Annotated in this window: 55 protein-coding genes and 4 pseudogenes; 27 read left to right on the top strand and 32 right to left on the bottom strand. The window is 60.8% G+C overall.

Annotated elements, in window-relative coordinates; all coding sequences use genetic code 11:
- Window positions 1-660: 660 nt before the first annotated feature.
- On the top strand, window positions 661-2,223 hold the full coding sequence (locus FJV77_RS07435) for an acyltransferase family protein (RefSeq protein ID WP_185970222.1): 1,563 nt from the start codon (window positions 661-663) through the stop codon (window positions 2,221-2,223).
- Between the two features lie 248 nt (window positions 2,224-2,471).
- Entirely contained in the window at window positions 2,472-3,665 is a 1,194-nt protein-coding gene (locus FJV77_RS07430; protein ID WP_142866191.1) for an acyltransferase, read from the top strand.
- Window positions 3,666-3,703: 38 nt separating this feature from the next.
- Here the strand turns inward: FJV77_RS07430 and FJV77_RS07425 are convergent, their stop codons facing one another.
- Both FJV77_RS07425 and FJV77_RS07420 read right to left on the bottom strand, forming a co-directional pair.
- On the bottom strand, window positions 3,704-4,813 hold the full coding sequence (locus tag FJV77_RS07425) for an acyltransferase (protein WP_142866190.1): 1,110 nt from the start codon (window positions 4,811-4,813) through the stop codon (window positions 3,704-3,706).
- 377 nt (window positions 4,814-5,190) lie between these two features.
- A complete protein-coding gene (locus tag FJV77_RS07420; RefSeq protein ID WP_142866189.1) occupies window positions 5,191-5,508 on the bottom strand; it encodes a YMGG-like glycine zipper-containing protein in 318 nt (105 codons plus the stop codon).
- A 44-nt stretch (window positions 5,509-5,552) separates the two neighbouring features.
- Here FJV77_RS07420 and FJV77_RS07415 point away from each other — a divergent pair, with 44 nt between their 5' ends.
- Window positions 5,553-7,310 carry a recombinase family protein gene (locus FJV77_RS07415; RefSeq protein ID WP_348643812.1) on the top strand — a complete coding sequence of 586 codons (1,758 nt, stop codon included), beginning with the start codon at window positions 5,553-5,555 and terminating at the stop codon, window positions 7,308-7,310.
- Window positions 7,304-8,137 (top strand): plasmid partitioning protein RepB C-terminal domain-containing protein, encoded by an 834-nt coding sequence (locus FJV77_RS07410; RefSeq protein WP_246691164.1) that lies wholly within the window; start codon window positions 7,304-7,306, stop codon window positions 8,135-8,137. The genes FJV77_RS07415 and FJV77_RS07410 overlap by 7 nt, the downstream gene beginning before the upstream one ends.
- Before the next feature lie 348 nt (window positions 8,138-8,485).
- Here FJV77_RS07410 and FJV77_RS07405 read toward each other — a convergent pair whose 3' ends face one another.
- The 3 genes from FJV77_RS07405 to FJV77_RS07395 all read right to left on the bottom strand — a co-directional run bounded on the left by FJV77_RS07405 (window position 8,486) and on the right by FJV77_RS07395 (window position 10,490).
- Entirely contained in the window at window positions 8,486-8,818 is a 333-nt protein-coding gene (locus FJV77_RS07405) for a hypothetical protein (protein ID WP_142866188.1), read from the bottom strand.
- A complete protein-coding gene (locus FJV77_RS07400; protein WP_142866187.1) occupies window positions 8,796-9,713 on the bottom strand; it encodes a hypothetical protein in 918 nt (305 codons plus the stop codon). Before FJV77_RS07400 ends, FJV77_RS07405 begins: the two co-directional genes overlap by 23 nt.
- A 549-nt stretch (window positions 9,714-10,262) precedes the next feature.
- Window positions 10,263-10,490 carry a KTSC domain-containing protein gene (locus FJV77_RS07395; protein WP_142866186.1) on the bottom strand — a complete coding sequence of 76 codons (228 nt, stop codon included), beginning with the start codon at window positions 10,488-10,490 and terminating at the stop codon, window positions 10,263-10,265.
- Window positions 10,491-10,534: 44 nt separating this feature from the next.
- Between FJV77_RS07395 and FJV77_RS32245 the strand changes: the two genes are divergently transcribed.
- Window positions 10,535-10,918, top strand: coding sequence for a hypothetical protein (locus FJV77_RS32245; RefSeq protein WP_185970221.1), 384 nt, complete (start codon window positions 10,535-10,537; stop codon window positions 10,916-10,918).
- Window positions 10,919-10,923: 5 nt separating this feature from the next.
- Here the strand turns inward: FJV77_RS32245 and FJV77_RS07385 are convergent, their stop codons facing one another.
- On the bottom strand, window positions 10,924-11,112 hold the full coding sequence (locus FJV77_RS07385) for a DUF3606 domain-containing protein (RefSeq protein ID WP_142866184.1): 189 nt from the start codon (window positions 11,110-11,112) through the stop codon (window positions 10,924-10,926).
- Between the two features lie 241 nt (window positions 11,113-11,353).
- On the bottom strand, window positions 11,354-11,644 hold the full coding sequence (locus FJV77_RS07375) for a DUF982 domain-containing protein (RefSeq protein ID WP_142866182.1): 291 nt from the start codon (window positions 11,642-11,644) through the stop codon (window positions 11,354-11,356).
- Between the two features lie 112 nt (window positions 11,645-11,756).
- Between FJV77_RS07375 and FJV77_RS07370 the strand changes: the two genes are divergently transcribed.
- Both FJV77_RS07370 and FJV77_RS07360 read left to right on the top strand, forming a co-directional pair.
- On the top strand, window positions 11,757-12,638 hold the full coding sequence (locus tag FJV77_RS07370; protein WP_142866181.1) for an RNA ligase family protein: 882 nt from the start codon (window positions 11,757-11,759) through the stop codon (window positions 12,636-12,638).
- 300 nt (window positions 12,639-12,938) lie between these two features.
- Window positions 12,939-13,130, top strand: coding sequence for a hypothetical protein (locus tag FJV77_RS07360; RefSeq protein ID WP_142866180.1), 192 nt, complete (start codon window positions 12,939-12,941; stop codon window positions 13,128-13,130).
- 196 nt (window positions 13,131-13,326) lie between these two features.
- Here the strand turns inward: FJV77_RS07360 and FJV77_RS07355 are convergent, their stop codons facing one another.
- The 3 genes and pseudogenes from FJV77_RS07355 to FJV77_RS32805 all read right to left on the bottom strand — a co-directional run.
- Window positions 13,327-15,246: an adenylate/guanylate cyclase domain-containing protein gene (locus FJV77_RS07355; RefSeq protein ID WP_142866179.1), complete on the bottom strand. Its 1,920-nt coding sequence runs from the start codon at window positions 15,244-15,246 to the stop codon at window positions 13,327-13,329.
- A gap of 467 nt (window positions 15,247-15,713) precedes the next feature.
- A pseudogene (locus FJV77_RS32810) lies at window positions 15,714-16,277 on the bottom strand (transposase); the annotation flags it as partial.
- A gap of 51 nt (window positions 16,278-16,328) precedes the next feature.
- Window positions 16,329-16,976: pseudogene (locus FJV77_RS32805) on the bottom strand (tyrosine-type recombinase/integrase); the annotation flags it as partial.
- 537 nt (window positions 16,977-17,513) lie between these two features.
- Here FJV77_RS32805 and FJV77_RS07335 point away from each other — a divergent pair.
- The 5 genes from FJV77_RS07335 to FJV77_RS07315 all read left to right on the top strand — a co-directional run bounded on the left by FJV77_RS07335 (window position 17,514) and on the right by FJV77_RS07315 (window position 21,788).
- Window positions 17,514-18,977: a DUF6600 domain-containing protein gene (locus FJV77_RS07335; RefSeq protein WP_142866175.1), complete on the top strand. Its 1,464-nt coding sequence runs from the start codon at window positions 17,514-17,516 to the stop codon at window positions 18,975-18,977.
- 254 nt (window positions 18,978-19,231) lie between these two features.
- Complete coding sequence (locus tag FJV77_RS07330) at window positions 19,232-19,456, top strand: DUF768 domain-containing protein (protein ID WP_142866174.1); 225 nt, start codon at window positions 19,232-19,234, stop codon at window positions 19,454-19,456.
- 170 nt (window positions 19,457-19,626) lie between these two features.
- Window positions 19,627-20,694, top strand: coding sequence for a glycosyltransferase family 2 protein (locus tag FJV77_RS07325; RefSeq protein WP_185970220.1), 1,068 nt, complete (start codon window positions 19,627-19,629; stop codon window positions 20,692-20,694).
- The gene (locus tag FJV77_RS07320; RefSeq protein ID WP_142866172.1) at window positions 20,669-21,361 is read left to right on the top strand and encodes a class I SAM-dependent methyltransferase; all 693 of its coding nucleotides are present in this window, start codon (window positions 20,669-20,671) and stop codon (window positions 21,359-21,361) included. Before FJV77_RS07325 ends, FJV77_RS07320 begins: the two co-directional genes overlap by 26 nt.
- Complete coding sequence (locus FJV77_RS07315) at window positions 21,339-21,788, top strand: GtrA family protein (RefSeq protein ID WP_142866171.1); 450 nt, start codon at window positions 21,339-21,341, stop codon at window positions 21,786-21,788. The genes FJV77_RS07320 and FJV77_RS07315 overlap by 23 nt, the downstream gene beginning before the upstream one ends.
- A 109-nt stretch (window positions 21,789-21,897) precedes the next feature.
- Here FJV77_RS07315 and FJV77_RS07310 read toward each other — a convergent pair.
- From FJV77_RS07310 to FJV77_RS07300, 3 genes and pseudogenes are all read right to left on the bottom strand, one after another.
- Window positions 21,898-22,419: pseudogene (locus FJV77_RS07310) on the bottom strand (leucine zipper domain-containing protein); the annotation flags it as partial.
- Between the two features lie 84 nt (window positions 22,420-22,503).
- Window positions 22,504-23,127: a hypothetical protein gene (locus FJV77_RS07305; protein WP_142866170.1), complete on the bottom strand. Its 624-nt coding sequence runs from the start codon at window positions 23,125-23,127 to the stop codon at window positions 22,504-22,506.
- Window positions 23,114-24,520 carry a hypothetical protein gene (locus FJV77_RS07300; RefSeq protein ID WP_246691163.1) on the bottom strand — a complete coding sequence of 469 codons (1,407 nt, stop codon included), beginning with the start codon at window positions 24,518-24,520 and terminating at the stop codon, window positions 23,114-23,116. The genes FJV77_RS07305 and FJV77_RS07300 overlap by 14 nt, the downstream gene beginning before the upstream one ends.
- 403 nt (window positions 24,521-24,923) lie before the next feature.
- On the opposite strand from FJV77_RS07300, the gene FJV77_RS07295 reads away from it, so the two are divergent.
- Window positions 24,924-25,166, top strand: coding sequence for a hypothetical protein (locus FJV77_RS07295; protein ID WP_142866169.1), 243 nt, complete (start codon window positions 24,924-24,926; stop codon window positions 25,164-25,166).
- Between the two features lie 29 nt (window positions 25,167-25,195).
- On the opposite strand, the pseudogene FJV77_RS07290 reads toward FJV77_RS07295, so the two are convergent.
- The 5 genes and pseudogenes from FJV77_RS07290 to FJV77_RS07265 all read right to left on the bottom strand — a co-directional run bounded on the left by FJV77_RS07290 (window position 25,196) and on the right by FJV77_RS07265 (window position 29,179).
- Window positions 25,196-25,457: pseudogene (locus FJV77_RS07290) on the bottom strand (hypothetical protein).
- A gap of 178 nt (window positions 25,458-25,635) precedes the next feature.
- Window positions 25,636-26,328: an SOS response-associated peptidase gene (locus FJV77_RS07280; protein ID WP_142866167.1), complete on the bottom strand. Its 693-nt coding sequence runs from the start codon at window positions 26,326-26,328 to the stop codon at window positions 25,636-25,638.
- Between the two features lie 392 nt (window positions 26,329-26,720).
- Window positions 26,721-26,999, bottom strand: coding sequence for a hypothetical protein (locus tag FJV77_RS07275; protein WP_142866166.1), 279 nt, complete (start codon window positions 26,997-26,999; stop codon window positions 26,721-26,723).
- Between the two features lie 196 nt (window positions 27,000-27,195).
- Complete coding sequence (locus FJV77_RS07270; protein WP_142866165.1) at window positions 27,196-27,753, bottom strand: hypothetical protein; 558 nt, start codon at window positions 27,751-27,753, stop codon at window positions 27,196-27,198.
- A gap of 475 nt (window positions 27,754-28,228) precedes the next feature.
- Entirely contained in the window at window positions 28,229-29,179 is a 951-nt protein-coding gene (locus tag FJV77_RS07265) for an IS1595 family transposase (RefSeq protein ID WP_142866164.1), read from the bottom strand.
- Window positions 29,180-29,263: 84 nt separating this feature from the next.
- On the opposite strand from FJV77_RS07265, the gene FJV77_RS07260 reads away from it, so the two are divergent.
- Window positions 29,264-29,578, top strand: coding sequence for a hypothetical protein (locus FJV77_RS07260; protein WP_142866163.1), 315 nt, complete (start codon window positions 29,264-29,266; stop codon window positions 29,576-29,578).
- Window positions 29,568-29,954 (top strand): hypothetical protein, encoded by a 387-nt coding sequence (locus FJV77_RS07255; protein ID WP_142866162.1) that lies wholly within the window; start codon window positions 29,568-29,570, stop codon window positions 29,952-29,954. Before FJV77_RS07260 ends, FJV77_RS07255 begins: the two co-directional genes overlap by 11 nt.
- A 173-nt stretch (window positions 29,955-30,127) precedes the next feature.
- Here FJV77_RS07255 and FJV77_RS07250 read toward each other — a convergent pair whose 3' ends face one another.
- The 4 genes from FJV77_RS07250 to FJV77_RS32235 all read right to left on the bottom strand — a co-directional run bounded on the left by FJV77_RS07250 (window position 30,128) and on the right by FJV77_RS32235 (window position 32,385).
- Entirely contained in the window at window positions 30,128-30,313 is a 186-nt protein-coding gene (locus FJV77_RS07250; RefSeq protein ID WP_142866161.1) for a hypothetical protein, read from the bottom strand.
- Window positions 30,314-30,509: 196 nt separating this feature from the next.
- Window positions 30,510-30,698, bottom strand: a complete 189-nt coding sequence (locus FJV77_RS07245) for a hypothetical protein (RefSeq protein WP_142866160.1) — start codon at window positions 30,696-30,698, stop codon at window positions 30,510-30,512.
- A 54-nt stretch (window positions 30,699-30,752) separates the two neighbouring features.
- Window positions 30,753-30,971: a hypothetical protein gene (locus FJV77_RS07240; protein ID WP_142866159.1), complete on the bottom strand. Its 219-nt coding sequence runs from the start codon at window positions 30,969-30,971 to the stop codon at window positions 30,753-30,755.
- A gap of 1,264 nt (window positions 30,972-32,235) precedes the next feature.
- On the bottom strand, window positions 32,236-32,385 hold the full coding sequence (locus FJV77_RS32235) for a hypothetical protein (RefSeq protein ID WP_185970219.1): 150 nt from the start codon (window positions 32,383-32,385) through the stop codon (window positions 32,236-32,238).
- 1,060 nt (window positions 32,386-33,445) lie between these two features.
- Between FJV77_RS32235 and FJV77_RS32230 the strand changes: the two genes are divergently transcribed.
- From FJV77_RS32230 to FJV77_RS07210, 4 genes are all read left to right on the top strand, one after another.
- A complete protein-coding gene (locus tag FJV77_RS32230; protein ID WP_185970218.1) occupies window positions 33,446-33,622 on the top strand; it encodes a hypothetical protein in 177 nt (58 codons plus the stop codon).
- Window positions 33,623-33,688: 66 nt separating this feature from the next.
- On the top strand, window positions 33,689-33,910 hold the full coding sequence (locus tag FJV77_RS07225; RefSeq protein ID WP_142866157.1) for a DUF768 domain-containing protein: 222 nt from the start codon (window positions 33,689-33,691) through the stop codon (window positions 33,908-33,910).
- Window positions 33,907-34,110 (top strand): DUF768 domain-containing protein, encoded by a 204-nt coding sequence (locus FJV77_RS07220; protein WP_142866156.1) that lies wholly within the window; start codon window positions 33,907-33,909, stop codon window positions 34,108-34,110. Before FJV77_RS07225 ends, FJV77_RS07220 begins: the two co-directional genes overlap by 4 nt.
- Window positions 34,111-35,432: 1,322 nt before the next feature.
- Window positions 35,433-35,681, top strand: coding sequence for a DUF768 domain-containing protein (locus FJV77_RS07210; protein WP_142866155.1), 249 nt, complete (start codon window positions 35,433-35,435; stop codon window positions 35,679-35,681).
- 91 nt (window positions 35,682-35,772) lie between these two features.
- On the opposite strand, the gene FJV77_RS07205 is transcribed toward FJV77_RS07210, so the two are convergent.
- From FJV77_RS07205 to FJV77_RS07195, 3 genes are all read right to left on the bottom strand, one after another.
- Entirely contained in the window at window positions 35,773-36,891 is a 1,119-nt protein-coding gene (locus FJV77_RS07205; protein ID WP_142866154.1) for a P1 family peptidase, read from the bottom strand.
- Between the two features lie 134 nt (window positions 36,892-37,025).
- Window positions 37,026-38,636, bottom strand: coding sequence for an exodeoxyribonuclease VII large subunit (gene xseA, locus FJV77_RS07200; protein ID WP_142866153.1), 1,611 nt, complete (start codon window positions 38,634-38,636; stop codon window positions 37,026-37,028).
- Window positions 38,637-38,772: 136 nt separating this feature from the next.
- Window positions 38,773-39,729, bottom strand: coding sequence for a LysR substrate-binding domain-containing protein (locus FJV77_RS07195; protein ID WP_142866152.1), 957 nt, complete (start codon window positions 39,727-39,729; stop codon window positions 38,773-38,775).
- A gap of 233 nt (window positions 39,730-39,962) precedes the next feature.
- Here FJV77_RS07195 and FJV77_RS07190 point away from each other — a divergent pair, with 233 nt between their 5' ends.
- Window positions 39,963-40,253 carry a DUF1127 domain-containing protein gene (locus FJV77_RS07190; protein ID WP_142866151.1) on the top strand — a complete coding sequence of 97 codons (291 nt, stop codon included), beginning with the start codon at window positions 39,963-39,965 and terminating at the stop codon, window positions 40,251-40,253.
- A gap of 303 nt (window positions 40,254-40,556) precedes the next feature.
- On the opposite strand, the gene FJV77_RS07180 is transcribed toward FJV77_RS07190, so the two are convergent.
- The gene (locus FJV77_RS07180; protein ID WP_142866149.1) at window positions 40,557-41,591 is read right to left on the bottom strand and encodes a DUF937 domain-containing protein; all 1,035 of its coding nucleotides are present in this window, start codon (window positions 41,589-41,591) and stop codon (window positions 40,557-40,559) included.
- Between the two features lie 215 nt (window positions 41,592-41,806).
- Between FJV77_RS07180 and FJV77_RS07175 the strand changes: the two genes are divergently transcribed.
- Window positions 41,807-42,514, top strand: coding sequence for a class I SAM-dependent methyltransferase (locus FJV77_RS07175; protein WP_185970217.1), 708 nt, complete (start codon window positions 41,807-41,809; stop codon window positions 42,512-42,514).
- 15 nt (window positions 42,515-42,529) lie between these two features.
- On the opposite strand, the gene FJV77_RS07170 is transcribed toward FJV77_RS07175, so the two are convergent.
- From FJV77_RS07170 to FJV77_RS07160, 3 genes are all read right to left on the bottom strand, one after another.
- The gene (locus FJV77_RS07170; RefSeq protein WP_142866147.1) at window positions 42,530-43,903 is read right to left on the bottom strand and encodes a glutamate--cysteine ligase; all 1,374 of its coding nucleotides are present in this window, start codon (window positions 43,901-43,903) and stop codon (window positions 42,530-42,532) included.
- Between the two features lie 141 nt (window positions 43,904-44,044).
- Window positions 44,045-44,779, bottom strand: coding sequence for a 16S rRNA (uracil(1498)-N(3))-methyltransferase (locus FJV77_RS07165; RefSeq protein WP_142866352.1), 735 nt, complete (start codon window positions 44,777-44,779; stop codon window positions 44,045-44,047).
- A 31-nt stretch (window positions 44,780-44,810) separates the two neighbouring features.
- The gene (locus FJV77_RS07160) at window positions 44,811-45,458 is read right to left on the bottom strand and encodes a hypothetical protein (RefSeq protein WP_142866146.1); all 648 of its coding nucleotides are present in this window, start codon (window positions 45,456-45,458) and stop codon (window positions 44,811-44,813) included.
- An 85-nt stretch (window positions 45,459-45,543) separates the two neighbouring features.
- On the opposite strand from FJV77_RS07160, the gene FJV77_RS07155 reads away from it, so the two are divergent.
- Window positions 45,544-46,242, top strand: coding sequence for a type 1 glutamine amidotransferase (locus FJV77_RS07155; protein WP_142866145.1), 699 nt, complete (start codon window positions 45,544-45,546; stop codon window positions 46,240-46,242).
- A gap of 275 nt (window positions 46,243-46,517) precedes the next feature.
- A complete protein-coding gene (locus tag FJV77_RS07150) occupies window positions 46,518-46,658 on the top strand; it encodes a hypothetical protein (protein ID WP_006206855.1) in 141 nt (46 codons plus the stop codon).
- Here FJV77_RS07150 and FJV77_RS07145 read toward each other — a convergent pair.
- The 3 genes from FJV77_RS07145 to FJV77_RS07135 all read right to left on the bottom strand — a co-directional run bounded on the left by FJV77_RS07145 (window position 46,655) and on the right by FJV77_RS07135 (window position 49,526).
- Window positions 46,655-47,422, bottom strand: coding sequence for a metallophosphoesterase family protein (locus FJV77_RS07145; protein ID WP_142866144.1), 768 nt, complete (start codon window positions 47,420-47,422; stop codon window positions 46,655-46,657). The genes FJV77_RS07150 and FJV77_RS07145 overlap by 4 nt on opposite strands.
- Before the next feature lie 157 nt (window positions 47,423-47,579).
- On the bottom strand, window positions 47,580-48,716 hold the full coding sequence (locus FJV77_RS07140) for an alpha-hydroxy acid oxidase (protein ID WP_142866143.1): 1,137 nt from the start codon (window positions 48,714-48,716) through the stop codon (window positions 47,580-47,582).
- Between the two features lie 12 nt (window positions 48,717-48,728).
- Window positions 48,729-49,526, bottom strand: a complete 798-nt coding sequence (locus tag FJV77_RS07135) for an FCD domain-containing protein (RefSeq protein WP_142866142.1) — start codon at window positions 49,524-49,526, stop codon at window positions 48,729-48,731.
- 209 nt (window positions 49,527-49,735) lie between these two features.
- Here FJV77_RS07135 and FJV77_RS07130 point away from each other — a divergent pair, with 209 nt between their 5' ends.
- From FJV77_RS07130 to glcF, 4 genes are all read left to right on the top strand, one after another.
- Window positions 49,736-51,058: a DUF3422 family protein gene (locus tag FJV77_RS07130; RefSeq protein ID WP_142866141.1), complete on the top strand. Its 1,323-nt coding sequence runs from the start codon at window positions 49,736-49,738 to the stop codon at window positions 51,056-51,058.
- 290 nt (window positions 51,059-51,348) lie between these two features.
- Window positions 51,349-52,845 carry an FAD-linked oxidase C-terminal domain-containing protein gene (locus FJV77_RS07125; RefSeq protein WP_142866140.1) on the top strand — a complete coding sequence of 499 codons (1,497 nt, stop codon included), beginning with the start codon at window positions 51,349-51,351 and terminating at the stop codon, window positions 52,843-52,845.
- A 235-nt stretch (window positions 52,846-53,080) separates the two neighbouring features.
- The gene (locus tag FJV77_RS07115; protein ID WP_142866139.1) at window positions 53,081-54,286 is read left to right on the top strand and encodes an FAD-binding protein; all 1,206 of its coding nucleotides are present in this window, start codon (window positions 53,081-53,083) and stop codon (window positions 54,284-54,286) included.
- A 13-nt stretch (window positions 54,287-54,299) separates the two neighbouring features.
- Window positions 54,300-55,628: a glycolate oxidase subunit GlcF gene (gene glcF, locus FJV77_RS07110; protein ID WP_142866138.1), complete on the top strand. Its 1,329-nt coding sequence runs from the start codon at window positions 54,300-54,302 to the stop codon at window positions 55,626-55,628.
- Window positions 55,629-55,880: the final 252 nt, after the last annotated feature.

Genomic DNA, 55,880 nt, shown 5'->3' with positions numbered 1-55,880 from the left:
AGGAGATCACGCTGGAGCCGAAGAGGTACGGTAATGGCCGAGCCGCGGGCAGCCGACGGTATCGCGCCCCAAATTGCCAGCCACTTTGCCCCCCGTGGCATAGCTGGAAAAGCAACTGGCGCTGTATTTTGCCAGTGCTTGTGCATATAGCCTATTTCCTCTCCAACGACTTATAGCCCCATCGCTTAGAAATATGGTGTGAAGTATTTTGAGCAGGTCTCATTTCCGCCCCGAGATTCAGGGGCTTCGTGCAATCGCAGTGTGCTTCGTAGCTGTTTTCCACGTCTGGCCGTTCTTGGTGCCAGGCGGTTACGTCGGCGTTGATGTGTTCTTTGTCATTTCCGGATATCTCATCACGGGCGTTTTGCTGCGTGAGGGGGAGAGAACGGGGAAAATAGACCTGCTCGCCTTTTATGTACGCCGCGCACGACGGCTTCTACCCGCAGCTCTGCTCGTGCTCTTACTCGTGGGTCTGTTAACTCCACTTTGGCTCCCTTCGGCTCTTTGGAGGGATGGGACGAACGAATTGGCGTTCAGCGCCTTCCAGTTGGAAAATTGGCGTCTCGCGGCGAAGGCAGTCGATTATCTGGCTGCGACCAGCGCCCCAAGCCCGGTCCAGCATTACTGGTCATTGTCCATCGAGGAGCAGTTCTACGTCGTTTGGCCAGGATTGATTATCGCTGCGTTGTGGCTGTCACACGTGTTTCGCGTGTCCTGGCGAACGTTGCTGGTCGCCCTGTTTGGCGCCATCTTTGTTGCATCACTTGCCGGGCCTCGGTATGGCTCACACTCACGGATCCCGCGCCAGCCTATTTCGTCACCTATACCCGCATCTGGGAGTTGGCCCTTGGCGGCCTGTTGGCCCTCTGCTCGCCGTTGTCGGGCGAAAGAGCGCTCGGCGAACGGACGCGGCGCCTGCTTGGTCTGGTCGGCATCGCTTCAATCCTCGCGGCCGCCTTCCTGTTTTCTGCCAAGACACCTTTTCCCGGCTATGCCGCGCTGTTGCCGACCGTAGCGGCCGCGTTGGTCATCGTCTCGGGACAAAGCCAATCCTCGTTCAGCGCCTTTTCTCTGCTTAAGACGCGGCCGTTCCAGTTCTTCGGCGACATCTCCTACTCGCTGTATCTCTGGCACTGGCCGATAGTCGTCTTTTTCACACAGCAAACAGGCGAAGCGATCGGTCTGTTGGGTGGCCTGGCTATTCTTGCCGCAAGTGTTGGTCTGGCCGCTGTTTCGAAGATTCATGTTGAGGACCGTTTCCGTTTCCGGCAATCGTCAGCACCGTCACGTTTCCGGCTCGTCGGGTTGGCCGCCGTTTTTGCTCCCGTCCCGCTAGTGCCACTGGTCGCCTTCTGCGCGGTCTCTATGGAGATTGCGCGACAGCAAGCACTGATCTCCCGCAATCCAGACGATTATCCAGGCGCCAGAGCATTGTTCGCCAACGCACCCGTGCCGAAAGTGGAGGCCTATTCTCCGTCCTTGCCAACGATTAAGAGGGACCTGCCAACAAGGGAAGGCTGCCGACCGCCCTCCGACGGAGTGGAGCCTCTCGGTTGCCAGTTTGGCGACCCAAACGGGGGACTTAAGGTCTTTCTGGTTGGGGATTCGCATGCTGAACAGTGGGTGCCAGCCTTTGAGAGGACAGCATCGGATCGTGGCTGGAATGCGAAAAGCTTTACCAAGCCTGGCTGCCCGCTATTTCCGACCATGATCCTGTATGGGGATACCGATCGTCCTTTTCCGGATTGCCTGAGTTGGGGGCAGTACGTGATGCGAATTATTCAACAGCAAAAGCCGGACATCGTCATTCTGGGGCAGAGAGACAATCTGCGTGCCTATCCCGACGACGGGAAGCAGTTCCCTGTCAGCGGTACGCTGATACAACTGTGGCGCAAAATCGAGGCGCTGGGCTCCAAGGTAGTCGTCATCGCCGACACCCCATATTGGGGACTGAAGCCCGAACTTTGCTTGGCTCGAGACCGGCACTGCTCCACTCCGTACAAATCCGTCGCAGGGTCCGACCCTCTTGTCGTCGCGCAGCGCCGCTATCCACATGTGGCACTCGTCAACTTCAACGACATCGTGTGCCCCGGCGGCAATTGCCCAGCGGTTATCGGCAACGTCTTTGTTTGGCGTGACACTGATCACCTGACGGCTACCTATTCACGCTCTATGGCCAACGTTTTCGGCCGGCGCATCGACGCTGCAATTGCAGTAAATTAGATCAGCGGCAGAAGCCCGAAGACCCTTCGCGAGCTTTAACCTTGGGTGACCATTGGCGGTAGGTTGTTTACGCGGCAGCACCAATGCTGGCCAATGTTGCGCAAGACCGCCCCGAACCGGCAAAGTCAGACTCGCACACGCGATGGTCGCAGTGTCGCCGCCCTGTGAACGCACGCTGCCAGTCGGCACAGCTTCTGTGCCCTCCATGGGTTGACAATCGCGCCTCAAGCGCCATGCTGCAGTGCAACATGGCTAGCTACGAAACCAGCATCACGGATATCAGGTCGTCGCGCATCGAATGCCTTGACGGGCTTCGCGCTCTCGCGGCGATCTGGGTGCTGGTCGGGCACTGCCTGCTGTTGACCGGCTGGCAAATTCCGATCGTCGGCGAGCCGGATCTTGGCGTCGACCTCTTCATCATGCTGTCCGGCTTCCTGATGGTGTTCCACTATCAGCTGCGCCAGGACAAGGAGCCCTGGCAAAGGCCGGAAACCTGGCTGAAATTCTGGACGCGCCGCTATTTCCGGATCGCGCCGCTATTCTACGTCATGCTTTTCCTGGCGCTGGCGCTCGGCCCCTATCTCTACGATTGCCGGATCATCATCGACGACTTCCTGTCGCGATCGCACCAGGCGCCCGAACGCTATCTCGACGGCGGCCTGAAGAACATCGTTGCTCATCTCACCTTCCTGTTCGGACTGGTGCCGAATCTCGCCTATCGCACGCCGCTGCCCGACTGGAGCCTGGGGCTGGAAATGCAGTTTTACGCCGTGTTCCCGGCCGTCATGTTGCTGGTGCGCAGGCTGGACTGGATCAGGAGCGCCCTCGTGGTCGCGGCGCTTGGCTGCGCCATCGTGTTTGCGATGCGGCTGTTGTCGATCCATTTTCCGATGCCGTCCTTTCTGCCGCTGAAGATGCAGATTTTCCTGTGCGGGATGCTGCTGGCTGGCATCGTGCATCAGAGCCGTCCGCGGCCGATCCTCTACCTGGCACTGGCGCTGCTGTTGGCAGCGCTGCCCTTTGGCGGCGACTACGGGCTGGGCAAGCTTCTGGTGCGCGAGGCGCTGGTGGCGGGCTTCTTTGCGCTGGTTCTCTACCGCATGCTGCCTGGAAAGGCGGGAACGCTGGCGCGGGCGATCGCCGTGACGCTCAGCAATCGGTTCTTCCATCTGATGGGCGAGCTTTCCTTCAGCATCTACCTGATCCATCTGCTGGTGCTGCAGCCCGTCGCGGCGTTCGTCATCAGCCAATACGGAAACGAACTGGCGGCGCCGCTGCGCTTCGCGATCGTCGTTGCCGTGGTGCTGCCGACGGTGACCCTGCTGTCCTGGATCACCTACAATCTGATCGAGGTCCCCGGCCAGAAGGCTGGCCGCTTCGTCGTCCAGCGCTTTGGCCGCAAGGGCGGCGCGGCGGCGCTGCAGAGGACGCCGGCGGAGTAGGGTGCGAAGCCAACCGGTCTCCTCGAACTGAATCCACCCTAGAACTGGGTCACGCGCTCTCGCCCGCGGCGAAGTGAAAGCCAATGCCGCAGCAGGGCCCGGATATTCTTGTCGTAGACATAATGCGCGAATGCCGAGACCGCGATGATCAAGGTGGATGTCGCCAGGATGAACGGCAGGCCGTGCTCGTTCCATGAAATATCGGTCACAGCTTCGACCGCGGCGTTCGAAAGGCGGATGAGCGGCGTGTGAAGGACATAGATGGCGTAGGAGATGTTGCCGGAGAAGAGCGCAATCCAGCGCCAGAAACCGGAAAGCCGCAAGCGTGATGCCACGAGAACGAGCCAGGGCCAGATCAGGACGATAACCACCAGACTGTACAACTGGACATGTTCGGCGGGATCGAAGCACATCAGCGCTCCGCATAGGGCCAGCAGGAACAGCATGTAGAGATTGCCGTCCCGGCTGTCCCCGGTCGCATACCGGTTGAGAAAGACCCCCAGAAAGAACGAGAAGGCGATCCGGGCGGGAGCCGCGATCGTGTTGTCCCAGTAGGCGCCGCCGCCAAGCACGACACCATGCCAGGCCATCAGCACCAGGGCCAGCAAGCCGACGGCGACGATGACGGCCAGCGAACGTGCAACCAGCCTTGTCGCCAACGCTGCAAAAAAGGCATTGGCGACGAGTTCATAAAACAGCGACCATGCCGGGCCATCGAGCGGGAAAAGCAGGTCGGGAGCCGTCGAGAGCGTCGGCGGCGTAGGTAGGAAAAGAACGGAAAACCCAAGGGTTGCGAGCAAATCCAGCCGCGAATACGCACCAATCCCTTGTGTTGCGATGATTGCCCCGACGCCGATCATGGCCAGGCCGAGTGCGGCGAAGTAGAGGGGGTAGAGCCTGAGAAGACGGGTCTCCGCGAAGCCCCAGAATGACATGCCTTTTCGGAACTTGTCGTCGTAGGCGTGGGCGATCACGAAGCCACTCAGCAGAAAAAACAGGTCCACGGCGAGGAACCCTGAAGGCGCCAGGTCATATTGCCGGCCCGTGTATTCGCTGAAGTGGCCGAGCATCACCAACACAGCAGCAATGCCCCTAAGTCCATGCAGGGCGTCGAAGTGGGCCGTCCTTGAATCTCGCGTCTCGGTCATCCCGTTTCCGCCAGTTTTACTTTGCCTATCTACGCATCGATTGCTGCGATGCACAAGAAAGTTTTGCGACGCACACTCAACTGGGCAGGACGGTGAAATGGTGCTGGTCGATTGGTCGATCTTGCAGCAGACCGTCGGCGACCGCAGCCGACCGATCGTAGGAGGCGTAGCTGGCGGTGCTGAAAAAGTGGCACGGGGGAGGAGGAGTAGCTCTTTCCTTCTGCCCTTATAGAAGAAGGTGGATCGGCGCTCAGCGCCGAGACGAATCACAGGGTGTTCCAGCAGAATGGCGTGGCCTTCCGTGGAACACCCCTTATGCGTCGCTTTGCTGATGCCTTCGTTCGGTAGGGGAGAAGGTGTCAGTACCGGCGCTTCGCTCAATAATCGCCGTTGTAATACCGGTCGTCGCAGGGTGCCGTGTAAATCCGGCCGTAGCGGTCCTGGTAGCGGCAGAGCTGTTCGCCGCGCCGCTGTGGCGTGGTCGACTGGCCGATGACGGCACCCAGCAGGGCGCCGCCGGCCGCACCGATAACCGTGCTCTTGGTGTTGCCACCCAGCGCCTGGCCGGCAAGCGCGCCGACGCCGCCGCCGACGAGCGCGCCGGTGGTCGCCCGCTGCTGCTGTTCGGTCTGGGTCGCGCAGCCTGCCAGCGCGGCAGTCATGAGCACGGCGGCAATGGCTTTCTTGATGATCATCCTGGAACTCCTTTGAAGCCCCAAACGCGGATTGGAGCGAATGGTTGCCAGTTGCTGGCGCATTGCGGCCAAACGGCGGCACGCCGGCTCACGAAGTGTGTCACGGTTTCCCGGCAGTTGAAGGCTATGCTTTCCAAACAGAGAAGCCCGGCATTCGACACAAACTGGACGGTTGTTTTCAACCAAACAACAGGTCGCTGATTGTTAGCATGCAAGCCGGCAGGACAGCGCAAGCGATGGACGAGGTTGCAGCGGCCCTAAAAGCCCCCTCAGGCAGGCGCGTGGTGCGTGCGGCCCAGTATCTGCGCATGTCGACAGACCACCAGACCTATTCGATCGACAACCAGCGAGATGCCATACGAGACTACGCCGAGATCATGGGCTACGACATTGTTGCAACCTACGAGGACGCCGGTCGTAGCGGTCTCAACCTCGGAGGCCGTCCCGGCCTTCAGCGGTTGCTGGCCGATGTCGAAAGCGGAAGAGCCGATTTCGAAACGGTCGTGGTGTACGATGTCAGCCGCTGGGGACGGTTCCAGAATATCGATGAGAGCGCCGTCTATGAGTATCGGTGCCAGATAGCCGGAGTCCGGATCGAATTTTGCGCCGAGCAATTCGCAAACGACGGCAGCATCGGGTCAGATGTACTCAAAGCAATCAAACGCAGCATGGCTGCCGAGCAGAGCAGAATGCTCTCGCAAAAAGTCTTCATCGGCCAGGCGAGGTTGGTGCGGCTGGGCTTCCGGCAAGGCGCGAAGGCCGGCTTTGGCCTGCGGCGCTTGCTTGTCGATCAACACGGCCGCTCAAAGGGCATTCTTTCATCCTACGAATACAAGAGCCAGCAAACGGATCGAGTAGTTCTGGTGCTCGGACCGCCTGACGAGATTGCGACGGTGAGGTGGATCTTCAGTCACTTTGTCAGAACACGCAAGACAGAGCTGGAGATGGCAAGACTGCTCAACAAGCGCGGCGTGCTCAGCGATTTGGGGCGACCATGGACGCGGGAATCCGTGCACTCGGTGCTGACCAACGAAAATTACATTGGCAACAGCGTCTGGAACAAGCATTCGGCCCGGCTGAGAAGCCATCAAGTCCACAATCCCCCGGAACAGTGGGTGCGGGTGGAAAACGTCCTGGAGCCTATCGTCGACCGCAAACTGTTCGACCGGGCGCAGATCGTCCTCAAGACCATCTATCGCCACATGACCAATGACGAGATGCTGGCCGCCCTTAGGGCACTTTTGGCTCGCCGTGGCGCCTTGTCGTTAGCCATGATCGACGCTGATTCCGAGTGCCCGCCGTCCCAACGCTACCAGTGGCGTTTTGGAACCATCGTCAAAGCCTATGAACTTATCGGATACGAGCCATCCAAAAACTACCGCTACATCGGCGTGAACCGGCGCCTGGAAGCAATGAGGCTGCAGGTTATCCGGGATCTCGTGGGCGCGATGGAAAGGCGGGGCGGGGTTGCTGCCCATGACATAGCGACGGACCTCCTGCGGATAAACGAGGAGATCACCGTGGCGATTACAATAGGGCGATGCAGGGTTTCCGGCTTCGGCTATCCACGCTGGTTTTCGAAGGCCGATCAACGGCCGCTGCCGGATATTTTCGTCCTGATCCGTATGAATCCCGGCGACCTGACCATTCGGGACTATTTGATTGCTCCTGCGCATGAGATCGCGGGCAAATCGGAACTGCACGCCATCAATGGGGCACCGCTGGACACCTATTTTTTTCCCGCGCTCAACCCAATTATCAGGCTGGCAGAGCGAGAGCCTGTCGGGGGCGCGACTTGGTAGCCAAGCGCTTGCCGAAGGACGCCGCCTACCGCGCACTGGAAAACGGTGGCAACAGACATGCGAGGAATATTGCTGCTGGCGCAATAGGGTCCAAGAAGAGGCTTCGTTCGCACGAATTTTTGGCGACCTACGATACAGAATGCAAACGCATGCGCGATTTCGTCGCCGAAGCGGCAAAGTCTGAACAGAGCCTGGACCGGATCGTCGCGGCGCTCCACCTGGTGATGCGCGACAAGCAATTTTGCGCCGTGCTGGTGTCTGAGGGCCTCGGGACAATGCCAAGGCTACTGGCACATAGGTTGCGTGGCGCGACCCGCGAGCCGCAAATGTTCTGCCCTCCCGGAAAACCCGCTTCCGAGACCGGCGAGAACCGGAAACTCGTTAACGGAATTTGCCCTGATGTCCTCGACCTGCTTCGGGACGCGCCGGTGAAAACAAAAACCTTCGGGTTTCTCCAGAAGGTGCTGCCAGCCAGGCAATTGGAGATTGCCCGGCTGATGGTGGCGATGGACCGGGTCAGGATCACCTACGCGAGGCTACTCGTCGCTCTGACACCACAAGCCCTGCTGGCCAAGGATTGCAATCTCTCAACGATCACCACACAGGCTGAAGACCAGCGCGGCGCGATGGTGTGCGAGGTCGGCGAGCTGAGCCTTGCGGTTCTAAGCGCCGTGGAAAATCATGGCCAAGTGGGCCTGGAGCTCGTCTCAGCCAACCGTTTTTTCGACCGGATGATGGATAATTCCAGAGTGGTGCGATATCTGGCCCGCAATTTTCCAGGCCATTTTGAAGAGTTTCACAATTTGTCTGTGCCTTTCCACAAATAGTGGGATTCGATTGTGGGGTGGTGGCCGCTTCCTCATCCGAAGACTGACGTCTGGTCATTCAGATGTTGAAGCCCAGTGGCCAAGGTCAGTGGGCTTTTTCTTTACACATCCATTTCGAGCGGCTCGCGAGCAGGCCCACACGATCCGCTTCCGGCGTCTGGCAGTAGATCCGACGGAGGAGGCTGATCGTGTGGCTAGAAAACGAAAAACTATACCTTGCGCTTGGCTGGCGTCACGGCATTACGCAGTGAGCAAGGCCAGCATCGAAGCGGCGACTGCGGGCAGGCTGGCAAGACTTGCATCTAGCGCCCCGGGCCCGTAGACCGCCCCAGCGGTGCGCCAATCGCATCAAAGAAAATCGACCCAGTGGCTCTCCGCCACGATCGAGATCGGAAATCCCTGGTCGCGCCAACCGGTCGCCTTGACGATCTTGTCTCCAAATGACGAGTCCTTCCACGATTCGGTGGCGTAGGCACCAATCACCAGAACCTCCGTTTTCTGGTTAAGGCCTCCGGAGAAGCCACCGCGATCTGCAATAGCCTGTTCGCAGTGTTTTCGCTGACCAAAATTGAACGTGCCTGTGAAGCAGTATAGCCGGTCGGGGAACGTCAAGGTTGGGGCCGGGTTGCAGAGAGGCAAGGTCGTCGGCTTCAGCACTTCAATGAACGTCGTTGCGAACAAACAGCGCCTCCTCCTCGTCTCTCTGCTTGCCACCCAGCGCTGCAGCAACGCTTGCTATGAACGCGCCTATCACCAACGACAGGGCACCCAGGAGCGCAAATGTGGCACTAGCTTTCCGGGCAGTGTCGGCCGCCGCTTTGGCCTTGTTTTTGGCGGCGTCAACGTTGGCTAGCACAGTGTCGACCCTAGTTTTGGCATCCGCCTCTGATAGACCGGTGCGGGAAGCGACCAGTCGCGCCAGATAAGTTTTGTCATCCGCTGAAACCTCGCCATTTGCGGCGCTGGCGATCAGAATGCGTGTTGCCTGCCCAGTCGCGGCAGCATCGTTTTGGTCAGCTGCGGCCACAGTCCCGGTATTGGTTGGCCGAAACAGCGTATCGACAAAGTAGCCGAGAAAATTGTCAGTTGAGGGACCCCCGTTGCTCGCCGCAGAAGAAGAAGCCCCCAACGCAGCGCCAGAAGCCACAGAGGAGGCTGCTTGCACACCCGAGCCTAGCGCTGAAGAAAGAGCCGAGCCGAGAACACCAGCAACCAACAAGGTAGCCAACGCCCAGGCGAGAAATCCGTGAGCGGTGTCACGAAAATAGACTTCGTCGGTGTGGACGTTCACCCATTTGGTGCGCAGCCGACCGGTAAGATAGCCGCCAACACCGGCTGACAGCCACTGCACCACGACAAGCCAGGCAGCGGCCGAAACCGTGAAGGTTGTGACGGAGGCGCTGGATCCGATCCAGGGCGAAACCATCGTCAGCCCAAGACCTGAACCGACCAGCAAAAGGATAACTGTCAGAGTCGATGCCGCCAAGGCGCCGGCGACTATCGGCCCCCAACTGACCGCCGATGACGAAGATTCAGTAACCGCCGAAACGTCCGTTGGTGAGAGGACGGTTTGCATTTCCACCCCCTATCGCGCAAAGAGCATGAGCAGAATGATGATGGGGATCGGAACCCCGAGCAACCACAGCAAGATACCGCGTCCCATGAGATCCTCCTAATAAAACGCTGAGACGATGTAACAATTGTTGGAAGTCCCGTTCGTTCCCATGAGGGTTCAGAATCTGATTTTCCTCCCTCCGCCGTCGGGCTAGCCGTGCCACCAACGCCAATCGGAAAGGGCTTCCGAGGGAACAAAATCGGCGCCCTGGGCATTTCTAGGATATCCCGGGTCGGGGCCCCTCCCTGATTCGGACGCAACGAAATGCCCGTTGTCACGCTCTCAGCGGGCATTTTGCATTTCTGGCGGAACGATCAGGCAACACGCGAAGTTGAAATGTCGCAGCAGGAAATGCCGTACTGCTGTAAAGACCGTGTGGATGCGGTCAGAGCCGCTGCTTTCTCCCGGGGAGCGGCGGCTTTTTAGCTGGCCTTGTCGAAGTGCGGCCTCAGGGCGTTTTTGCAGCGATGCGACATGCAGCAGGACGGGCTTTCCCTCTTAGCGCTTATGTCAATCGCCCGATGCGCTTCGTGCCTTCCCCTCCGCAAGCCGGAATGCGTAATGATTGCGGATGTGGCTGTTGAAGTAGCGGCCCTTAGCAAAGGCGGATTGAAACGCGTCAAAGGCCTCAAGCGGTACGTCCAAGAACTCATAGTGCTTGCCGCTGGCTACAAACCAGACCGAGAGAACCCTGGTGTTCGGGTTATAGTCGAACTTGCGTATCGACGTCGACGGCATGGTACGTCCAAAAAACTCAGCCTGAAACGCAAGGCGAGCCCAACATGGATCTACAGGCTGAAGCTGTATTCGAAGATGTGGCCGCGTTTTTCGTCTGTGACCCTGATCCAAATGGGTTCGCTGGTGCGCAGAGTGACATCGCGTTCCGTCGCTTTCCGCGCCGCCTTGATCGGTGTAGTGGCGTTGACGATGTTGGTGGCCGTAACGTTATCACCGTCCATTTCCTCAACGGTATTTCGGCACTGTGCGTCCTAGGCGTCCAGTTCGAGGGGCTGTTCGTGCTCCGGGTCGGCATGATAGGCGACCTGGCGCAAATCGCGCATGTCGATTTGTTGGCCGCAAACAGGGCAAGCGATGAAATGCTCGAGCTCGCTTGCAGGGGGTCCTTCATGTCGGTGCCCGATTATTGGTCTGCCGAGATCGGATAGCCGCGTCATGATTTCGACAGCGCCTTGGCTTCGCGCTCAAGCGTCGCGCGACTGTTCCCATGCTTGGCGATCAGATCCTTCACCTGTTGAGGCGTAATTCCGGCCTTTTTGGCGAAGTACTGAACCTCATAATCCTCATCAGCCGATACCCTGTCGCGGTCGCGGAAATCGCGTTTGCTCTTGTCGTCTGCCATCTTCATGGTTTCTAGCTGCGTGTGTCAGTTGCCTTCCGACCTATGAATTTCAGAATAGTCGCACTGTCCTCTGGCTCTAGCGGTTCGTGCCCGGGACCTTCGTGATAGAACACTTGGCGCGCGTCTCGTTGGTCGACCAGCTGGCCACAGTGCGGGCAGTTGTAGAACCAATCTTTCTTATCGGCCGGCTCGGCCCCGTGCCGTGGCCCTATGACAAGTGGACCTAGATCCGAGAGCTTCGTCATTTCTGCATGTCCTCACGCAGGCCATCCCACATTTTGAGCGCTGCACTCTTTTCGGCAGGCAGCAACAGGCGCTGATCGATAGCGGCGGCCTTGAAAGCCGCAAACGCGATGGCCGGATTGCAGGTTCCCGCCTTGGCTGCAGCGATGAGCCGGCAAGCATCCTTGTATGGCGCTGCTCGTCTATTTTTCCACTGTCCCTGCAGAGCCACCTCAGCCTCACAGATGGATGACACCGACATTTTTGTGCCGTCCACGAGCTTCACGGAAAGTGGCAAGAAATTGGCCATGACACCCTTCCGGTCGTTTGAGCGCCTAAACGTGGCGAGAGCTATTTGGTTTCCCGATTTGGGAACCATTTTAGCTTGAGCTTATTAAATCGCGGCGGGTGGGAGTGCGTCCATGCGTAACGATGGTGAGCGGCTGAGATTTATCAAACCGCAGGAACCACGCTTGGTGCTGGAACCGCCAGCCAGCGATGATTGGCTGCACGAGATCAAGTATGACGGTTTCCGCGTCCAGCTCATCCTCGACTGGGCCGGCGCCCGGGCCTTTACGAAGAATGGGCATGATTGGTCGAAACGCTTCTGGCCTGTCGTCAACGCGGCCGAGAAACTGCCGGCGAAAGCATTCATCATCGATGGCGAGATGATAGCTCCCGAAGCGGATGGGCGGCCAAATTTTCATCAGATGCACGCCCGCATGACATGGAACGCCGAACTACTCGCATTCGTCGCCTTCGACATCCTGCACAAGGACGGCCAGGATTTGCGCCCGTTGCCGGCGATCGAGCGTAAGGCGATACTGTGGGACTTGGTCAAGCCGGCCGACGGTATCATCCAGTACAGCCAGCATGTCGAGGGCGGTGGCGCCGCGTTCTACGAGGCGGCGGGGAAAATGGGCCTTGAGGGCATTGTTTCGAAGCGCCGGGGTAGCCCATACCGAAGCGGCGATTCCGATGCCTGGGTAAAAACCAAATGCTGGGATGTCGATGAACTCGACCTCCTCGGCGTCAAGCGCGAGGCCGGCAAACAGACGGAGGGGCTTTTCGCACGGGACGGCAAATATGTTGGCAAAGCCGTTATCGCCACCGGCCGTGCAATCAAGGAGCGGCTATGGCAGCGGATAGAGGGCGATCGCACGGCTCAGCCGGCCGGTGTCCCGACCGCGGAGGCCGATGGAGACGTCGAATGGGTGAAGCCAGGTATCACCGCGCGGGTCCGCCATCTGCGCGGCGAGGCCAAACTTCGTCACGCCTCAGTTCAGGATTTTCGGGAAGAATGAGCAAGCGCGGGAGTGATTTTCTCTATCATTGGATATCAGACCTTTGCCTGACGATGCGATTGTCGACCCGGTCTTATCGATATGGCAGTGGACGCGGAGCGGGAGGCGAAAACCCAAGGCATTCCGGGGCAGGAGATCGATGAAGAAATTGGCCTGATTTTCGAAACCATTATGCAGGGGTTGCGCTAGGAACTCGGATGGCAGGGAGCGGCTCGGGCTCCCCACTTTTGATATTGAAAACCGCCGCTAGCCACTCTTATAAAATTCGACGTTGCCATTGCTTTCGTAGGGAGGCATGCGATGGATAACGTGGTTCCATTCAGGAATGTGTCGACTCGTGTCGAAGTGGCTGAAGTCTCTGGCGAATGGGTCGTCCGGGTCACCGAAAACGACCAAGAACTTACCCGATCATTTGAAGTAGAAGAATATGCGCTGTCCTATGCGGAAGGCCAGAGGATGCGTCTAGGGCTGAATAGGTTCGTGCGGCTCTAGGCGCGACGCAGAGGGCCCAGCTGATGCCGGTTGCGAAGAAGGACCAGGAGCGCACGACCTACGCCTGGATGTACGGCGTGCAGGCGCAAAAGGACGCAAGGTCCGTGAGGTGCCAGCCGTCTGAACCCCTTCATGAACAAATCGGCTCCGATGAAATTCTCTCAAGATGAGCAAGCGCGCCCGCAGGTTTCACAGTCTAGTTGGCAGCCCCCTTCTCGCATTCCGGCAGTCGCTGAGGCTTGGCGAATTTCCCCAGCGCCTCAGGGCTCGCACAGGCCGGGAAGCCGGCCTTGCGCATGGTCTCGGTGAAACGCAGGTGCTCGGCGTCGCTGTAGCCCGGCTCGTTGGCCATGGCTTCGATGGTCAGGTCCGGGAAGCGTTTGAGCGCCTCTGCGACACAGGCTTTCGTGTCTTCCGTTCGACCAAGGGCGGCGAACGAACCGCACCGCATCGACCACTTGGAGAGGTTGTAGGTTTCGGGTGTCATGCGCGCCTGCATTTTCAGCGCATCTTCATAGCGGCCGGCCATGAAGTAGGCATAGGAGAAGAAGTTTGTAGTCCACAATGGGTAGTTCGGATCGAGTCGGATCACTCGGTCGATCAGTTCCACGCCGCGTTCGGGTTCCCCGAAGGTTGGTGCCCAGCCGATATAGAAGGTCAGGATTTCAGCTGAACCCGGAGCCATGCTCAACGCCGTGTCCAGCTCAGCTTTGGCGCGCGCCATGTCGCCCCTCTCGCCAAAGCTCATGCCAAGCACGGCATGCGCCTCGGCGTCGCTCGGATCAAGCCGCACCGCGCGCTCCGCTGCTTCGATCGCCGCCTTCCGCTCGCTCTCAGGGTTGACGCCGAAGCTCGCCAACAGGCTGTGAGAATGATAAAGCTCGACCCACGCGCGGGCAAGCCCGGGGTCCAGCTCGACAGCGCGAGTGAGCAGCTTGACGGCCTCCTCAATATCCGCCTTATTAATCTGCGCAAGCTTCTCGGTGCCGAGCAGATAGAATTCGTAGGCGTTCAGGTTTTCCGGCCGCTTGCGTTTGGCCGCGGCCCGCCCGGCGCCCTGGATCAGCCCTTCGCCGCCACCGAGCCGGTTGGTGACTTGCTCGGAAATCTCGGTTTGGACAGCGAACACGTCTTCATCCGGCCGGTCCCAACGCTCCGACCACAGATGGTTGCCGGACGCCGCCTCGATCAGCTGCGCATTGATCCGCACACGGCTGACCTGGCGCTGGACGGAACCTTCGAGCACATATCCGACGTGTAGCGCAGCGGCGACTTGGCGGACGTCCACCTGCTTACCCTTGTAGACTTCGGTCGAATTGCGGGCGACGACCTCGAACTCGGGAAAACGCGCGAGGTCGGTGATGATGTCCTCGGTGAGGCCGTCCGCGAGGCGCCCGGTGGTCTCGTCGCCGCCATAATTGCTGAAGGGCAGAACTGCTATGGATGGCTTCGCGATGGCAGTATCAACCGGCCGCAGCCACCACCAAGCTCCAGCAGCCGCAAACGCAAGCAAAACAAGGGATGCAGCCGCCCTCGGCAGAAAGCGCCGGATGCGGCGAGTGCGCAGGCTCCACCCACGCTTTACCCCTTGCATTCTGACGCTGTAGGTGCGAACCGGCTCGGTGATATTCTTGACCTTTTGAGCGCCAGCGAAGTCGATTGGCAGGCTGAGCTTGCCCTTCATGTGATCGTACGCGGTTCCCGAGATTAGAACGCCGCCCGGCGGGCATAGCTGCTCAAGGCGCGCCGCCACGTTCACGCCGTCGCCGAAGAGATCATCGCCTTCGACCACCACGTCGCCGAGATTGATGCCGATACGAAATACTATGCGGCGCTCAGCACGAGCCTCGCTCTGATGCGCGGCGACTCTGGTCTGAATGGCCACGGCGCAAGCAACGGCATCGACGACCGAGTGGAACTGAACCAGGGCGCCATCGCCCATGAGCTTGACGACGCGTCCCTTATGCTCGTTGAGTAGCGGATCGATCACCTCCGCTCGGAGCGACTTGATCGCTGCGAGCGTCGCCGCCTCGTCGGTTTCCATGAGGCGCGAGTAGCCGACGATGTCGGCGGCCAGAATGGCCGCTAGTCGCCGCTCCGCTCGAGTGGTCACCACGCTGGCGTGCTCCCACAGCCAAAGATGTGCTCCCGCATCTGGCTCGCTTCGATCCTTTCAGGTCTCGGTTCAAACCGCAAGGCGAATGGGCTTGGGTAGTGGATCAGTTTGAAATCTATTGCTCGGCAGCTTACCGCAGTTCCGATCTGCGAGCGGACCGTCCGGTCTCGTGAAGAGTTTCGGGTGCCGGTAGCCGTACGAAAGTCCCCGAGGAAGGAACCCGCGGGCCACATTCGATGGCTATGGGGATTTCGGATTTCGGCAGATGTCGGCGATGGCGCGACCGCCGCCGGGAAGCTCCGGGATGGATGCGGACAGACCGCTTCGTTGCGCCGCCGCGCGGTGTTGTCGGGACGGTTGGCGGCTGGGCGCGGCTCTGTCGGAGCCGATAATCACTAAGGACGTGCGTTGATCCGTTGCCGCAGGCTGAGTGCCTGCGGCTGAAGGCTGGAGCATGCCATGCCAGTTCATGGAGAGTTCTCCCGGTTCGTCGTGGTTGCGCCCGGTGGTCCGCGCGGCTGCCTCCATCGTTCGAAGGTCTCGATGATGATCATGCGGCCGCCACAGCAGGACATGGCGGGCGGAAGTTGTCCGGTTCGTCCGTGGTGTCATCGTCGGACGGTGCAGCGACGTTCAGCAGTTCCCGTGGTCGTGCGAGGCTGGCCTTGCGGGCGGAGCCGGCGAGCAGGCCGTAATGGCGAATGCGATGGAAGCCGTGCGGCAGGACATGGCGCAGGAAGCGGCGGATGAACTCGTCGGTCGCAAGCGTCATGACCTGCTGCCGGTTGATGCCGTCGCGACGATAGTCCTTATAGCGGAAGGTGACGCCGCTCTCGTCGAGGCGGCTGAGGCGGCTGTTCGAGATCGCGACCCGGTGCGTGTAGCGCGACAGGTAGGCGAGCACCGCTTCCGGGCCGGCGAAAGGCGCCTTGGCGTAGACCACCCAGCGCTTCCTCCGGAACCGGCGACAGCTGGCGCAGGAATGCCCGCCGTTCCGCGAGATGAGCAATTGCGCCGAAGAAGGCGAGCTTGGCGTGCCCGAGCAGGACCTGGATGATGCGGATGTCGGTGCCGTCCTCCAGCAGGTGGGTGGCGAAGCTGTGACGCAGCGTGTGCGGCCCGACCCGCTTGGCGATGTCGGCGGCCTGGGCCGCCTCGACGACCACGCGATAGAGCTGCCGCGTGCTGATCGGCTTCATCGGATGCTGCCCCGGAAACAGCCAGCCGTCGCGGTTCATCACGCCCTGCTGCCGCCCGACCTTCCACCACTGGCGCAGCAGCGCGAGCAGGTCCTCTGACAACATGGCGTTGCGATATCGCCCACCTTTGCCGCGCTCGACGCGCAGCAGCATGCGCTCGCTGTCGACGTCGGCGACCTTCAGCGTCGATACCTCCGCCACGCGCAGGCCCGCGCCATAAGCGACCGACAGCGCGGCCTGGTGCCGGGCGACCTCGTCGCGGCTCAGCACCACCGGCAGCTTGCGCGGGTGCGCCAGACGAACGAGTTTGCGCGCCAGATCGGGACGATCGACCGTATGCGTGAAGAAGAAGCGCAACGCCGGCACGATGCTGTCCATGGTCGGCACGGGAACACCGTCCTCCTGCTGCTCGATCTGGAACCGGCGCAGGTCGCCGGTGGTCGCTGTGTCTGGTGAACGTCCGAGGAACGTCGCCAGGCGTCCGATGTCGCGGAGATAGTTGCGCTGCGTCTCCCGTGAGAAACGCCGCATATTCACCACTGCGAAGTGGACTGATATGTGCATCAATAACAGGGTAGGGCATGGTCAGGCTCCTTGTTGAAGAAGCCCGTGATGCTTTGCCGCTGCCGAACCACCCCCAATGCGCGCGCGAGATCTCTACCTCACCCCACGCGCCCATCCCGCGCAGCGAGTTCGTTCTCCGGCCCCAAAGCTGCCTGTCTGGAGGGCGCTCATCTAAGCCACTCGCGAGCGCCTGCGGTTTCCCCGAAACCAGCCATTCGTTCATCCGACCCAGCGCAACGATGCCTAGCCGGATGGAACTGCCTGCGCAGTGGCATAAGAGCCACAGCGCGACGCTGGTATCCTTTGAGTGCATCGCATCCCGTTGCATTGCGTCTTCGGCGCGCATTTGTGACGGCGGTGATGACCAGGTTCACCCCTCTATTGATTGCTAGTATCATTGTGCGACGCCCAGCCGTTGTGGATGTCGGCAAACGTTCGCAACGTGGAACAATCCGACAGCCAGCGAGTTTTCTAAGATGAAGGGCGTCTGTTTCGGAGGAAGCTATGAAACGCGTCCTTGCGCAAAATGCTGTCCGACTGATGCTGGGCGGCGCAGCCGCCTGTTTGCTCACGATCGTCGATATTCCCAACCAGATTGCGCCCTTGTCGCTTGTGTCCGAGGCCAGGGCTGCCACTGAGGTTTCGATCAGCACATTCTACGAAGACTTGTCTTCCCATGGCGATTGGCTTTCGTATCACGGGGGGACCGTTTTCGTGCCGGTTGATGTACCTGACGGTTGGCGTCCGTATACCCTCGGCCACTGGGTCTACACCGAGCAGTATGGGTGGCTCTGGGTATCAGACGAGCCATTCGGTTGGGCGACGTATCATTACGGCCGATGGGGCTATGCCGACGATATCGGCTGGTACTGGGTTCCGGGAACTCGCTGGGCGCCAGCATGGGTGAGTTGGCGTCGTGACAGGGAGCACATCATTTGGGCTCCGCTGCCGCCGCGCCGTGATCCGGATTTGATTTCAATCGAGGTGACCTTCGACACGACGCCGGATTATTATTGGGTGGTGGTCCCCACCCGCGAATTCCTTGCTGTGGACATTTCTGTCGTCGTTATCCGTGATGAGCCGGAATTTGTGCGCATTGTCGAGGCGGCCGAGCCAGTTGGCGATGTGACGATCCAGAACAACGTGGTGATCAACAAAGTCATAGATGTTGATGTGATCGAGAAGGAGACGAACAAGGAGGTGCCTGTCGTCAAGGTCAGCAAGACCGACGCGCTCGAGCAGTCCGGCAAACTGGAAAACAATACGGTCGCTGTCTTTGAGGGGGAGGTGAAAGCCGATCCCAAGGCCAAACCAGCTAAGCTGAAAGACATCGAGGAGGTGAAGCAGGTTCAGGCTGGCAGGAAATCGAAGCCGACCGAAGGCGCAGCCACGACCGAACAGGCTGAGCCCAACCAGGCGGCAAAGCCTCAAAAGTCCAAAGAGCAGCCCGCTGCCGAGCAGCAGCAGGCCGAGCCCGAGCAGGCGACCAAACCTCAGAAAAAGGCCAAGAAGCAGCCCGCTGCCGAGCAGCAGCAGGCCGAGCCCGAGCAGGCGGCGAAGCCTCAGAAAAAGGCCAAGGAGCAGCCCGGCGCCGAGCAGCAGCAGGCCGAGCCGGAACAGGCGGCGAAGCCTCAGAAAAAGGCCAAGGAGCAGCCCGCCGCCGAGCAGCAGCAGGCCGAGCCCGAGCAGGCGGCGAAGCCTCAGAAAAAGGCCAAGAAGCAACCCGCCGCCGAGCAGCAGCAGGCCGAGCCCGAGCAGGCGGCGAAGCCTCAGAAAAAGGCCAAGAAGCAGCCCGCCGCCGAGCCGCAGCAGGCCGAGCCCGAGCAGGCGGCCAAGCCTGAGAAGCCGAAGGGCAAGAAGCAGCCCGCCGCCGAGCAGCAGCAGGCCGAGCCCGAGCAGGCGGCCAAGCCCAAGCCACAGAAGCAAAAAACCAAGGCGTGCGATCCGCAGACTGACGCGAACTGCTAGCTGTGCGCGGCACCGCGATTATTCCATCGCGGTGCCGCTGAACGGCAATGCGCGAAAAGCTGCGAACCCTCGCCACTTTCCTTCGCTGCCGCCATACCGGCTGGAAGCGCGGACGCCCGTCAACGAACACAGGGTAGACATGCAACCCGAAGAGGGTGAGACGCCTCGCGCCCGAGGCTATTTCGAAAGGCCTGACATCTGCCGAGACAAACCTAGGATGGGTAACAGACAGAGGTCGTTATCCAGAAACTGCCATGAGCACCCGCGGTGCCGACTTTCTATACAAATGGATTTCCGAACATATGCCGGAAGGGCCAACCGACGACCCGGGCCGGCTTGTAACCGATATGGCAGACCAGGCCCTGCGGGCCGCCGCCCTCGAAGGCATCCCAATTCAGGAGATCGATGAAGAGATCGGTAGCGTTTATGAAGCGATCATTCATGCCGTTGAACATCGCGACGGCGGTCTCGCGGATTAAGATTTTGTGGTTGCCTCAGGCGGTTCGCGGTCGCGACGAGGCTGCTGATATGACTATTGAGTTTTGAGCAAGTACCACCAGCGCGCCTGTCTTTCCCCCGCCATATATATATTTTCTAAAATTAGCTACACCTTATGGAACTTTGGTGAGGGCCTTTCATTTTCATCTGCATGCGAGCCTCTGTGATCCAAAGCGTCGGGACGGGAGTGAACGCGTCGCCGCGGTACTCGCTGGTCCTGCCGATATATAATGAAGAACAAGTGCTGCCGCGACTGATCGAACGGATCAGGTCACTGATCAGTCGGCTGGACGGAGAGACCGAGGTGATTTTTGTCGATGACGGTAGTCATGACGGCAGCGTCAAATACCTTCGGCGGGTGGTCACCGCCGAGCCTCGCTTCCGGCTCATCGAGCTTTCCCGCAATTTCGGACACCAGATTGCGATCACGGCCGGCATGGATGCTGCTGCGGGGGATGCCATCATCGTCATGGATGCCGACCTGCAAGATCCACCGGAGGTCGTTCTTGATCTCGTGACAAAGTGGAAGGAAGGTTTCGAGATCGTTTATGCCCGCCGTGTCAAGCGCGAGGGCGAATCCTGGTTCAAGCGGCTTAGCGCCGATCTTTTCTACCGTTTCCTAGAGAAGATGACGCCGGTCAACATCCCGCGCAACGTCGGGGACTTCCGCCTAGTCGGCCGCCATGCGCTGGATGTCTTCAGACACATGCCTGAACATGATCGCTTCGTCAGGGGCATGTTCGGCTGGATGGGATTCAAGCAAGCGGCGGTGCCATTCGAACGCCCCCCGAGGACCATCGGCCAGACCAAATACCCTTTCTGGAAGATGATGCACCTTGCCGTCCACGCCGTTGTCAGCTTCTCAGAAAAGCCGCTCCACTTTGCGCTTTGGGGCGGATCGGCCATTTCCGCACTTGCGCTGACTTTTGGCGCTTATGCCGTGTTCGCCTGGATTTTTGAAACCGGCGTCATTGCCGGCTGGACGTCCACCGTGGTGATCGTATCGTTCCTGTGTGGCATCAATCTTTTCATGACCGGCGTGGTCGGCCTCTATGTCGGTAGCATCCACGCCGAGGTGAAGCGCCGCCCTCTTTACGTGATCAATCGGCTTACCGGCTTCGACGAGCCGGTGCGTGCCATCGCTGATGGGCGCCGGAGATCATTTCGCAAGCCCAAGAACGGAGTCGCTCCCAGTGTCCGAACTCTTCGACAGCTATAGATCCAGTTATCCAGAGACGATCGATGGGTCGATCCGCTTTTCCGGACTCAAGCATGATTTCTTTTTGGCCGCAAAGGCCGACCTGCTGCGGCGCCTAGTCGCCGAGCGAGGACTTCGTCGCCGGGGAGCCATGGTGCGGGCGCTTGATGTGGGCTGCGGTGTCGGTTCGCTCCATCCTTATCTAGACGGCGCATTCGAGCGCCTGGATGGCTGCGACGTCTCGCAAGGGTCGATCCAGCGCGCCAGCGAGGACAATCCGGGCGTCGTCTATAGAACATGCACCACGACAAGCCTGCCTTATGACGATTGCGTGTTCGACTTGGCTTTTGCCAGTTGTGTTGTTCATCATGTTTCGCCCGCATCCTGGCTCGATTTTTTTCGCGAGATGCGACGCGTCGTGCGGCAAGGCGGGGTCGCCTGCATCATCGAGCACAATCCCTATAATCCGCTGACGCGTCTAGCGGTGGCCCGGTGTCCGTTCGACCAAGACGCGGTCCTGCTCAACGCGGCCAAAGCAGCGGCCCTCTTTCGACAAGCAGGCTTTAGGGAGGTTCGATCCGAGCACTTCCTGCTGCTCCCGTCGGCCGGCGGGTTCGCCAGAAAGGTTGAGCGTGCCCTGGCGCTGCTGCCGCTCGGAGCCCAGTATGCGTGTAGCGGGCGTGGCTGAGCATCGGTCTGCCGGCGCCGGCGCCCTAAAGCTTCTGGCGCGCTTCGGCCTGGTCGGCATCGCCGCCACAATCCTGTATGCCGCCTTGGCAGCCGCCTTTGTCAAATCGGAACGGTTCGGCTTCAGCCCCGTCCGAGCGTCCCTTGCAGCTTACGCAGCCGCGGCGTTGTTTTCCTATCTCGCGCACAGGTCAGTAACCTTCATGTCGCGCGGGTCGCATAGATCAGAGGCTCCGCGTTTTCTCTTGCTGGCGGCGATCGGCTTGGCCATCGCCTATGGAGCGCCAGCGCTTTTGACGGCGAAGCTGGGCCTGCCGCTCATCTTTCCCATCATGATTACCTGCTTGCTCGTGCCCGCGATCAATTTCGTCGTGCTCGACCGATGGGTCTTTCCAGAACACATTCCCGATCAGTCCGGCGATGGCTGATGCGTGATCCGCCAGAAAGATTTGTTCCAAAGCAGTTCACCGTTTCGCGGAAACGATGGACTGCTCCAAGCGGTTCAGGGGCCTGGCGCAAAGCGAATGGTTTGTCGCCGCAGACATGAACGAACTCCCAGCCCACGCCGCGACTGTTGGACTGGCCGGTGCGATCACCGGTGATGCGGTGGCCAACCCGTTCAAATCGCCCGAGCTTCTTGATGTCGATGTGGATCATGTCGCCGGGATGCTCGCGTTCGTAGCGGAGGATCGGTTCGGCTGGTGCAATGTCCTTCAGACGCGACAACCCTGCACGCCTGAGAACCCGGCTGACGGTGGCGGGCGAGACGCTCACCTCCATGGCGATGTGCTTGCCGGTCAGCCGTTGGCGGCGCAGGACGACGATGCGCTCGGCCACGGCCTGGTTGGTCAGGCCCGGCATGACGTTGGGCCGTGATGAACGGTCGGCCATGCCTTTGCTGCCTTCGGTCTTGTAGCGCTCGACCCACCGCGCCACGATCTTGGGCGACACGCCATAAGTCCGCGCCGCATGGGCTTTGGAAAGACTGCCTTCTATCACCGAAAGCGCCATCTCCTCTCGACGCAGAGGCGTGAGACGGGCCTTCTTGTGGATGTTCATTCGGACCCTCCGGTGAGTGCTGAAGCGTGGTAACTCCAGTCTCCTCGGTTCGGTCCGAATGGACAACCTCCTGAAAGCTCACATCTAGTCGGCGTCCAGTCGAAACGATACCAATTTAATGGCGCGTTTGTAGATCTTGCTGGCGGCCGGGCTTGGCGGAATCCCGTCGCGATAATCGAAAGTCACTTCGAGTACCTTTGCGCTGGCAAACGCTGCGTGCGGGATCGCGAACGAGATCGTCGTCGGGTCTTTGCTCGACAGTGTTACCTCGCGTACCCGAACTCCGTTCACCGAGATCATTACCCTTTGAGTGGTCTGTGGTGGACGAAGGACGGCTGACATTTGTAGCGTTGCCGTAAGCCCGTCGCGAAGCGAAGGTATTTCCAGTCTCAACCGAGAGGTTTCGCCCAGCGAATGGGTTCCGTCGGCTACCGGGCCCGACCAACCGCAGACCATCATGCCGGCTGCTTGTTTGGCGCCGTCGGACCGAAACGATACCGTCTGGCTAGGAGTGTAGCTGCCAACCGCATCGCGATTGAGGCACGTCGTCGTGCGATCGATGTAATAGGCCCGATAATCGGAGTTGACATCTGGATTGAGAGCGAGCGCGAGGATGACGATCTCGGACACGGCCAGAACCAACGCCAGCGCGTAGCCGCCAGTCGGGGCAGCACGGCCATAGAGTGACAGGCTGTCAGACCAGGGCAAGATAGCCTCCAATCCACGCCAAAGTCATGAAATAACATGCGCTTAGGAAAAGAGCCAAAATCACGAGATAAGTCAGCTTCGATACCGACAGCAGCTCGGCAATCAACATCATCAGCGGCGCAAGCCCAATGACGTATCTAACCATGGAAGCCAGGTTGGTGATCAACGGCAGGATGATGCTGCTCGCACAGAAGAGCGCAGCGCCATATCGCCTGCGAGCTGCCAGAACGGCCGATAGGGTCAGCCCTATGATAGCTGCGAGCGCGCTCCATTGCGGCGCCGTGGGCAGCCATCCTTTTGTCGGCACAGCAGCGAGACCGTCCCATAGAAAAAGGAGCGGATCGCCAGCAACCCGCCCAAACGCGCGCTGGACGTGCACGAACGCAAACCCGTCCCCCACAGTGAGATACAAAAAGAGCATGTAAGCAAACAAGCCGGCGGGCGAGATGAAGATAGCAAGGAGCATATCCGGACGACCAAGCACCCATCGCGGGAAAGACACCGCCGACCCGCCCTGATGGCGGTGCTGCTCGAACATTTGGATGACGATTGCAAACACAGCAAGGACCCCGACCAGCCTCGTTGCCGACAGCAAAGCGCATGAAACGCCAGCGGCTAGGTAGTTGGAGCGCTTCAGCGCCAAAAAGACGCACGACGTCAGGAGCACGAAAAGAGGTTCGGTAAGGAATGTGGTGAAGTGGAAGGAGAACGGGCCGCTAAGCAGGAAAGCGCAGTACAGTATATAAGCGCGCATGTTCTTCTCCAGAAGTGGCCATGCCACAAGGCAAGCGGCGTAGCTGCATGCAATCGAGGTGATCGTCGCGATCAGAATCGTGGAAAAAGGGAAAGCAAACCGAAGAGTCATCACGAGCATTGGATACAATGGAAAGAAGCCCCAGCGTCCGACGTTGCTTTGGCCTGGAATGGGAAAACGCTCGTATCCGTGTTCGGAAATGTCCACATACCACGCGCAGTCCCACCTGCAGAGCGCACGCGCATAAGCTTCGAAGCCTGGTACTGCCGAGGCTGAATGGAATGCAGCATACCGAATGAGAAGCCCGCTGATCATGAACAGGAGCGGAACCGAAGCGGCGATGATCCAAAGGCGATCGCCAGCGTTTGCGCGTGCTATGTCTCCAAGCGCCAGTTGTGTGTCTCCACAGGTGATGGCGCCCCTCGATGGCGCTGCCAGCCATAAAATCGGTCCATCGAAAGCATCAAGTTCATCAGCCCGACTTGAAAGCCCCGTCTGCGACTTGATCTGAAGGATCAACGATGTCGCGCCGCTTCGGTTCCTTCTCCAGCAAGGTCGATCGATCACACCAGCCGAAGAAGGGAGCGAGAGCTTCAACGGCACCTTTTCCTCGCAACGGGCGGCCTTCTTCATCGACATGCATGGCTCAGTGGGCAGGCCGCTGGGTACCCCTCCGGTGACGGCCGCCTTGAATGCGATCTCGCCATCCGCCAAGCCTTTTGGCGCTAAAGCGGATGTTCCCTGGTGACTAGTTGCGCTATAGCAACTGACGGAGGCATCGTGGCCCGTCCCGAACGAAAGCTTGTGGCGGTTTTGGCAGCGGACGTAGCTGGCTACTCCCGGTTTGATGCGGGCCGATGAGGCCGGGACTCTTTCCATCTATAAGCACTGCGCGCCGAAGTGATCGATCCAAAGATCGCGCAATTCAAGTGTCGGCTGGTCGGCACCGCGGGCGACAGTCTGGAGGTGCCTTCCGCTTCGGCGCGTAAGTTTGACAGACCCAGCCACAGAGAGGAATATCCGAGCGGGGTGGATATGGGGAATGGCGTTTCGTCGGCTAGGCGTGATTGCTTTTGGTGTGGCGTCCTTCATCGGCAGCGCTTACGCCCAAGATACCTGTGACCCTAACTACACCGGGGCCTGTGTGCCGATAGCCAGCGATGTCGATTGCTCCTCTGGAAAGGGCAATGGTCCGGCATATGTGCGCGGGCCGGTCACGGTCGTTGGCTCGGATATCTATGATCTGGACCGCGACGGCGATGGCGTAGGCTGCGAAAACGGTTAGAGCCAACGCTGTCCGGCCGTATGGCACGCCTATTCCATGTCTGGCACTTCGCCGCTTACAAAAAGTGTCGTCGGCGGGCCGTAGTCTCCGAGCGCCGGGTCGGCATCACGGCTCCAGGCAATGACGCCGGCATGCTTGCCGGCCAATGCCTTGGCAGCACGCGTAGCGCGTTCCTCGCTCTGTTGGTCGGCGGGACCGAAGACAGTAAAAAGCTCCATCATCGGCCCGGTCGAAGGCGACAACAACGATGAGCTTAGGCTTGGTTGTGATGGGTAAAACGTTGTCGGACATCATTGCTCCTACAGGTATAGCTCGCCATCGCCGCCTCGAAACAGAACCAATGTGGTGTCTGCCTAGGCTTGGCGAAACCCCAGCCGGCATCCTTGCCGCATCCGTCGTGCTCACAGCAATGATTGCTGGATTCCCGGCGCGGTGACATGGTCCTGCCTGGGCAGTCTGATTTCGTCGCTCATAGGAGTTTGATCGGTTCAATCAGCCCGGCGTATTCGTTGGGTTGCTTGTTGATGGCGGCCGCATTGACCTCGCGCCCGACACGATAAAACTGCAGGCTTCCATCCATGTCGTGACGCAAGATGTCCTTCAGGTCACCACCCGCCGTGCTGGGGTCGAGCCAAGCGTCGTAGTAGGCTGGATCGAGGATGAGCGGCTGGCGGTCGTGGATCTGGCTGACAGGCGCGGCAGACGGCTGGGTGATGATCGTGCAACTGGTGATGTCGAGATTGGAATTATAGGCCCACAGGCCGGCAAACGAGAACGCCGCGTGTCCGGGCAGATGGATATGCCACGGATCTCTTCCCTTGTCGGCTGGCGATATCGTCCATTCGTAGAAGCCATCAGCCGGGACTAGGCAGCGCTTCGACTTGAATGCGTCCCGAAACGCGGGCGTCGTGTCGACCCCTTCAATCCTGGCGTTGAACATTGCCGCTTTAGAAATTTCTTTAGCCCAGAAAGGCACCAGCCACCAGCGGCCAACCCGAAGCTTGTGGTTGCCGTCGTCGCCAGCGGTGATAAACGGCACCTCATCGGTAGGCGCTATGTTGTAGCGTGGAGCGTCATTGCGGCCGACCTCAGCCGGCGCCGTCAGCCGGTAAAGGCGGTGGATTTCCGACCATGTCAAATATCGGGTGTAGCGTCCGCACATGTGTCTTACCCCTAGTTTCGCAGGATTTCAGGCACTCTGAGCGGGGCACGAGGTCGAGGATGCGCCGTATTCATCAGAGCGACGCCAGACACCGCTCATTTTGCCATTCTCTCTGTCACGTTTCGGATCGAACATCTGTCCAGAGAAATGGTCGCAGAACATCTTAGCCGCCTCGACATCAGCGAAGCAGTGGAGGCGGTAGTCTTCAGACTTCCCATTTGGCCACACCGCCGGGACCTGCCTATGCTGATAGTCAATTCCGTGATCCTGACAGAATTTCACAATCGTGGTCAGGTTCCCTTGCGTGCAAAGGTCATCGGGCAAGGCGACCCGATGAGGCCACCTCTGGTCAATGACCGATGGCGCCGGGAGGCTCCGGTTGCGCGTGACCATCAGTGGCGAACGCCGGCCTTCGCGACTTCCCGAAGATAGATGTCGGTCTGATGACGTATGGCCTCCGACAGAGATAACGCAAGATCGACGTCTTCGGGATAGTTCGCCAGGGCCCAGGTTGCGGTAAGCTGGGCAATGGCCACTTTCTGACTAACATCGGACAGGCCACGCATCTGCTTGGCCATCTTGTTTACCGCCCTATTAATCGCTGGACGCTCTCGCTCTACCAGGGCGTAAAGCTCGGGCTGTTCGGATTCGGTGGCGATTATCGGTTTCATGGCTGTGTCTCCATTTTGCTAACAGTGAACAAAATGAGAACATAAGAGTCAAGGTGCTATTGACTGCCGAGGAATATGTTCCTAATTATATAGATGACAAAAGTGACCAAATCACATAAGCCGGAAGGCGACAGGCCGGCATTTGAATTATCGGACGTAACGCTGGTTGCGGCTTTCGACGCGGCATACTCAGCATTCAACTTTGAGGCTGACCACGCTGCTCCAAGGAGGGTTCTTGCCTTGGCGGTTGCTGCATATGTTCAGGCCATCGAAGAGGCTCTTCCAGCCACGAGAAACTTGCCTCAAGCCACATCAGACATTTTCGCGTGTATTCGAAATAGGCTTCCTGAGATTTCAGAAGAGCGAGGCTGGTAATTTTCCAGTGGATTTGGCCGTCTGGCTTCCAAGGGATGTCCTTTGGGTTGGTGAACATCAGCATTCCGTTGATGTGGATCCACTGAGCGTGGGCATATTGGTTGCGTACTCCCTTGCAGTAACGGAGTGCTCCAATGGCTTCGCCAAATTTGGCGTCTTGGCCCCTCGCGACCATCACGTGCTTGATTAAACGGCTGATGACATCAAGGCGCGTACCTTCGTTTTCGATTGCATGGAGTGCATCTAAAACCGCCCACTTTTGTCCGAGCGCCAGACCGCCTATAAAACACAGAGCAATGTCGAGTTCGCTGTAGCCAATGACCATTCGGCCGATGAGGTTTGACTCATCCGGGAACGCGTCATGTGAGGGATTGATCATTGTCGAAACCCGCCAAAGAAACAGACATGGAAGAAACCAGGCGCATCATGGAGCGCCTGATAAAGACGCCACCGCATCCGCACGGTAAAGAGGGCGCAGCACCGGATCCAGCACCGCGCCCTAAGAAACTAGGTCAAGAGCGGAAGCAAGATCGCCAGAAGGCGAAGGACTAGCCCAAGATCGATATCGAAAACGATATCGCTGTTAGCTCCATAGCGATTTTTTATAGTCCGACGATAGGTGAATTTAGCCATCCGTATGGCGTCCTTCTGCTAAGGCCGCCACTAGCCGGGATGCGGCGACGTCACGTCGCTGCTTTTGTTCAAGTCCACGATGGCACCGCAACAACGGCGTGGACTGAGGGAATCGGGCCGTGAACCCGATTCCCTCCACCATATCACGTTACGGAAGTTTCGTCTTTTTGCGACGGCGTATGCGCGCCAGCTTCAAAGCCAACTGGCGTAGTGTCTTGGCTCTAGTGAGCGCTTCGATAAGTAAGGCGCTTGCCTTCGATGCCTTCCATGATGGCGTCAACGCGCATCTGGTCGGTATAGCCAAGCTTGGCACGGCGATTGTAGCGGAAATCGAACTCGGCCAGATAGCGATGAAAGTGAGCTTCGCCGCAATGCTGGTAGACGCCGACCATGCCGCGCTTGAACACTGAGAACACGTTCTCAATCGTGTTGGTGTGGACAATGCGGTCGGCCTCATAGCGAACGTATTCGCCGCCAGTGTGCTTGACGGTGGCGTGGTCGGCAAACTCCTGTCCAGTGATCGGATAGAAGTTTGACTCGTCGGTCATGAGCGTCGATTTGCGGTCGGCATTGCGGACCAGCACATCGCGCACTGCCTCTTTCGTAGCGCGCTCGACATGGAAGGAACGGACCGAACCGCCGCGCTCGACCAGAGCCACGATTGAGCGCTTTGACGAGTTGGACGGCTTGCCGCGAATGGTGCGCTTCACAACCCTGTCCTTCGGCCCGAAATAGGTTTCGTCGGCCTCGACAATCTTGCCTTCGCCACCGATCGGACCAGACGACTTCACGTCTTCCTTCATCGCTTCGCGGATGCGGTGCGCCATGAACCAAGCGGTTTTGTAGGTGACGCCAAGCATGCGTTGCAGTTGATGCGCGGACATGCCCTTCTTGGATGCGCCAAGCAGATGCGTTGCCAGCCACCATTTGGACAGCGGGATTTTGGAGCGTTCGAACACGGTGCCGACAGTGACGGTAAACTGCCCTTTGCATTCGTTGCAGTAGCGCAAACCCGGACGGTGCGAGTGCTTCTTGCCTTCGATCAAGGCGATCTTGTCCGGGTTCGCATTGCCGCAGTGAGGGCAATAAGGGCCATTCGGCCAACGGACTGCCTCTAGGGCTTCGCGGGCTTTGTCTTCGTCGGTGAAAATCGGGTTCTGAAGGTCGGTCATCGGTCTAACTCCTTGACCTAAATATGGCTTTTGCCCTTACTTTTGTCAAGTATATAATTAGGAATATGTTCATCATTTCAGGACATGCCAGAGACCTACGCGCCGAAACGACGGGACTATCCGCTGTCCAATTTGAACGATGGACGGCGCCTCGTTCGCGTGACCTGTCGCTATTGCAAGCGTCGCTGCAACTACTTCCCTGATGACCTGATCCAGATTTTTGGAGATGTCGATGTCGATTCTCTTGCGCGTCGAATGAAATGCGAAAACGTCAAGGACCACGGCGCTCTTGATGTGGAAGCATTTGCCCCAACCGGCCGCGAGGCCGTAGGCCTCCGTATTCGTCGCCTGGTGGCAATAAAGATCAATCGTGTTCCGGTGTGGCGAGATGATCCCTAGCGGACCGCATGCCGACCATGTCGCGCTGCCGGTAGCCGAAACAATACGAAAGAACGAAACTGAAACTTTAGAGCGTCAATCGCGAAAACTCCCTCTCGTCACCAGCGGCGCAAAGAGGCGTGGGAGGAAAGAAGCGCCAAGACCCAACGTCGGCGCCCTTCCTCCTAAGTTAGAGTCCCAGCGTCCAGTCGGCCCTTGTCCGTCTGATCGGCCGTTCAGCCTCGACCGATACAGCTTCGATCACCTCAGCAGCAGCCCTCAGAACCAGATTGGCATCGTCTTCGATTTGATCGAGCCGCCAGATTACCAGATCGTGCAAAAGCAAAAGGCGCGCGGCTCGGTGCAGAGCGGCTCGCCTTTCGCCATCTCGATCTAGCGGTGCAAAGCGCATGGAGGCATCTACTCAAAACGCGGTGGTGCTGGCCTTACCGTCGCGCAGATAGGTTGTACCGACGAGACCGCCATACGGCTTTTAGCCGCCTACCATTGGCGTGCGCCATGGCAATTACAGCGTTCGTTTGCGGTAGGGTTATCGACTTTTCTGATCGCTCACATATTCGAGGCCGCATTGACCTGTGGCGGCATCGGCCTGTTCTCAGCCGATGGACAAGGCTTCAGGTGAACGATCGGACGATCGGCAAGCGTCTTCACTATCGAGATAATCTTGGGCTGCGCGGCCACCGCGCGCTGGTGGCTCAAGAGCGTATTCATAAGCTTTTTGACATCCAGCGGCATGATGACCTCCCGTCATCAGCCCGCCCGCGACAGCACCGTACGCCCATCGAGATCGGATTGCATTCAAATACCGAGGCGGCTCGCGTTCTCGTGCCTCGGTCACATGCCCGTCGCGCGGACATCTCCTCGAAAACATGGGAGACGCGCCGCAAAGAGGCTCTGGAGGAAAGAAGCGCCAAGACGCACCGCCAGCGCTTTACCTCCGAGAGCTAAAGCGGTCTGCAGCTTCGACAGCAGTTCGTATCTTGCGGCGCAGCGTATTATTCTTGGCCAGCATCTCTTCCGTGCGTTCAATCGCGAACTCGGTCCGATTGATGCGCTCCCTGAGATTGGCGAGTTCGGACGTCAAAATATCGGCCTCGTGGGATTTCAAACTGTTCTTCATGACTTGCCAACTCATGACGAACCGATTCGTTCCGTAATTTTGGGCTCCAGCGGCTCAGAGCCCAAGCGTCTGACCGGCTTCCAGCCGATTATATGGCCTTTGCGGCGCCTGCGCGGCTTCAGCGAACTCTTCCAAGGCGTGCTCGACCTCATCGACCGAGGCCACAGTCATCTGCAGATGAAAGAGCAGCCGGTGCGTCAGCATGGCCACCTTCGCATCTCGGAACAGTTGAGTGTGCCTCAGCGGTGCGGTGTCGAAACCACCTACATTCATGACCGTCGCTCCAATTGGCGTTTAGGAGAAAACAGCCGACAGGATCGTTAGTTCCCGTCGCGCTCAATGAGCAAAACGTTCACCGGCATGTTGGCAGCTAGTGCAGTTATTTTCATCCTCTCCATGCCAGCAATCGCCGGCGGTGGAATTGGCGTCGGTACGGGTGCTTCGATTGGTGGTAGTGGCGGCGTCAATGCCGGCGCCGGAGCTTCAATCGGTGGCAGCGACGGAGTAGACGCCGGCCTTGGCGCCTCAGTAGGCGGCTCGAATGGCGCTAATGCTGGCGCGGGTGCTTCGATTGGAGGCACAAACGGTGTCAACGCTGGCGCGGGCGCAACGGTCGGCGGCGCGGGCGGAGTGACGGCCGGGCTAGTGGCCAACGTTGGCGGTACGAGCGGTATCGGCGTGGGCGCCGGTGCAGGCGTTGGCAACGGCATCAACGTTGGTGCTGGTGTCGGTATTGGAGGGAGTTTCCCGGCACGCCTGGCACCCCCGGAACGGTGACGCCCGGTATAACAGGAGTAGTTGCACAGATGTCGAGCAGTCAGATTACCCGGATGAAGACGCTGCGCGGATGTGCTTAGCAATGGGGGCAGCTACGACGCTGACTTGCGTCAACTGTGTCTGCTGATCTCGCGCCGGTAAACGATCTGGCAGGAGGCCTACGACGCCCTCCGGCCTAACGCCAGTCAGAAACCCCGCCGATCACACGGTGGGCTTTTTGGTTTTTGTTTCGGTGAAATCCCCGGCCGCGCGGTCACGACAAAATTGCCGGATGCCTGGAACATCCCTACACCGAAGAAATTGGTTTGTTGCACTGGCCCACTCAGTGCATCCCCATGACAAGCCTTGCCCGCTGGCTTCGGTCAGCGGGCTTTTTGTATCTTAGCGGAACCTAAAATAGACCGGCTCGTTGCAGCAATAGCCGGTCAAAGTCCCCTCGACCGGCATCTACTAGGAGCCCGTCACCTTAGCCCTGAGGGTGGCGGGCTTTTGCGTTGAGGTAGACAAGGTGTTGCTAATATACAGCACCCACAGCATCTCTAGCAGCGTCGCGCGGAACCGCTTCCGTCGGCCACCCGTTAGCGTCAAAATGACTGTGACATGCGAGGTGGTGAAGATGGACAAGCCGCAAGACACAAGAACCATCGAATTGTGCTGTCTTCTAGCCGTGCCGGTATCATTGCTGCTCACTGTGTTATTCGCTGGGATGGTCCTTACCTGAAGACCGGCGTTCTGTTGGCATCAAACGCCAACCGAAAATCTACGCCGTCTTGTCGACCATCCACATCGGCGCTACATAGCTGATCACAAGCCGCACCACATCAGGCGATAGTGTCACGGTTCGGCCAAGGCTCAGATGCGCCGTCACGCTGTCGAAACCGGCGCGGCTGACCTCGCCGGTCAGTTCCACAGGATCGTTTGCCTTGGCCTTCGGCGGCGCCGGAATTGAATGCGCGTGATTGTAGCTCGGGATCGCAAACGCTCGTCCGAATCTTGGTGATGGTCGCCGAGATCGAGACCTCGTCGCCGATGCTAAATTCCCTGCCCATGGGCATGATTCTGGAGCGGTGGTCGGCTTAGTCAAGCATCAGCTAATATGGAGAGATCCCGGCGGCAGCCCGCTGCGGCGTAGCCCCAGACCGATCGCGAAGCCCAAGAGGAAGTTCGATCATCTTCGCGACGAACGTGCTGTAGCGGCTCCCTTGCTGCTCTGAGCGGCTTTCAAGGCGCTGGCGAGATCATCGAAACCATGCCGCATGCCGGTTGCGAAGAAGGTCCAGGAGCGCATCACATGTCTTTTGGCCGCCGCCAGCCATCAGTAAGATTTTCTCATACCAAAGGGCATTTGCGCTGTGGCTAATATAGGCACATGAGGAGCGCCGGCCCGGTTGCGACCCCGCAGCCGGGCCGCCCCATTTCGGGTGCTGAAAGTGATCATGGCCGGCGAGTACCTAGACCATTTGTTGGAGTGCCCCTATTGCGGCACGATCCGGCTCCAGATTCCCAGAGGCGCTCAACCTTCAACGCCAATCAGGTGTGCCGATTGCGGGCAATATCTTGGCACATGGGATGAACTTCAGAGCGATTTTGAGCGGCAAGGCGGAAACAGCGGCGTGTTCCGCATTGAAAAGGGGCGCATCCAGAAGCTCGAGTAACAAGCAAAACGCAGCGGCTCATTGGGCGGGCGCCAGGACGCGCGCGGCGCTTCGGCGGGAGCGGCTTGACGATTTCAGCGAATGAGAAACAGGGCGGCCGGGCAGTTTGGCGGGGGAGCCAATACGGCCGGGCCTAAAACCCGGGGGACAAAGCTACGAGCGGCACCGGTTGTCGGAAGAATATACGCGACTGCTAATTTAATCGGAACACATCCTTAAGAACGAATGGGGGTAACCCGCGCTGGCTGGCCGGCGATTACAAGCGGGACAGGCCGGCATTTCTCTAACCTGGGGTTAGAGTGCTACAATCGAGGAATGAGCAAAAAACCCGCGTTCATTGTGTATCCCCCGCCTGTGAATGGTTTTCCGTTCCTGGCCGTCATACTCAAGCCAGACGGCACAGCTACTGCCCGCCCTTTCAATACCGCAGAAGAAGCATCACTCTTCAACAAGGAGGCGGCAACGGCGCTGGGGTACGGCATCAAACATTAACAGTCTGGGCTACGCCGTCTGAAACTCCGCATTGGAACAAATCGGCTCCGCTGAAATTCTCTCAAGATGAGCAAGCGCGCCCGCAGGTTCCTTGAAAGCTGGATCCACGACAACCTTCCAGCAAGTCCGTCAGCAGACCCCGGGCTGATCGGCGATCTGGCGGATCGAGCGGCAGAAGATGCCGCCGAAGTAGGTATACCTGATGAGGAGATCCGCGAGGAGGCACAGAGCCTGTTTGCCATCATGGCAGAGGCGCTTGCGAACAAAGGGCTTCCTCCCTCACGATGAGCACACGCGGCACCAACTTCATTCATCAATGGATCGGTGACAATCTCGATGAAATCGGCGACGCCGACGAAACCACCATTGCCGAAATGGTCATGAAGCTCTTCGCTGATGCGCAAGTGATTGGTATCAGTGAGGTGGAATTGGAAGAGGACATGCGCCCACGAGGTAATCCGCGAAGCTCTAACGGCGCGACCGAATGAGACACCAGAATAGCGCGCGTTGGCCCTGCCGCACTGGAAGCAAGAGGCAGGAACGCATAGCCCGGCAGCGCCTGCTAGCGAAAAGCGAAAACCCTATTTTGCAGACGCGCGCCACAAACGTCTTGCGTTCGCCCTGCTTCCGGTGAGGGCGAGATCTAAATCTGCCGCTCGCGGCTGACCTAATGCGGGTCTTCACCCAAATGGCCGACGCGATATTGCCCGGTGAGACAACAGTAAAACCCGCGGAGGGACCCGCGTGGATTAACTAGCGCGCTCCACGGCCGCATGATCATCATCGAGACCTTCGAACGATCGAGGCAGCCGCGCGGACCACCGGGCACAACCGCGACGAACGGGGAGAGCGCTCCCTGACCCAAGCATGGCATCATCCAGCACTCAGCCGCAGGCTATCGGCCTCCGGCACCGGATCCACGCGTGTCCAGGGGGATCATCAACGCCGACAGAGCCGCGCCCAGCCGCGTGCCGGGCCGGCAACATCGCGTGAAGGCGCAACGAAGCGACCTGTCCACATCCATCCCCGTGCTTCCTAGCAGCGGTCGCGCCATCGCCCACACCAGCCGCATACCGAAATCCCCATAGCCGCTGCCCGTGGCCCGCGGGTTCCTTCCTCGGGGACTTTCGTACGCCTGCCGGCGCCCGAAACTCTTCACGCCAGCGAAATGGCACCTTCTGGCTAGGTCGTCCCAGAACCGGACCGTCTGCTTCCGGCCCGCCGTTCTGGAGCATGTCTCCGAACGTTCGCAAACGAGGTTAGCTACAGTCGACTGTTTGGCGTCACGGGAGCATGCGGAACGATACGGGAAGATTTCTGATTTTGGCCCACGAAAGCCAACAAAATCAACGATTTTGATACGCCCTCCGGGCCGGCCAATTTCATTTTTGGACAAGAGGGGCGTTCAACTCCGCGGCGGAAAGAAGCAGGCTCGCGCGCAGAGTCGACATTGCATGAGGATGTCACTATATAGCTGCGGCTTCGACCGCGTACCTCTGGTTGCGCCCACGAAGCAGCAGTAGATGTGCTACGTATTGTGATACCTATTGTGATACAAATCGGTCTTCGTAACCGGAAAAAAGCAAATAGAAACAGTAGCATAGGGTCGCAAGCGATCCCAGCCAACGGTACCACTCTATCAAACAATCAGAACGTGCTCCTTGAACCCTTCCCTTCCTTCGGCTTTGTGGACCTCGGGCAAGATCGGCTTGCCGGGCGAAGCCGACTCGGTTCGAATGCGAGCATGCATCCTTTATCGGGTGCGGACGTTTACGATTACCAACCGGCATAGCCGCCAGGGAAAAGCAGTATGAGTGAACATGCGATCGAGTTCTTGCGCGGGTGGATTGGTGAAAAGGTCCATTGCCAGCACTCGCCGGTAAAGATCGAGGAGCAGGCCGAGACCCTGGCCAAGGAATGCGCCGCCAAGGCGGCCGAGGTCGGCATCCCGCTGGAGGATATCCAGGAAGAAGTCGGCGACATCCAGGAGCTGATCGCCTCGCGGCTCGAAGAGGCGGCCGAGGCCGACCAGAGCAACCCGACCAAACCGTCCGAGTGACATTATCAGGCCCTGCCAGACGAGCCGGGCTTTCGCTCTTTGCCTGCGCAATTCCGGACGGAAAACCGTTCACACTTTTCCTGGAATTGCTCTAGCCAAACCGATCCTTTAGCCATGCTTTCGGCAGCGCCGGCACGAAATTGCCATCGCGCCCGCTCATATCCTCATTGGCGACCATCGCATTGAGGATCGCCTCTTCCACACCCTGCACCACCGCATCGAAGAACGGGTCGATATCGACGTCCGGAATGTAAGCGGCGCTGGCTGTCTGTCCTGACGGCGCAAGTGCTGCTTGCGGATTGGCCGTCGTGAAGGCCAGAAAGATGTCGCCCGAACTGTGGTAGCCGAAGCCGCCGGTCATCGCGATGCCGAGCGGCACACGCCTGGCCAGCCGCTTCATCTGATGCGGCAGGAACGGAGCGTCGGTGGCGACGATGGCGATGATCGAACCCTTCTCGGCGCGCGGCGTGCCTTCGCGGACCGCCGGCTCCACCAGATCAGGTCCGACGCGCGCGCCGCGCAGCGTGAAATTGTGCCGCTTGCCGAAATTCGCCTGCACGAACACGCCGACCGTATGCCTAATGCCCTGCCATTCGACGATGCGCGACGCCGTGCCCGAGCCGGCCTTGAAGCCGAAGGCGATCATGCCCGTGCCGCCGCCGACGCTGCCTTCCTCGATGGCTCCGCCGGTGGCACCGTCGAGCGCGGCTTCGACATGTTCGAAGCCGACATGATGGCCGTTGATATCGTTGAGGAAACCGTCATAGGTTTCCGCCGCCACCGGCAGCCCCCAACCACTGTCGAGTGCAGCCGGCAGCACCCGTTGCATCCAGCGCAGCGTGCCGTCGCGGGTGACGCCGCAGGAATGCGTGTTGGTCATGGTGACCGGCAGGTTGAAGGCGCCGACCTCCTCGATGATATGCGAGCCCGTCAGCTCGCCATTGCCGTTCTGGCTGAACACGCCGGCAAACACCGGCGTGGCGAGCTCCGCCAACGGTCGCGGCAGGATGGCGGTGACGCCTGTGCGCACCGGTCCTGTGCCGACATCGAGCGGCCCATCGCCTGAAATCAGCGTCGCATAGCCGACGCTCACGCCGGGCACGTCGGTGATGGCATTGAAGCGGCCCGGCATGCCGTCAAAGGCAATGCCGAAAGTACGGGCGCGCGGTTTGCCGGCCGGCGTTTGAAGATGCGGGTCGTGTCCGGTCATACCGTCCTCTAGAGCAATCCCAGGAAAAGTGTGAGACGGTTTTCCCGGAGAAAGTGCGCAGCACCTTCCCTTGGGAATTGCGTCAAGACAAACAGATAGAGCGGTTCGTCGTTTCTGAGAAACGATGAACTGCTCTAGAATAGCGAGCCCTGATTGCCCGGTTCTTTTGGTTTGCTGGGAGTCGTCTTGGTGGCCGTGGGCTTGCTGGCAAGTGGTGTGGCCGCCGGTTTGGCGACTGCCTCCGGCTGCCCCGTACTGCCGGTCGCAACCGCATCCGTGGTGCCGTCGGCGAACTCGATTTGTAGGGCTGCTCCAGGCGCTATATCCGCCGCCAGCTTGATCACCACGCCTTCGGCGTCCTTCACCAGCGCGAAGCCACGCGCCAGCACTGCTTTGTGCGATAGCGTTGCGAGCAAGCGGTCGGCCTGGGTCAATTGTCCGCGCAGCCGATCCAGTCGTCGCGACACCGCCTGATCCTGACGGCGCGTCAGTGCGGCCAAGGCGTCCGCCTGCAATTTCTGCCGCCTGGCGATCGGCGCCGGCGACAGCCGCTTTGATGTGCGCGAAAACCGGGTGCGCCGTTCGCGCACGATCCCGAAAAATGCCGCTTGCGCCCGCGCCAGGTCGCGTCCGGTCAGCGTGCGTGCCTCGTTGATGCGTCGCGACAGGGTGGCCGGCGTCAGCCGCTGGCCCTGCAGCTTGGTCCGCTTGCGCTCTATGCTGACCGACAGCGCCCGGCCGAGCCGGCTGGTCGCCTCGTCCAGGCGCCGGCGCGGCAGCGCCAGCAACTGGTCGGGCGAGGGGAGCGCGCGGGCGGCTGCACGCGAGGCCTGCCGCTTGCGTTCGAAATTGCGCAAGGTGGCCGCTTTGAGCCGCGCGCCAAGACTGGCAAGCGTTGCTTCGAGGTCCGCTTTCACCGGCACCGCGATCTCCGCGGCACCCGTCGGCGTCGGCGCCCGCATGTCGGCGACAAGGTCAATCAGCGTCCAGTCGGTCTCATGGCCGACGGCCGAAATCACCGGGATGCGCGAGGCGGCGACCGCGCGCGCCAGACCTTCATCGTTGAATCCCCAGAGGTCTTCCAGGCTGCCGCCGCCGCGCGCCACGATCAGAAGGTCGGGCTGGGCGATGGCGCCATCCCAGGCCAGCGCGTTGAAGCCGTTGACGGCGGCGGTCACTTCGGCTCCCGCCGTCTCGCCCTGAACGCGCACCGGCCAGACCAGCACATGCAGCGGAAAGCGGTCCTTGATGCGGTGGATGATGTCGCGGATCACCGATCCGGTCGGCGAGGTAACGACGCCGATGGTGCACGGCATGAACGGCAGTCGCCGCTTGCGACCGGCGTCGAACAACCCTTCGGCCTGCAGCCGCCGCTTGCGCTCTTCCAAAAGCGCCATCAGCGCGCCGGCGCCGGCCGGCTCGAGATTATCGATGACGATCTGGTAGTTGGATTTGCCGGGATAGGTGGTGAGCTTGCCGGTGGCGATCACCTCCATCCCCTCTTCGGGGCGGAATTTCAGCCGGCTCATCGTGCCTTTCCAGACCACCGCATCGAGCCGCGCGCGGTCGTCTTTCAGCGTGAAATAGGCATGGCCGGAAGAGTGCGGCCCGCGATAGCCGGAGATTTCGCCGCGCACCCGCACATGGCCGAAGACATCCTCGACCGTGCGCTTCAGCGCGCCGGAAATCTCGCTCACCGTGTATTCGGTGGCATTTGTGCGTGATTCGGATGCTGCGTCGCTCATCGGCCGATTGAGCGGCTGTTGTCGCTCCGCGTCAAGATTCCATAACTTGATCTCAAGCCCGATTGATTTTGCCGCGCCCGCGCACAACGCAGTCCGTTGACGTTCCAGGTCACACGGTCGCGTCGCCTGATCCGCCCTACCAGCCCGGCAGGATCTGGTTCGGCTTGGTCCGCTTCATCTTGGCGAAGGCGAGCGCTGCAAAATCGAAGCTTCCCGCCTCTTCGCCGAACGGCACGGAAATGTTGTCGAGGCTTTCCGAGATGTGCCGTGCCAGCGCGTCGACAATCTCCGGCCGCGAGGTCTGGCCGCGCATGATGCCGATGCGGCAATCGGGCAGCGCGCCAAAGCCGTCGGCTTCGCCCAGCACCCGCATGCCGGGTCGCAGCGCGCATTCCGGCAGCACCGAGATTGCGAGCCCCGACAGCACCGCGGCGGTGATGACGGTTGCCGAGAAGCTGGTGAACAGGATGCGATAGTCGCGGTTCTGCCGGTCGAGCACATCGACGGCGGCGCGCCGCCAGATGCAATTCGGCCGGCCGAAGGCCATTGGCAGCACTTCCTGTTCATGCGTGGCATGGTTGGCCGAGGTCACCCACAAAAGTGGTTCGCGCCGCACCACTTCCGACTGGCCGCGCGTGTCGTTGTGCGTCACCAGCGCCAAATCGAGATTGCCCCGCTTGATATGCTCGACCAGCCCGGGCGTCGGCTCGCAGATGACGGTCAGCTCGACACGTGGATTGGAGCGCGTGAAGCGGGCCATGATCTCGGGCAGGAAGCGGTCGGCATAGTCGTCGGGCGTGCCGATGCGGATCGTGCCTTCGAGCCGCCGGTCGTCGAAGGCGGCCAGCGTCTCGCGGTTGAGATAGAGCAAGCGCCGTGCATAGGAGAGCAGCTTGTCGCCTTCCTCGGTCAGCCTGTTGGTGCGGCCGTCCTTTTCGAACAGCGGCTTGCCGATCCGCTCTTCAAGCCGGCGCATCTGCATCGACACCGCCGACTGCGTGCGCAGCACTTCCTCGGCGGCGCGGGTGAAGCTGCCGGTGTCGGCGATTGAGATGAAGGTCTGCAGCTGGTCGAGATCGAGTGGCGCTTTCATCGGTCCAATCCATCACTAGCGTTGATGCTAAAGATTAGAAACATTCGTTGGATTAATCAATTGCCGCGTGTCAAATTCCTGACGTTCACATGAATGCACTGCATGTCGCCCAAAAGTGGACCCCGGTTTTGGGACAACGACATGCACCACTTGAAGTGAATCGAGACCGGAATGGCGCTTCTCCCAAGCACTGTTTGCCCGGCTTCGTCCGCTCGACTCCGAAGGAGACTGACATGACCACGATCGATTTCGCCACCGAGACCTCGCGCATTACCACGCGTCCGGCCGTTGCGACGCGCGTGGCCAACGCTCTTCTCAACGCCTACCAGGCCTGGAAAAATCGCCGCGCCTTCTATCGCCTTGGCGAGATGTCGGACGCCGAACTCGCCGATATCGGCCTGACGCGCGCCGACCTCCATGTCGCCATCGATGTGCCGTTCGGCGCCGATCCGACCGTGAAGCTGCGTGCGATCACGAGTGATCGTGCCGATACGATCGAAAATCTTGCCCGCAAGGTTGCTTGATAACAGGCGTTTTGTTTCGGTCGCCGTGAACCTTTTTCAGGCTCGCGGCAACCAAGGACTATCGCAGGCTCCCCACTCCCTGCCGGATCCCCGCCGGCCAGCCTGCACACTGGCCCGGTCCCTCCCAGGACCGGGCTTTTCTTTTAGGTGTATTGATATTCAGGTGATGCCGGCCTGCAAATGCCGCGTTGCTGCGCTTCCGGTGCTCACGTACCCGAAAGTACGCTCCGCTCCGGTTCTCGCAACGCGCCATTTTCGGCGCAGCCTGACCTGAATCTCAATACACCTAAAGTCAGCGCCCAACTACCGCCGGTCCATGTCCCGCTTGAACTGGTCGAAGATCGTTTCCACGCCCTTCTGATACTCGTCGCGCTGTTGGGCGCCGGTCTCGAACATCTTGCCGAAAATATCGTCGAACGGATTCCGTGGCCTGCCGCTCGGATTGGCCTGAGGTTGCGGCGCCTGGCGCTGCTTCGCCTGGGGCTGCTGCGACGCCGGCTGTCCGCTTGGCTGCCCACCGGGTAGACCGAAGCCGCCGCCACCACCTTGCCGCAGCATCTCTTCGAAAATCTTGCCCAGCGGATTGTCGCCGTAAGGGCTCTGAGTCTGTTGCGGTTGCGTTGGCTGCGCACGGCCTTGCGGCTGTTGTGCCGCGCCACCGCCGAACATGTCCTGCAGCACCTTGCCGAGCGGATTGTCGCCATAGGGGTTGGGCGCCTGCTGCGGCTGGCTTTGCGGCTGTTGCGCGCCGCCGCCGAACATGTCCTGCAGCACCTTGCCGAGCGGGTTCTCGCCGTAAGGATTGGGAGCCTGCTGCGGCGCCGGTTGCGCGCCGCCGCCGGCCTGCCGCATCATCTGTTCGATGATCTCGCCGAGCGGATTGCTGCCACCGCCGAAGCCGCCGGCGGCCTGCATCTGATTTGTCGTCTGCTTGAACAGCCCACCCATCACCATCGAGGCGATGGCCGGCAGCATCTGCTGCAGGACCTGCTGGCTGACGCCGGTCGCCTGCGCGGCCTGGCTAGCCACGGCGCGCGATAGCTCCTTCGAGCCGAACAGATGACCCAGAATGCCATTGCCCTCATTGACGCCTTGCGGCGAGAAAGCCCTGGTCGCGTCCTCGAAATATTTGGCGTGCTGGCCGCTCGCCATCGCCGTCATGAAGGCGCCGAGCCCATAGGGGTCGGCCGTGTTGCGCTGCAGCCCCTGCGAAAAGGCCGGCAGCAGTGCGGCGACCGCAGCTTGCGTCTGCTGCATGGAAAGCCCGTACTGCTGGGCAAGCGCCTGCATGCCGTTGCCGTTCTGGGCCTGCGCCAATATGTCGAACAAGGAAGGCATCGGTCTCTCCTCCAAGGGTCCGGCGGAAGCCTAGCCCGTTTCCCGCTTTGATTGAAGAGGCAGCGCGATGACGTGATCAAGCCATAACGTCAGGCGTCAACAATCGGGTTCTTGGCATCGCCAGCGGGCTTCTCGGCGAAACGCGCCTTGCCTTGGCTTCTCAAACGATGCGAGAAGGGCCGGAGGGACAAATAACTCGCCGATCGGAGTCGGCCTTGCGTCGCGACTATTTTGCCGGAAAGACCTTTTCCCATGACTGGGCATCCATGCATATCCCGAAATGGGAGCGGTTGTTCAAGGGCATCATCAGAAAGCAGGTCGAAATACTTGAGATAGGGTCGTTCGAGGGCCTGTCGGCGGTATTCTTCCTCACCTTCTTTAAACGGTCGACAATCACGTGCGTCGACACATTCGCCGGCAGTGTCGAGCACCTCAGCGATGGCTCGCAATATGAAGCCGATATGGATTTCGTTGAAGCAAGGTTCGATCGGAATCTTGCCCCCTTCGGAGCCAGGCTGGAAAAGCGCAAGGGGCTGTCGATTGAAATCCTGCCCAAGCTTCGTCGCGAAGGCCGCGCTTTCGGGCTGGTCTATGTCGACGGCGACCATCATGCCGCGAACTGTTTTGCCGATGCGTCGCTGGCCTGGCAGATGCTGGAGACGGATGGCGTGATGATCCTGGACGACTATCGGTGGATGCCGGATCGGCCGGCCGGGGATCGTCCCCGAGCAGGTATCGACGCGTTTCTCGGATCAATAGAGGGTCAGTTCGAAGAGGTGCATCGAAGCTATCAGATCATCGTCCGCAAAACGCGGCCGCAAGCTCTTTCCGTTGAGAAGGCGATGGCTGGCAAACCTGCCAAGTCGAACCCCCTTGCCCGTCTCCATGCGGCGCTTGGAAAACTTGCGACCGGCAAGCGCTAGCCCGCCACAACAGGCCTAGTACGCATATTCCATGAACACCGGCTCGATCGAGCCGCCCCAGCGCGTGTGGTAGGCCGACAGCATTTCCTCGGCGCTGGTGGTGCCGCGCGCCACGACTTCGTCCAGCGTATTGAGGAACGAGGTCTCGTCATAGCCGTCGCGGTTTTTCTTGCCGCGGTTCTTCAGGCCCATGCGCGAAATGACCAGTACGTCGCGGGCGATGTCGCGCAGCGTCGTGTTGCGGAACGGCGCAGAAATGCCTTGTTCCGGAACCGCATTGCGCATCGCCAGCGTTTCTTCATAGGTCCAGCTCGAGGTCAGCGCCTCGGCGGCGTCAAGCGCTGCCTCGTCATAGAGCAGCCCGACCCAGAAGGCTGGCAGCGCGCAGATGCGCCGCCACGGTCCGCCATCGGCACCGCGCATTTCGAGGAAGCGCTTCAGCCGCACATCGGGGAACAAGGTCGACAGATGGTTCGCCCAGTCGCCCATCGTCGGCAGTCCGTCGGGCACCTCATTGCGGGCAGCACCCGCCATGAACTGGCGGAACGTGACGTGCGTCATGTCGTGATAGTGGCCGTCGCGGATGACGAAGTACATCGGCACGTCGAGCGCCCATTCGACATAGTCGGCGAAGCCGAACTCCGGCGAGAAGCAGAATTCGAGCAGGCCCGAACGCTGGTTGTCGGTGTCGCGCCAGATGTCGCCGCGCCAGCTTTGCAGGCCGTTCGGCCGGCTGTCGGTGAAGGGCGAGTTGGCAAACAGCGCCGTCGACAGCGGCTGCAGCTTCAGCGACACCTGCATCTTGCGGCGCATGTCCGTCTCGCTCTCGAAGTCGAGATTCACCTGGATCGTGCAGGTGCGGTACATCATGTCGAGGCCCTTGGTGCCGACCTTCGGCATGTAGCGCGTCATGATCTCGTAGCGCGATTTCGGCATCTTCGGCGTCTCGGCCAGCGACCATTTCGGGCTGCCGCCGAGGCCGAGGAAGCGGATGCCCATCGGCTCGGCAATCTCGCGCACCTGCGCCAGATGCGCATTGCCCTCGCGGCAGGTCTGGTGGATGGACTCCAGCGGTGCGCCGGACAGCTCGAACTGGCCGCCGGGCTCCAGCGAGATCGCGCCCTGGCCGGTCGGCTCGACCAGACCGATGATGCGGCCGGCATCCATGATCGGATCCCAGCCGAGCCTTTGCTGCATGCCTTCGAGGATGGCGCGGATGCCGCGCTCGCCGCCATAGGGCACAGGCGCGTTGCCATCGACATAGAACGGGAACTTCTCGTGCTCGGTGCCGATCCGCCACTTGTCGCGCGGCTTGTTGCCTTCGGCCAGATGCTCGACGAGTTCGTCGAAGTCTTCGATCGGCCGGAAATCGGTTGTGTCGCGCGCCATGGGGCCCCCTCTGCGGCTCTCGGAGCCCGCCGGCGCTAAATGGACGAAATGTCAGCAGCCGATCAAGCAAAAAATCCTGAGCCACAGGACAACAGGAATTGAATGTGACTGCCTTGCCCGTCCCTTGCAATAGGCGAAGTCTCACCAGTCTCCGAGCGTTGCTTGCATCACGGCAAGCGCCGCAACCGCCGCCGTGTCGGCCCGCAGGATGCGTGGGCCGAGCGGGATGGCGGTGACGAAGGGGAGGGCCCGCAGCATCTTGCGTTCGTCATCAGAAAAGCCGCCTTCCGGTCCGACCAGCAGCCCAAGCTTCTTTTCCCTGATCGCCTGCAATGCCGGCAGCGGATTGTTGGTCGAGGCGTCCTCGTCGCAGAAGATCAGCCGACGCGCCTTGTTCCAGCCGGAGAGCAGGCGCTCGAACTTTTCGGCCTCGCGCACCTCCGGCACCGCCAGTATGCCGCATTGCTCGGCCGCCTCGACGACATTGGCGCGCAGCCGGTCGATGGAGGGCTTTGCCACTTGCGTGTGCTGGGTGATCACCGGCTGCAGGATGCCTGCGCCCATCTCCACCGCCTTTTGCACGAGATAGTCGAGCCGCCCCTGCTTCAGCGGTGCGAAGCAGTAGATCAGATCGGGCAGCGGCGGTTGTGGCCGCTGCTGGCTGAGCACTTTCAGCCGCACCGCCTTCTTCGATTTCGCGGCGATGGCCGCCGACCACTCGCCGTCGCGGCCGTTGAAGACCAGGATCTCAGCACCTTCACCGAGCCGCAGCACATGCATGAGATAATGGCTCGGCTGCTGGCTGGCATCAAATTCGATACCTGCCGCGAGATCGTCCGGCACAAACAGCCGCTGCATCTTGTAATTGGCGCGCATCGCCGAGGAATGGGCGAGGTAGTGCCTGGCGTCAAGCCTCGGCGGAAGGATGCCACACAGGTTCAAAGCCCTGCCGCAACACCGAAACGGTTGTCGCCGGTGTCAGCAGGTGAACCTGTCGACCGGCAAAGCTCGCAAACCCTACCGCACCACCGTAACCCGCGAACGACCAACGCAGTGTCTTGCCGCCGCGCAACGCATAGGCGGTGCCGGCATCCGCGATCATCGCTCCGTCCGGCAATCCGGCCAAATCTTCCGCCTTGATCGCCGGTGGCTTGCCGCCCGAAGCCAGCCGCTCCTTGTGCAACTTCTTGTCGACCATCGGCGCGCGCGGCTCCGTTACACCGAAGGCGTTGCCGAAACGGCCGACAAAATCCGTGGCCCGCTCACGCCGGCAGTAGAAACAAGGACGGTGCCCGGCGGCCAGCGCCGTCACCTCGTCGAGGAAGAACAGCTCGGTCCAGCCGGCCTTGCCACCCGGCCGATTACGGCCCATCGGCTCGCGCCGCACATTGCGGAACTGGCACACGCAGATGATCCAGGCCTGAAGCGCCCAGCGCTTGTTCAGCAGCGTCTTGGTCTGCGGGTCGTGGATGATGCCGCGATTGCCGGTGAACAGGCCGCGCTCCGGTACAGCATGGATGGCGCCGAACGGATCGACCCGGTTTTGCAGTGGCATAGCTCTCTCCCGAATGCGCATCTTGGCTGCGATGCCGGCGACATGATATCGCTCGTCGCGTCATTTCATGTCAGCAAGGTTTTCCATGCGGGTTTTGGTGGTCCAGAATTTCGACAATGAGGGCCTTGGCCAGATTGGCGCGGCGCTGACCGAAGCCGGCGCCGATATCGACCTGCGCAAGCCTTATCGCGGCGACACCTTGCCTGGGACCAGCAACGACCATGATGCCATCGTCGTGCTTGGTGGCGCCCAGAATGCTCTTGATGACGAGATCTGCCCGTACTTCCCGGCATTGGTCGACCTGACGCGTGATTTTGCCGACAAAGATCGCTCGGTGCTTGGCATTTGCCTTGGCAGCCAACTTCTGGCGCGGGCTTTCGGCGGCAAAAATCAAATCGGCGGTGCCACCGAATTCGGCTGGCACAAGGTTTCGCTGACGCCGGCCGCCAAGTCCGACCCTGTGCTTGCGGCGCTGCCTCAGAGTTTTCCGATCTTCGAGTGGCACGACGACACGTTCGGCTTGCCGGAAAACGCTGTGCGGCTTGCCGGCAGCGCGATGGTGGAAAACCAGGCCTTCCGCCTGGGCCGTGCCGCCTATGGCTTCCAGTTCCATTTTGAGGCCGATACGCCGATGGTGCGCGACTGGAGCGCATCTTTCGCGCCGCTCATCGCTGAGCGGCACCCCCACTGGCAAGACCGTCTCGACGGCGAGATCATCCGAAATGGTCCCGACGCCGATGCCGCCGGCCTCGCCATTGCCCGCGCCTGGGTGGCGACGATCTAAGCCCGATGGGCGCCGCCGTTGCATAATTGGCACGCAGCGGCAAATGCGTCCGGGACAACCTCTTTCATCCTTGGTTTGTGGCCGAATGCCATCCTACAAGGCGCGCGCTCTGCATCGGCAATGCAACCGCGATGAACCTTCTGTGTGATCCGCGCGACACACCGCCGATACAGAATCGACCTACAAGCGCGAAATCGTCGAAACTTTGAGACGAATTCTCCGTTTCAACGCATTGGTAACCGCCTCGTGCCCAGATGCAGGAAGCTCAACTAGAGATGACGTCCGTGAAAGCAGCGCTTCTGTCCTTTGTCATGCTGTCTGCCATCGTGCTGTGCGGTCTCGGCATTTATTCCGCCGATGCAGCCAACAACCATCAAGCCGTCGACGGCTACGGCGTCACCGCCGCCCTTCGCTAAAACCCTTTTCCCTGCACCGTCAGGATACGCTTGTCCGCGCCGTCTACGGCGAGCGCGGTGAGCATGCCGGACTGCCAGGCGAGCGTGTCGACATTGACGCGGTTGGGCATAACCTCGGCCTCCGCCACCGGCGTATGGCCATGCACGATCACCTTTGGGTAAAGCCCTGGATGGTTGTGGAAAGCGTCGCGAATCCAGATGAGATCCTGCGGGTTCTGGCTCTCCAGTGGCACATCCGGCCTGATGCCGGCATGGCAGAAGAAGAAATCGCCGAAGCTTGTTGAAAACGTCAGCGACCGCAGGAAGTCGACATGGGCTTGCGGCACGGCCTTAACCAGCTCGGCGTGCCCCCGCTGCACCGCCTCTGCCTTGCCGAACCAGCGTGCGTCTCCAATCAGGTCAACGCCATAGGATTGTGCCGTCTGCACACCGCCATAGCGCATGAACAGACCGTCCGGGTCGGGTTCGTCGAGAAAATCGAGGAAGCCGATATCGTGGTTGCCGGCCAGCATCAGGTTGCGCGGATCGCGTTTTTGCGCCTCGATCAGGAAATCGATGACGCCCTTGGAGTCTGGCCCGCGGTCGACATAGTCGCCGAGGTGGATGGTCCGCCAGTCGGCGGTCGGCTTGTATTCGAACTCGCTCTCGATCCGGCGGTGCATGGCTGCGAGCAAGTCGAGCCGGCCATGCACGTCGCCGATCGCATAAAGGCGCATGTCGTCCGGCGCGCGCGCGTCGAGGTAATGGATGCCGGTCTCGGTCAAGGCTGGCGTCGTCTCCGTGATCCCAGCGAAGCTAGGGCCAATCGGTGAACAAACTCTAGATCAGGATGACGTTTCGTTGAATCGTCATCCTGATCTAACTTTTTGTTGGAGCATGATCTTTTCTCGAAAACCCGTTCCCATTTTTCGGGATCGTGCTCTAGCGCCGCAGCTGGTCCTTGCCCATGTCGGTCACCAGGCGCTTGCCGCACAACGCCAGCGTGATGTCCATCTCCTTGCGGATGATGTCCAGCGCCAAGGTCACCCCTTCCTTGCCCATCGCGCCCAACCCGTACAGGAAGGGACGGCCGATATAGGTGCCCTTGGCGCCGAGGCACAGCGCCTTCAGCACGTCCTGGCCCGAGCGGATGCCGCCATCCATATGCACCTCTATTCTGTCGCCGACGGCGTCGGCGATTTCTTCCAGCGCCATGATCGAGGACGATGCGCCGTCGAGTTGGCGCCCGCCATGGTTGGAGACGACGATCGCGTCGGCGCCGGTATCGACCGCCATCAGCGCGTCCTCCTTGTCGAGAATGCCTTTCAGGACCAGCTTGCCGCCCCAGCGCTCCTTGATCCAGGCGACATCCTTCCACGATAGGTGCGGGTCGAACTGCTCTGTCGTCCACGACGCCAACGAAGCGACGTCACCAACGCCCTTGGCATGGCCGACAATGTTGCGAAAGGTGCGGCGCTTGGTTCCGGCAATGCCCATCAGCCAGCGCGGGCGCATGGCGATGTTGGCAATGTTGGCCAGCGTCATCTTGGGCGGCGCCGACAGCCCGTTGCGGACATCCTTGTGGCGCTGCCCCAGGATCTGCAGGTCGAGCGTCAGCACCAGCGCCGAGCATTTCGCTGCCTTCGCCCGGTCGATCAGATCGAGAACGAAATCCTTGTCGCGCAGGACGTAGAGCTGGAACCAGAACGGTTTTTTGGTCACCGAGGCGACATCCTCGATCGAGCAGATGCTCATCGTCGACAGCGTGAACGGTACGCCGAATTCTTCCGCCGCCTGCGCCGCCAGCATTTCGCCATCCGCATGCTGCATGCCGGTCAGCCCGGTCGGGGCAAGCGCCACCGGCATCGCCACCTTCTCGCCGATCATGGTCGATTCCAGCGAACGGTTGCTCATGTCGACCAGCACGCGCTGGCGGAACTTGATCTTGCCGAAATCCTCCTCATTGGCGCGGTAGGTGCTCTCGGTCCAGGCGCCGGAATCGGCATAGTCGAAGAACATCTTCGGCACCCGCCGGCGCGCCAGGTCCTTGAGGTCGGCAATGGTGAGGATGTCGCTCATGGTGGTGCCTTGCTACCCTGTTATCTTCGCGCCGTCCCCGGCGTCGGAGCGCTGCTTGAGCCTGAGCCGCGACACGCGCTGCCAGTCGCCGCTGCGCTCGGCCTCGAGCATCGAGCGTTCGACATAGGAGATGTGGTCCATCGCCGCGTGGCGGGCGGCTGCCGGATCGCCGGCCTTGATGGCCTTGTAGATTGCCCGATGCTGGGCCAGCAGCGCCTCACGCGCGCCGGGCACGGTGAACACCAGAAGCCGGTTCTGGAACACGCCTTCCGACAAAAGCCGGTAGCAGGAGCGTAGCGTGTGCAACAGGATGATGTTGTGCGCGCATTCGCACACCGCATGGTGGAACTCGACATCGATTTCGGCCTCGTCGTCGAAATCGCCGGTGCGGTGCGCCTCGTCCATGCGCGCCATGATACGGTCGAGCAGCGCAATGTCGTCCGCTGTGGCGCGCCGCGCTGCATACTCGGCCGCGACGCCTTCGATTTCGCGGCGGTATTCCAGATAGTCGGTCACCGCTTTGCGGTGCATGGAGATCAGGTCGGTCACCGGCCTGGTGAAAAGCTGGCCGATGACATCGGCGACATGGGTACCGCCGCCGGCCTTTGTGGTCAAAAGCCCGCGCCCTTCCAGCGCCTTCAGCGCGTCGCGCAGGATCGGCCGCGACACGTCGAACTGACGCGCCAGTTCGCGCTCGCCGGGCAGCCGGTCGCCGGTGCGCAGCACGCCTTCGAGGATCAGGCTTTCGATCTGCTGCACCACCTCGTCGGCGGTGCGCGAATGCTCGATCCTGGAAAAAATATCGCTCAACGGAGGCGCCTGGAAAATCCTGTCTTGGGGTGCGCAGATTAGAGCCAGTGTCGCGAACTGGTCAAATTATTTATCCAATTCGTTCAGCGTAGTCGTTTTCCGCGCGGCGCCGGCGAAATCGCTTCGGCTAAATTTTGCTGTTTACGCGCTCCATCGATTGTCCCAAGACGGCGCGATAACACGAAGGGTCGAGAACAGGGGGACCAGCCGTGTCGGACGAGACGTCCAATCTCGAATTCCAGCCGCGCGCCCAAGGCAGCGTGATGGGCTTTCCCGCGCATGAGGGACGGCCCGGCGCGCTTGGCGAGGTTCATGCCCGGCCGCATCCGCTGATCGAGAAGCCGCGTGTGCTGGTGCAGCTTGCCTTCATGACCGAAGGCGGCTCCGGCGTCGACATGGCCGTGCTCTCGGAACTGTCGCGGCGCCTCGGCATCGCAGCGCCCGACCGTCACGCCCGTCACCACGCCATGAAGTGGGGCAAGGGAACGCTGCGCTGGGAGCGGCACACCGAATTCTCCACCTATCTGTGGGAAGGGCCGCTTGCCGAAAACGGCAGGGCGCAGGAGGATTCTCCGTTCGGCAACGGATTTTCGCCGCCTGGAACGGTCATTTCCGGCATCCGCCTCGACATCCGCAAATGGACGCAGGCGAGCGAGAAGCTGATCGCCGGCTTCGACCCGACGAGCCTGTGCTATTCGCTGGTCGAGCGCGGCAACGCGGCCATCGTCACTGATTTTCGCCAGGACGGCGACGGCATGACCCGCATCCTGGTTCTGGACCGCGGCCTGACGCCCGCCCGCACCGGCGCGCTGTCGCAGCGCCTGATCGACGTCGAAACTTATCGCACGCTTGCCATGCTCGGCTTGCCGCTGGCGCTGACGCTGTCCGGCCGCGCCCGCCGCATCGAGGACAGGCTGGCGCAGACTACGCTGGAGATGAAGGTGGCCGAGACTCGCGACAGCCAGACGCTGCTCGCCGATTTGACCGAGCTTGCCGCCGAACTGGAAGCCGATGCCGCCTCCAGCCTTTATCGCTTCGGCGCCAGCCGCGCCTATGACGGCATCGTTGTCGAGCGGCTGGAAGCGCTTGAGGAAGAGGCGGTGCCCGGCTACGACACATGGGGCGGCTTCCTGCAGCGCCGCGTAGCACCCGCCATGCGCACCTGCCGCTCGGTCGAGGAGCGCCAGGCCAATCTGTCGCGAAAACTCACCCGTGCCACGACGCTGCTGCGCACCTGGGTCGATGTCGAGGTCGAAAAGCAGAACCGCGATTTGCTGGCCTCGATGAACAATCGCGCCCGCCTGCAATTGCGGCTGCAGCAGACGGTCGAAGGCCTCTCTGTCGCCGCCGTCTCCTACTATGTCGTCGGCCTGATCTCCTATCTCGCCAAGGGCGCCTCGATCTTCGGCCATGCCTTTGCGCCGGAGTTGGTCACTGCCGCGTCGGTGCCGGTTGCCATCCTGCTTGTCTGGTGGGGTGTGCGCCGCGTGAGGCGCATGCATTCAGAGCCGGCGAAACATCCGGGGGAATAATCTCCCCCCTTGAGGGGGAGATGTCGCCGAAGGCGACAGAGGGGGTCGTCTCGCGTGGGGGCGTCAGCCTCGCCCGCGGCAAGAGACGACGTCGGCGATCTACGCGAGACGACCCCCTCCGGCCGCTTCGCGGCCACCTCCCCCTCAAGGGGGGAGGGCAAACGCAGCGGCAGATTGCCGCTGCGGAAGCTCGCCGCCGGACCTTGTCGCGCGCTCGACCAAAGCAGGATTTGCAACAAGCGCCGACGGCTGGTAAAAGATTTTTACCAGTCACGCGGAGGACGTTGCCGATGTCCGGCCTTGTCATGCCCAAGCCAGACGACGCCACGCTGCGCCGGCGCACAGAGATCGTTGCCGACATGCGCATCATCGTGCCGGGCGAGGGCGTCGTCGACGCCACCAACGAAATGCGTGCCTTCGAAAGCGACGGCCTCACCGCCTACCGGCAATTGCCGCTGGTCGTGGTGCTGCCGGAAACTGTGGCGCAGGTGTCGCGGGTGCTGAAATACTGCAACGACCGCAACATTCGCGTCGTGCCGCGAGGCTCCGGCACCTCACTGTCCGGCGGCGCGCTGCCGGTCGAAGATGCGGTGCTGCTGGTCATGAGCCGTTTCAACCGTATCCTCGCGATCGACTATCCCGACCGCGTTGTCGTCGCTCAGCCCGGCGTCACCAATCTCGGCATCACCACTGCCGTCGAGCAGGAGGGGTTTTACTACGCCCCCGATCCATCCTCCCAGATCGCCTGCTCGATCGGCGGCAATGTTGCGGAGAATTCCGGCGGCGTGCACTGCCTGAAATACGGCCTCACCGCCAACAATGTGCTTGGCATCGAGATGGTGCTGATGAACGGCGAGGTGGTGCGCCTCGGCGGCAATCATCTGGACTCGGAAGGCTACGACCTGCTCGGCGTCATGACCGGCTCCGAAGGCTTGCTCGGTGTCGTCACCGAAGTCACCGTGCGCATCCTGAAAAAGCCAGAGACGGCACGCGCGCTGCTGATCGGCTTTCCGACCAGCGAGCAGGGCGGCCAGTGCGTTGCCGACATCATCGGCGCCGGCATCATCCCGGGCGGCATGGAAATGATGGACCGCCCGGCGATCCATGCGGCGGAGGACTTCGTCCATGCCGGCTACCCCCTCGATGTCGAGGCGCTGCTCATCGTCGAGCTAGACGGCCCGGGCGTCGAGGTCGACCATTTGATCGGCCTGGTCGAGGCGATCGCCTACAAGAACGGCTCCACCACCTGCCGCATTTCGCAGTCGGAGCAGGAGCGGCTGAGCTTCTGGGCGGGCCGCAAGGCGGCTTTCCCCGCGGTCGGCCGCATCTCGCCCGACTATTACTGCATGGACGGCACCATCCCGCGCAAGGAACTGCCGCGGGTGCTCGCTGGCATGCGCGAACTGTCGGAGAAATACGGGCTCGGCGTCGCCAACGTCTTCCACGCCGGCGACGGCAACCTGCATCCGCTGATCCTCTACGACGCCAATGTGCCGGGCGAACTCGACAAGGCCGAAAGCTTCGGCGCCGACATATTGCGGCTCTGCGTCAAGGTCGGCGGCGTCTTGACCGGTGAGCACGGCGTCGGCGTCGAAAAGCGCGACCTGATGCCGGAGATGTTCAACCAGATCGACCTCGACCAGCAAATGCGCGTCAAATGCGCCTTCGACCCCAACCATCTGCTCAACCCGGGAAAAGTCTTCCCGCAGTTGCGTCGCTGCGCGGAATTGGGGCGCATGCATGTGCATCGCGGGCAGGTGGCATTTCAGGATATTCCGAGGTTTTGATGGGGTTAGAATTTCGCACGTCGGTGATCCTTCGCGCCCCCCTCTGTCCTGCCGGACATCTCCCCCACAAGGGGGGAGATCAGCTGTCATCTCGGCCTTCGCAAATCTTCGACGCAAGAGAGGCGCGGTCGGAGAAGCTGCCAATCTCCCCCCTTGTGGGGGAGATGTCCGGCAGGACAGAGGGGGGCGCGAAGGAACGCGACGTCTCTGCACTCGCAAGTGGCGCGTCGCACCCATGACCACCTTCACTCCCACCTCGTCCACCGAAGCCCTCTCCACCGTGCAATGGGCAGCCGCCGAGGAATCGCCGCTGGAAACCGTCGGCCACGGTTCCAAGCGCGGCATCGGCCGTCCGCAGCAGAGCGAGCATATGCTCGACCTGTCGAAGCTCGCAGGCGTCACGCTTTACGAACCGGCTGAGCTGGTGCTGTCGGCGAAAGCCGGCACGCCGCTCTCCGAGATCGAAAGGCTGCTTGCACACAACGGTCAGCAGCTTGCCTTCGAGCCGATGGATTACGGTCCGTTGCTCGGCGGCGCGCCGGGCAAAGGCACGATCGGCGGGGTGCTTGCCGCGAATCTGTCCGGCCCGCGCCGGCTGAAGGCGGGTGCCGCGCGTGACCACATCCTGGGTATCAATGCCGTTGCGGGGCGCGGCGAAGCCTTCAAATCCGGCGGCCGCGTCGTCAAGAATGTCACCGGCTACGATCTGTCGAAGCTGATGGCCAACAGCTGGGGCACGCTCGCCGTGTTCACCGACGTCACCTTCAAGGTGCTGCCGGCGGCTGAGACCGAGGTCACGCTCGCCATCCGTGGTCTGCTCGACGATGCGGCGGTCGCCGCCATGGCGCTTGCGCTTGGCTCCAGCGCCGAAGTGTCGAGCGCCGCCCATCTGCCCGAACGCATCGCCGCGCGCGTTGCCGGCGGCAGTCTTGGCGCTGACGCCGCGACGCTGCTGCGCGTCGAAGGGTTTGGCCCTTCGGTCGCCTATCGTATCGAGGCGCTGAAGACCCTGTTGAAAAACGCCGGCCCGTTGCAGGAGATTGCGGGCGAAGCCTCATATGCAGTCTGGCACGACGTCAGGGATTGCGCGCCATTCGCCGATGGCACTGAAAAGCCGGTATGGCGCGTCTCCATGGCGCCGTCGCAGGCACATCAGATGGTGCTGACACTGCGCATGCAGATTGGCGTCAGCGCCTTCTACGACTGGCAGGGCGGGCTGGTCTGGCTGCGCATGGAGGAGGGCGATCCCGAGGCCGGCCTGCTGCGCGGGCTGATCCGAAAGCATGGCGGCGGCCATGCGACGCTGGTGCGCGCCGCCCCTTCGCATCGCGCCGCCGTGTCGGTGTTCGAGCCGCAGGCGCCGCATCTGGCGGCGCTGTCGGCCAGGCTCAAGGCCGAGTTCGATCCCAAGGCCATCCTCAACCCCGGCCGCATGGCCTAGGACGAGAAAAGAGATGCAAACCAATTTCTCCCTTGCCCAGCTGGCTGATCCACATGTCGCGGAATCGGAAAAGATCCTGCGCAAATGCGTGCATTGCGGCTTCTGCACCGCCACCTGCCCGACCTATGTCACGCTCGGCAACGAGCTCGATTCACCGCGCGGGCGCATTTACCTGATCAAGGACATGCTGGAGAACGGCCGCCCGGCCGACAAGGAGATCGTCACCCATATCGACCGCTGCCTGTCTTGCCTGGCCTGCATGACAACCTGTCCGTCAGGCGTGAACTATATGCATCTGGTCGACCATGCCCGCGCTCACATCGAGGAAACCTACAAGCGGCCGCTGCTCGATCGGCTGACCCGCGCCATGCTGGCCTTCGTGCTGCCCTATCCCGCGCGTTTTCGCGCCGCACTGAAACTGGCGAAATTGGGCAAGCCGTTCATTGGCCTCTTCGAAAAGCTGCCGGCGCTGAGACCGCTCGGTGCGATGCTGAAGCTGGCGCCGGCCTCGATCCCGGCGGCCTCGCCTATGGCCTCTCCGGGTGGTGTCTATGCCGGCAAGGGGGCGAAGAAAGGCCGCGTCGCCATCCTCACCGGCTGCGCCCAATCGGTGCTCGATCCCGCCATCAACGAGACGACGATCGCGCTGCTGACCAGGCTTGGCGTCGAGGTCGTGGTGCCGCAGGGCGAGACCTGCTGCGGCGCGCTGGTCCATCACATGGGTCGTGAGGAAGCAGCACTCGCCTCGGCAAAGCAGAATGTCGACGCTTGGACGCGCGCCATCGACCAGGGCGGGCTCGATGCCATCGTCATCACCGCGTCGGGCTGCGGCACTACCATCAAGGATTACGGCTTCATGCTGCGCCTCGACCCGGCCTATGCCGACAAGGCCGCACGCGTCTCAACACTGGCCAGGGACATCACCGAATACCTCTCGGGCCTCGACCTGCCGGAGCCGGTGCGCAAGCCGGGCACCGTTGTCGCCTATCACTCGGCCTGTTCGATGCAACACGGCCAGAAGATCACCCGCCAGCCGAAGGAACTGCTCGCCAAGGCCGGCTTCGTCGTGCGCGAGCCACGCGAAGGCCATCTGTGCTGTGGCTCCGCCGGCACCTACAACATCCTGCAGCCGGAGATCTCGGCAAAGCTGCGCGACCGCAAGGTGAAAAACATCGAGGCGACCGGCGCCGAGATCGTCGCCACCGGCAACATAGGCTGCATCACCCAGATCGCGTCCGCCGCCAAGCTGCCGGTGGTGCACACGATCAAGCTGCTGGACTGGGCCTATGGCGGGCCGAAGCCGGAGGGCGTTTCAGAGGCGGAGTCGGTTGCTGCGGAGTGATGCTTAATTTAGGCTTCGTGGCCAAGGCCGCTGTTTCAAGTTTCGAACTCGCCCCATAATCCTTCCGAGCGATGGCGCTGCCCCTCACCTGCCTGCCGGCATCCTCTCCCCGTATAGGGACGGGGAGAGGGGCGCTGCCATCGATGATTTCGCCAATTGCCAGCGTTGAAAGAGGGGGTTGTGTGCGTCAAGTTCTGCAAAAAGGGGCGGCCATGTCGCTGGTCATGCGGCTTGGCGCAGAGCGAGCTTCTT

Source organism: Mesorhizobium sp. WSM4306, from assembly GCF_007003975.1.
Taxonomy (GTDB): Bacteria; Pseudomonadota; Alphaproteobacteria; order Rhizobiales; family Rhizobiaceae; genus Mesorhizobium.
The sequence above is the reverse complement of the archived record's forward strand: the minus strand, read 5'-3'. Positions and strand labels throughout refer to the sequence as shown.

Coding starts and splice junctions, on each gene's coding strand:
- FJV77_RS07385 (WP_142866184.1), bottom strand. CDS start 11,112: ATGGCAGACGACAAGAGCAAACGCGATTTCCGCGACCGCGACAGGGTA.
- FJV77_RS07335 (WP_142866175.1), top strand. CDS start 17,514: ATGAAACGCGTCCTTGCGCAAAATGCTGTCCGACTGATGCTGGGCGGC.
- FJV77_RS07265 (WP_142866164.1), bottom strand. CDS start 29,179: ATGACCGACCTTCAGAACCCGATTTTCACCGACGAAGACAAAGCCCGC.
- FJV77_RS07260 (WP_142866163.1), top strand. CDS start 29,264: ATGCCAGAGACCTACGCGCCGAAACGACGGGACTATCCGCTGTCCAAT.
- FJV77_RS07225 (WP_142866157.1), top strand. CDS start 33,689: ATGAGCAAGCGCGCCCGCAGGTTCCTTGAAAGCTGGATCCACGACAAC.
- FJV77_RS07210 (WP_142866155.1), top strand. CDS start 35,433: ATGAGTGAACATGCGATCGAGTTCTTGCGCGGGTGGATTGGTGAAAAG.
- FJV77_RS07180 (WP_142866149.1), bottom strand. CDS start 41,591: ATGCCTTCCTTGTTCGACATATTGGCGCAGGCCCAGAACGGCAACGGC.
- FJV77_RS07270 (WP_142866165.1), bottom strand. CDS start 27,753: ATGATCAATCCCTCACATGACGCGTTCCCGGATGAGTCAAACCTCATC.
- FJV77_RS07430 (WP_142866191.1), top strand. CDS start 2,472: ATGGCTAGCTACGAAACCAGCATCACGGATATCAGGTCGTCGCGCATC.
- xseA (WP_142866153.1), bottom strand. CDS start 38,636: ATGAGCGACGCAGCATCCGAATCACGCACAAATGCCACCGAATACACG.
- FJV77_RS07170 (WP_142866147.1), bottom strand. CDS start 43,903: ATGGCGCGCGACACAACCGATTTCCGGCCGATCGAAGACTTCGACGAA.
- FJV77_RS07370 (WP_142866181.1), top strand. CDS start 11,757: ATGCGTAACGATGGTGAGCGGCTGAGATTTATCAAACCGCAGGAACCA.
- FJV77_RS07140 (WP_142866143.1), bottom strand. CDS start 48,716: ATGAGCGACATCCTCACCATTGCCGACCTCAAGGACCTGGCGCGCCGG.
- FJV77_RS07425 (WP_142866190.1), bottom strand. CDS start 4,813: ATGACCGAGACGCGAGATTCAAGGACGGCCCACTTCGACGCCCTGCAT.
- FJV77_RS07295 (WP_142866169.1), top strand. CDS start 24,924: ATGGCGTTTCGTCGGCTAGGCGTGATTGCTTTTGGTGTGGCGTCCTTC.
- FJV77_RS32245 (WP_185970221.1), top strand. CDS start 10,535: ATGGATCTACAGGCTGAAGCTGTATTCGAAGATGTGGCCGCGTTTTTC.
- FJV77_RS07250 (WP_142866161.1), bottom strand. CDS start 30,313: ATGCCGCTGGATGTCAAAAAGCTTATGAATACGCTCTTGAGCCACCAG.
- FJV77_RS07160 (WP_142866146.1), bottom strand. CDS start 45,458: ATGCCACTGCAAAACCGGGTCGATCCGTTCGGCGCCATCCATGCTGTA.
- FJV77_RS07325 (WP_185970220.1), top strand. CDS start 19,627: ATGCGAGCCTCTGTGATCCAAAGCGTCGGGACGGGAGTGAACGCGTCG.
- FJV77_RS07420 (WP_142866189.1), bottom strand. CDS start 5,508: ATGATCATCAAGAAAGCCATTGCCGCCGTGCTCATGACTGCCGCGCTG.
- FJV77_RS07125 (WP_142866140.1), top strand. CDS start 51,349: ATGTCCGGCCTTGTCATGCCCAAGCCAGACGACGCCACGCTGCGCCGG.
- FJV77_RS07280 (WP_142866167.1), bottom strand. CDS start 26,328: ATGTGCGGACGCTACACCCGATATTTGACATGGTCGGAAATCCACCGC.
- FJV77_RS07150 (WP_006206855.1), top strand. CDS start 46,518: ATGACGTCCGTGAAAGCAGCGCTTCTGTCCTTTGTCATGCTGTCTGCC.
- FJV77_RS07300 (WP_246691163.1), bottom strand. CDS start 24,520: ATGTCGATGAAGAAGGCCGCCCGTTGCGAGGAAAAGGTGCCGTTGAAG.
- FJV77_RS07255 (WP_142866162.1), top strand. CDS start 29,568: ATGATCCCTAGCGGACCGCATGCCGACCATGTCGCGCTGCCGGTAGCC.
- FJV77_RS07330 (WP_142866174.1), top strand. CDS start 19,232: ATGAGCACCCGCGGTGCCGACTTTCTATACAAATGGATTTCCGAACAT.
- FJV77_RS07375 (WP_142866182.1), bottom strand. CDS start 11,644: ATGGCCAATTTCTTGCCACTTTCCGTGAAGCTCGTGGACGGCACAAAA.
- FJV77_RS07400 (WP_142866187.1), bottom strand. CDS start 9,713: ATGCAAACCGTCCTCTCACCAACGGACGTTTCGGCGGTTACTGAATCT.
- FJV77_RS07115 (WP_142866139.1), top strand. CDS start 53,081: ATGACCACCTTCACTCCCACCTCGTCCACCGAAGCCCTCTCCACCGTG.
- FJV77_RS07195 (WP_142866152.1), bottom strand. CDS start 39,729: ATGAAAGCGCCACTCGATCTCGACCAGCTGCAGACCTTCATCTCAATC.
- FJV77_RS07245 (WP_142866160.1), bottom strand. CDS start 30,698: ATGAAGAACAGTTTGAAATCCCACGAGGCCGATATTTTGACGTCCGAA.
- FJV77_RS07155 (WP_142866145.1), top strand. CDS start 45,544: ATGCGGGTTTTGGTGGTCCAGAATTTCGACAATGAGGGCCTTGGCCAG.
- FJV77_RS07205 (WP_142866154.1), bottom strand. CDS start 36,891: ATGACCGGACACGACCCGCATCTTCAAACGCCGGCCGGCAAACCGCGC.
- FJV77_RS07360 (WP_142866180.1), top strand. CDS start 12,939: ATGGATAACGTGGTTCCATTCAGGAATGTGTCGACTCGTGTCGAAGTG.
- FJV77_RS32230 (WP_185970218.1), top strand. CDS start 33,446: ATGAGCAAAAAACCCGCGTTCATTGTGTATCCCCCGCCTGTGAATGGT.
- FJV77_RS07165 (WP_142866352.1), bottom strand. CDS start 44,779: ATGCGCGCCAATTACAAGATGCAGCGGCTGTTTGTGCCGGACGATCTC.
- FJV77_RS07315 (WP_142866171.1), top strand. CDS start 21,339: ATGCGTGTAGCGGGCGTGGCTGAGCATCGGTCTGCCGGCGCCGGCGCC.
- glcF (WP_142866138.1), top strand. CDS start 54,300: ATGCAAACCAATTTCTCCCTTGCCCAGCTGGCTGATCCACATGTCGCG.
- FJV77_RS07395 (WP_142866186.1), bottom strand. CDS start 10,490: ATGCCGTCGACGTCGATACGCAAGTTCGACTATAACCCGAACACCAGG.
- FJV77_RS07275 (WP_142866166.1), bottom strand. CDS start 26,999: ATGAAACCGATAATCGCCACCGAATCCGAACAGCCCGAGCTTTACGCC.
- FJV77_RS07190 (WP_142866151.1), top strand. CDS start 39,963: ATGACCACGATCGATTTCGCCACCGAGACCTCGCGCATTACCACGCGT.
- FJV77_RS07240 (WP_142866159.1), bottom strand. CDS start 30,971: ATGAATGTAGGTGGTTTCGACACCGCACCGCTGAGGCACACTCAACTG.
- FJV77_RS07220 (WP_142866156.1), top strand. CDS start 33,907: ATGAGCACACGCGGCACCAACTTCATTCATCAATGGATCGGTGACAAT.